At 73.0% G+C, this 56,471-nt stretch carries 55 protein-coding genes and 1 tRNA gene (2 of these 56 cut by a window edge); 18 read left to right on the top strand and 38 right to left on the bottom strand.

Going from position 1 to position 56,471, the window contains the following annotated elements:
• The 4 genes from LQ327_RS14130 to LQ327_RS14115 form a co-directional block, all read right to left on the bottom strand.
• Positions 1 to 1,391 carry the 5' portion of a nucleobase:cation symporter-2 family protein gene (locus LQ327_RS14130; RefSeq protein ID WP_230734534.1) on the bottom strand. 118 nt of this gene lie to the left of the window's left edge, so 1,391 of the gene's 1,509 nt are visible here — the first part of the coding sequence; its start codon is at positions 1,389 to 1,391; the stop codon falls past the left edge of the window.
• A gap of 152 nt (positions 1,392 to 1,543) precedes the next feature.
• Positions 1,544 to 2,299, bottom strand: coding sequence for an alpha/beta hydrolase (locus tag LQ327_RS14125; RefSeq protein WP_230734532.1), 756 nt, complete (start codon positions 2,297 to 2,299; stop codon positions 1,544 to 1,546).
• A gap of 100 nt (positions 2,300 to 2,399) precedes the next feature.
• Positions 2,400 to 3,155 (bottom strand): alpha/beta fold hydrolase, encoded by a 756-nt coding sequence (locus LQ327_RS14120; protein WP_230734530.1) that lies wholly within the window; start codon positions 3,153 to 3,155, stop codon positions 2,400 to 2,402.
• Positions 3,156 to 3,245: 90 nt separating this feature from the next.
• Complete coding sequence (locus LQ327_RS14115) at positions 3,246 to 4,751, bottom strand: CoA-acylating methylmalonate-semialdehyde dehydrogenase (RefSeq protein WP_230734528.1); 1,506 nt, start codon at positions 4,749 to 4,751, stop codon at positions 3,246 to 3,248.
• Positions 4,752 to 4,858: 107 nt separating this feature from the next.
• Between LQ327_RS14115 and LQ327_RS14110 the strand changes: the two genes are divergently transcribed.
• Positions 4,859 to 5,437, top strand: coding sequence for a hypothetical protein (locus LQ327_RS14110; RefSeq protein WP_230734526.1), 579 nt, complete (start codon positions 4,859 to 4,861; stop codon positions 5,435 to 5,437).
• Positions 5,434 to 6,414: an HTTM domain-containing protein gene (locus tag LQ327_RS14105; protein ID WP_230734524.1), complete on the top strand. Its 981-nt coding sequence runs from the start codon at positions 5,434 to 5,436 to the stop codon at positions 6,412 to 6,414. Before LQ327_RS14110 ends, LQ327_RS14105 begins: the two co-directional genes overlap by 4 nt.
• Before the next feature lie 193 nt (positions 6,415 to 6,607).
• Here the strand turns inward: LQ327_RS14105 and LQ327_RS14100 are convergent, their stop codons facing one another.
• Positions 6,608 to 6,928 (bottom strand): hypothetical protein, encoded by a 321-nt coding sequence (locus tag LQ327_RS14100; RefSeq protein WP_230734521.1) that lies wholly within the window; start codon positions 6,926 to 6,928, stop codon positions 6,608 to 6,610.
• Between LQ327_RS14100 and LQ327_RS14095 the strand changes: the two genes are divergently transcribed.
• On the top strand, positions 6,906 to 7,349 hold the full coding sequence (locus LQ327_RS14095; RefSeq protein ID WP_230734519.1) for a hypothetical protein: 444 nt from the start codon (positions 6,906 to 6,908) through the stop codon (positions 7,347 to 7,349). The genes LQ327_RS14100 and LQ327_RS14095 overlap by 23 nt on opposite strands.
• Before the next feature lie 19 nt (positions 7,350 to 7,368).
• Entirely contained in the window at positions 7,369 to 7,992 is a 624-nt protein-coding gene (locus tag LQ327_RS14090; RefSeq protein WP_230734517.1) for a class F sortase, read from the top strand.
• Between the two features lie 61 nt (positions 7,993 to 8,053).
• Here the strand turns inward: LQ327_RS14090 and LQ327_RS14085 are convergent, their stop codons facing one another.
• Positions 8,054 to 9,265: an MFS transporter gene (locus LQ327_RS14085; protein ID WP_230734515.1), complete on the bottom strand. Its 1,212-nt coding sequence runs from the start codon at positions 9,263 to 9,265 to the stop codon at positions 8,054 to 8,056.
• A 145-nt stretch (positions 9,266 to 9,410) separates the two neighbouring features.
• Between LQ327_RS14085 and LQ327_RS14080 the strand changes: the two genes are divergently transcribed.
• On the top strand, positions 9,411 to 9,626 hold the full coding sequence (locus LQ327_RS14080) for a DUF2795 domain-containing protein (RefSeq protein ID WP_230734513.1): 216 nt from the start codon (positions 9,411 to 9,413) through the stop codon (positions 9,624 to 9,626).
• Between the two features lie 42 nt (positions 9,627 to 9,668).
• Positions 9,669 to 10,124 carry a pyridoxamine 5'-phosphate oxidase family protein gene (locus tag LQ327_RS14075; protein ID WP_230734511.1) on the top strand — a complete coding sequence of 152 codons (456 nt, stop codon included), beginning with the start codon at positions 9,669 to 9,671 and terminating at the stop codon, positions 10,122 to 10,124.
• A 13-nt stretch (positions 10,125 to 10,137) separates the two neighbouring features.
• Here the strand turns inward: LQ327_RS14075 and LQ327_RS14070 are convergent, their stop codons facing one another.
• The 4 genes from LQ327_RS14070 to LQ327_RS14055 all read right to left on the bottom strand — a co-directional run bounded on the left by LQ327_RS14070 (position 10,138) and on the right by LQ327_RS14055 (position 18,926).
• Complete coding sequence (locus tag LQ327_RS14070; RefSeq protein ID WP_230734509.1) at positions 10,138 to 11,799, bottom strand: acetolactate synthase large subunit; 1,662 nt, start codon at positions 11,797 to 11,799, stop codon at positions 10,138 to 10,140.
• Positions 11,800 to 11,943: 144 nt separating this feature from the next.
• Entirely contained in the window at positions 11,944 to 15,870 is a 3,927-nt protein-coding gene (locus LQ327_RS14065; RefSeq protein WP_230734508.1) for a GH12 family glycosyl hydrolase domain-containing protein, read from the bottom strand.
• A gap of 192 nt (positions 15,871 to 16,062) precedes the next feature.
• Entirely contained in the window at positions 16,063 to 18,198 is a 2,136-nt protein-coding gene (locus tag LQ327_RS14060) for a prolyl oligopeptidase family serine peptidase (RefSeq protein WP_230734506.1), read from the bottom strand.
• Positions 18,199 to 18,233: 35 nt separating this feature from the next.
• Positions 18,234 to 18,926: an alpha/beta fold hydrolase gene (locus LQ327_RS14055; RefSeq protein WP_230734504.1), complete on the bottom strand. Its 693-nt coding sequence runs from the start codon at positions 18,924 to 18,926 to the stop codon at positions 18,234 to 18,236.
• A 79-nt stretch (positions 18,927 to 19,005) separates the two neighbouring features.
• Here LQ327_RS14055 and LQ327_RS14050 point away from each other — a divergent pair, with 79 nt between their 5' ends.
• From LQ327_RS14050 to LQ327_RS14040, 3 genes are all read left to right on the top strand, one after another.
• Positions 19,006 to 19,887, top strand: coding sequence for a LysR family transcriptional regulator (locus tag LQ327_RS14050; RefSeq protein ID WP_230734502.1), 882 nt, complete (start codon positions 19,006 to 19,008; stop codon positions 19,885 to 19,887).
• Between the two features lie 75 nt (positions 19,888 to 19,962).
• The gene (locus tag LQ327_RS14045; RefSeq protein WP_372460667.1) at positions 19,963 to 20,322 is read left to right on the top strand and encodes a DUF3817 domain-containing protein; all 360 of its coding nucleotides are present in this window, start codon (positions 19,963 to 19,965) and stop codon (positions 20,320 to 20,322) included.
• 11 nt (positions 20,323 to 20,333) lie between these two features.
• A complete protein-coding gene (locus LQ327_RS14040) occupies positions 20,334 to 21,371 on the top strand; it encodes a tryptophan--tRNA ligase (protein ID WP_230734500.1) in 1,038 nt (345 codons plus the stop codon).
• 51 nt (positions 21,372 to 21,422) lie between these two features.
• Here the strand turns inward: LQ327_RS14040 and LQ327_RS14035 are convergent, their stop codons facing one another.
• Both LQ327_RS14035 and LQ327_RS14030 read right to left on the bottom strand, forming a co-directional pair.
• Complete coding sequence (locus LQ327_RS14035; protein WP_230734499.1) at positions 21,423 to 21,719, bottom strand: hypothetical protein; 297 nt, start codon at positions 21,717 to 21,719, stop codon at positions 21,423 to 21,425.
• Between the two features lie 226 nt (positions 21,720 to 21,945).
• Positions 21,946 to 22,383 carry an HIT family protein gene (locus LQ327_RS14030; RefSeq protein WP_230734497.1) on the bottom strand — a complete coding sequence of 146 codons (438 nt, stop codon included), beginning with the start codon at positions 22,381 to 22,383 and terminating at the stop codon, positions 21,946 to 21,948.
• A gap of 35 nt (positions 22,384 to 22,418) precedes the next feature.
• On the opposite strand from LQ327_RS14030, the gene LQ327_RS14025 reads away from it, so the two are divergent.
• The 3 genes from LQ327_RS14025 (at position 22,419) to LQ327_RS14015 (ending at position 26,319) form a co-directional block, all read left to right on the top strand.
• Entirely contained in the window at positions 22,419 to 23,147 is a 729-nt protein-coding gene (locus LQ327_RS14025) for a type 1 glutamine amidotransferase (protein ID WP_230734496.1), read from the top strand.
• A complete protein-coding gene (locus LQ327_RS14020; RefSeq protein ID WP_230734494.1) occupies positions 23,144 to 24,055 on the top strand; it encodes a TIGR03854 family LLM class F420-dependent oxidoreductase in 912 nt (303 codons plus the stop codon). The genes LQ327_RS14025 and LQ327_RS14020 overlap by 4 nt, the downstream gene beginning before the upstream one ends.
• Before the next feature lie 137 nt (positions 24,056 to 24,192).
• On the top strand, positions 24,193 to 26,319 hold the full coding sequence (locus LQ327_RS14015) for a glycosyltransferase family 39 protein (RefSeq protein ID WP_230734492.1): 2,127 nt from the start codon (positions 24,193 to 24,195) through the stop codon (positions 26,317 to 26,319).
• A 1-nt stretch (position 26,320) separates the two neighbouring features.
• On the opposite strand, the gene LQ327_RS14010 is transcribed toward LQ327_RS14015, so the two are convergent.
• On the bottom strand, positions 26,321 to 26,728 hold the full coding sequence (locus LQ327_RS14010) for a pyridoxamine 5'-phosphate oxidase family protein (RefSeq protein WP_230734490.1): 408 nt from the start codon (positions 26,726 to 26,728) through the stop codon (positions 26,321 to 26,323).
• Between the two features lie 46 nt (positions 26,729 to 26,774).
• Positions 26,775 to 28,745 (bottom strand): hypothetical protein, encoded by a 1,971-nt coding sequence (locus LQ327_RS14005; RefSeq protein WP_230735120.1) that lies wholly within the window; start codon positions 28,743 to 28,745, stop codon positions 26,775 to 26,777.
• 209 nt (positions 28,746 to 28,954) lie between these two features.
• On the opposite strand from LQ327_RS14005, the gene LQ327_RS14000 reads away from it, so the two are divergent.
• Entirely contained in the window at positions 28,955 to 30,160 is a 1,206-nt protein-coding gene (locus LQ327_RS14000; RefSeq protein ID WP_230734488.1) for a type III PLP-dependent enzyme, read from the top strand.
• Positions 30,157 to 31,425, top strand: a complete 1,269-nt coding sequence (gene speD / locus LQ327_RS34755) for an adenosylmethionine decarboxylase (RefSeq protein WP_308286310.1) — start codon at positions 30,157 to 30,159, stop codon at positions 31,423 to 31,425. Before LQ327_RS14000 ends, speD begins: the two co-directional genes overlap by 4 nt.
• A 467-nt stretch (positions 31,426 to 31,892) precedes the next feature.
• On the opposite strand, the gene LQ327_RS13985 is transcribed toward speD, so the two are convergent.
• The 8 genes from LQ327_RS13985 to LQ327_RS13950 form a co-directional block, all read right to left on the bottom strand.
• Positions 31,893 to 32,234 (bottom strand): hypothetical protein, encoded by a 342-nt coding sequence (locus tag LQ327_RS13985; RefSeq protein WP_230734486.1) that lies wholly within the window; start codon positions 32,232 to 32,234, stop codon positions 31,893 to 31,895.
• A 46-nt stretch (positions 32,235 to 32,280) separates the two neighbouring features.
• Positions 32,281 to 32,592 (bottom strand): hypothetical protein, encoded by a 312-nt coding sequence (locus LQ327_RS13980; RefSeq protein WP_230734484.1) that lies wholly within the window; start codon positions 32,590 to 32,592, stop codon positions 32,281 to 32,283.
• A complete protein-coding gene (locus tag LQ327_RS13975; RefSeq protein WP_230734482.1) occupies positions 32,552 to 36,859 on the bottom strand; it encodes an RHS repeat-associated core domain-containing protein in 4,308 nt (1,435 codons plus the stop codon). The genes LQ327_RS13980 and LQ327_RS13975 overlap by 41 nt, the downstream gene beginning before the upstream one ends.
• 139 nt (positions 36,860 to 36,998) lie before the next feature.
• Positions 36,999 to 37,571 (bottom strand): DUF3558 domain-containing protein, encoded by a 573-nt coding sequence (locus LQ327_RS13970; RefSeq protein ID WP_230734480.1) that lies wholly within the window; start codon positions 37,569 to 37,571, stop codon positions 36,999 to 37,001.
• Positions 37,555 to 38,028, bottom strand: a complete 474-nt coding sequence (locus LQ327_RS13965; RefSeq protein ID WP_230734478.1) for a hypothetical protein — start codon at positions 38,026 to 38,028, stop codon at positions 37,555 to 37,557. The genes LQ327_RS13970 and LQ327_RS13965 overlap by 17 nt, the downstream gene beginning before the upstream one ends.
• 252 nt (positions 38,029 to 38,280) lie before the next feature.
• Positions 38,281 to 38,706 carry an acyl-CoA thioesterase gene (locus LQ327_RS13960; RefSeq protein WP_230734476.1) on the bottom strand — a complete coding sequence of 142 codons (426 nt, stop codon included), beginning with the start codon at positions 38,704 to 38,706 and terminating at the stop codon, positions 38,281 to 38,283.
• Positions 38,703 to 40,433 (bottom strand): AMP-binding protein, encoded by a 1,731-nt coding sequence (locus LQ327_RS13955; RefSeq protein ID WP_230734474.1) that lies wholly within the window; start codon positions 40,431 to 40,433, stop codon positions 38,703 to 38,705. Before LQ327_RS13955 ends, LQ327_RS13960 begins: the two co-directional genes overlap by 4 nt.
• Before the next feature lie 104 nt (positions 40,434 to 40,537).
• Complete coding sequence (locus LQ327_RS13950; RefSeq protein ID WP_230734471.1) at positions 40,538 to 40,759, bottom strand: DUF3618 domain-containing protein; 222 nt, start codon at positions 40,757 to 40,759, stop codon at positions 40,538 to 40,540.
• 167 nt (positions 40,760 to 40,926) lie between these two features.
• Between LQ327_RS13950 and bcp the strand changes: the two genes are divergently transcribed.
• A complete protein-coding gene (bcp, locus tag LQ327_RS13945) occupies positions 40,927 to 41,400 on the top strand; it encodes a thioredoxin-dependent thiol peroxidase (protein WP_230734470.1) in 474 nt (157 codons plus the stop codon).
• A 1-nt stretch (position 41,401) separates the two neighbouring features.
• Here bcp and LQ327_RS13940 read toward each other — a convergent pair.
• From LQ327_RS13940 to clpS, 12 genes are all read right to left on the bottom strand, one after another.
• Positions 41,402 to 41,477 (bottom strand) — tRNA-Leu (locus LQ327_RS13940).
• A gap of 484 nt (positions 41,478 to 41,961) precedes the next feature.
• The gene (locus LQ327_RS13935) at positions 41,962 to 42,804 is read right to left on the bottom strand and encodes an alpha/beta fold hydrolase (RefSeq protein ID WP_230734468.1); all 843 of its coding nucleotides are present in this window, start codon (positions 42,802 to 42,804) and stop codon (positions 41,962 to 41,964) included.
• A 5-nt stretch (positions 42,805 to 42,809) separates the two neighbouring features.
• A complete protein-coding gene (locus tag LQ327_RS13930; protein WP_230734466.1) occupies positions 42,810 to 43,409 on the bottom strand; it encodes a class I SAM-dependent methyltransferase in 600 nt (199 codons plus the stop codon).
• Positions 43,410 to 43,414: 5 nt separating this feature from the next.
• Entirely contained in the window at positions 43,415 to 44,056 is a 642-nt protein-coding gene (gene rdgB, locus LQ327_RS13925; RefSeq protein ID WP_230734464.1) for an RdgB/HAM1 family non-canonical purine NTP pyrophosphatase, read from the bottom strand.
• On the bottom strand, positions 44,053 to 44,796 hold the full coding sequence (gene rph, locus LQ327_RS13920; RefSeq protein WP_230734461.1) for a ribonuclease PH: 744 nt from the start codon (positions 44,794 to 44,796) through the stop codon (positions 44,053 to 44,055). The genes rdgB and rph overlap by 4 nt, the downstream gene beginning before the upstream one ends.
• A gap of 63 nt (positions 44,797 to 44,859) precedes the next feature.
• Positions 44,860 to 45,618 carry an MBL fold metallo-hydrolase gene (locus tag LQ327_RS13915; protein ID WP_230734460.1) on the bottom strand — a complete coding sequence of 253 codons (759 nt, stop codon included), beginning with the start codon at positions 45,616 to 45,618 and terminating at the stop codon, positions 44,860 to 44,862.
• A gap of 9 nt (positions 45,619 to 45,627) precedes the next feature.
• Positions 45,628 to 46,206, bottom strand: a complete 579-nt coding sequence (locus LQ327_RS13910) for a rhomboid family intramembrane serine protease (protein WP_230735096.1) — start codon at positions 46,204 to 46,206, stop codon at positions 45,628 to 45,630.
• A gap of 131 nt (positions 46,207 to 46,337) precedes the next feature.
• The gene (locus LQ327_RS13905) at positions 46,338 to 47,288 is read right to left on the bottom strand and encodes a PLP-dependent cysteine synthase family protein (protein ID WP_230734458.1); all 951 of its coding nucleotides are present in this window, start codon (positions 47,286 to 47,288) and stop codon (positions 46,338 to 46,340) included.
• A gap of 64 nt (positions 47,289 to 47,352) precedes the next feature.
• Positions 47,353 to 47,628, bottom strand: coding sequence for a MoaD/ThiS family protein (locus LQ327_RS13900; protein ID WP_230734456.1), 276 nt, complete (start codon positions 47,626 to 47,628; stop codon positions 47,353 to 47,355).
• A gap of 88 nt (positions 47,629 to 47,716) precedes the next feature.
• Positions 47,717 to 48,244: a M67 family metallopeptidase gene (locus tag LQ327_RS13895; protein WP_308286309.1), complete on the bottom strand. Its 528-nt coding sequence runs from the start codon at positions 48,242 to 48,244 to the stop codon at positions 47,717 to 47,719.
• Positions 48,245 to 48,814: a DUF2017 domain-containing protein gene (locus LQ327_RS13890; protein ID WP_230734454.1), complete on the bottom strand. Its 570-nt coding sequence runs from the start codon at positions 48,812 to 48,814 to the stop codon at positions 48,245 to 48,247.
• 4 nt (positions 48,815 to 48,818) lie between these two features.
• Positions 48,819 to 49,166, bottom strand: coding sequence for an ATP-dependent Clp protease adapter ClpS (clpS, locus tag LQ327_RS13885; RefSeq protein ID WP_230734452.1), 348 nt, complete (start codon positions 49,164 to 49,166; stop codon positions 48,819 to 48,821).
• Positions 49,167 to 49,253: 87 nt separating this feature from the next.
• On the opposite strand from clpS, the gene LQ327_RS13880 reads away from it, so the two are divergent.
• On the top strand, positions 49,254 to 50,537 hold the full coding sequence (locus LQ327_RS13880; RefSeq protein WP_230734450.1) for a nicotinate phosphoribosyltransferase: 1,284 nt from the start codon (positions 49,254 to 49,256) through the stop codon (positions 50,535 to 50,537).
• Between the two features lie 19 nt (positions 50,538 to 50,556).
• The gene (locus LQ327_RS13875) at positions 50,557 to 51,123 is read left to right on the top strand and encodes an isochorismatase family protein (RefSeq protein WP_230734448.1); all 567 of its coding nucleotides are present in this window, start codon (positions 50,557 to 50,559) and stop codon (positions 51,121 to 51,123) included.
• On the opposite strand, the gene LQ327_RS13870 is transcribed toward LQ327_RS13875, so the two are convergent.
• Positions 51,115 to 51,876, bottom strand: coding sequence for a hypothetical protein (locus LQ327_RS13870; protein WP_230734446.1), 762 nt, complete (start codon positions 51,874 to 51,876; stop codon positions 51,115 to 51,117). The two genes, LQ327_RS13875 and LQ327_RS13870, sit on opposite strands and share 9 nt — an antisense overlap.
• Before the next feature lie 611 nt (positions 51,877 to 52,487).
• Here LQ327_RS13870 and LQ327_RS13865 point away from each other — a divergent pair.
• Entirely contained in the window at positions 52,488 to 54,566 is a 2,079-nt protein-coding gene (locus tag LQ327_RS13865) for an ATP-dependent DNA helicase (RefSeq protein ID WP_230734444.1), read from the top strand.
• Between the two features lie 25 nt (positions 54,567 to 54,591).
• On the opposite strand, the gene LQ327_RS13860 is transcribed toward LQ327_RS13865, so the two are convergent.
• The 3 genes in view from LQ327_RS13860 to serB are tightly spaced (at most 37 nt apart) and all read right to left on the bottom strand, a layout consistent with a single transcriptional unit that may run on beyond the window.
• Entirely contained in the window at positions 54,592 to 55,437 is an 846-nt protein-coding gene (locus tag LQ327_RS13860) for an ATP-grasp domain-containing protein (RefSeq protein WP_230734442.1), read from the bottom strand.
• A gap of 37 nt (positions 55,438 to 55,474) precedes the next feature.
• Positions 55,475 to 56,281: an aminoacyl-tRNA hydrolase gene (locus LQ327_RS13855; protein ID WP_230734441.1), complete on the bottom strand. Its 807-nt coding sequence runs from the start codon at positions 56,279 to 56,281 to the stop codon at positions 55,475 to 55,477.
• Positions 56,281 to 56,471 carry the 3' portion of a phosphoserine phosphatase SerB gene (serB, locus tag LQ327_RS13850; protein ID WP_230734439.1) on the bottom strand. 1,045 nt of this gene lie beyond the right edge of the window, so the window shows 191 of its 1,236 coding nt (coding positions 1,046-1,236); the start codon falls outside the window, past its right edge; it ends in the stop codon at positions 56,281 to 56,283. Before serB ends, LQ327_RS13855 begins: the two co-directional genes overlap by 1 nt.

Genomic DNA, 56,471 nt, shown 5'->3' with positions numbered 1-56,471 from the left:
AGGTTGAGCACGAACACGACGATGACCGTGGACGTGATCGAGGAGCCGAAGATGACCTGGAAGTCGGACGAGAAGTGCTGATAGAAGTCCGGCTGGATCGTCGGGATCAGCCCGATCGAGAACGACACCGCGATGATCAGCAGGTTGTGGTTGTTCGGCCCGCCGAAGCTGACCTTGTGCAGCGTCCGGATGCCGACCGCGGTGACCATCGCGAACATCACCGTCGCCGCGCCGCCGACCACCGGGCCGGGCAGCGCCGCGACGATCGCGCCGACCTTCGGGACCAGGCCCAGGATCACCAGGCCGACGCCGCAGACCGTCACCACCCAGCGGCTCTTGATGTTGGTCATGCTCACCAGGCCGACGTTCTCGGCGTAGGCGGTGTCCGGGAACGAGTTCATGAACCCGGCGAGGAACGCCGAGAGACCGTCGACGGCGAGGCCCCGGGCGAGGTCGTTCGGGCTCAGGTCGCGGCCGGTCAGCTCACCGACGGCGAGCATGTCCGCGGTCGACTCCACGTAGGTCACCAGCATGACGATGCACATCGAGATGATCGCGGCGGCGGCGAACTTGGGCGGGCCGAAGTGGAACGGCTGGGCGATACCGAACCACCCGCTCGAGCCGACCGCCGAGAAGTCCACGAGGCCCATCGGGATCGCGATGATCGTGCCGATGACGATCGCGAGCAGCACCGAGGTCTGCCCGAGGAAGCCGCGCAGGAAGCGGGCGAACGCCACGATCAGCACGACGACGACCGCGGCCAGGACGATGTGCGAGACCTGCCCGGAGTCCGGGTTGATCATCTCGGCGACCTTGCCGTCGGAGTCCAGGAAGGGCCGGCCCGCGGCGTCCAGCTCGGGGATCTTCGCGGTGAAGGTCGAGGTCTTGTCGCCCGCGATGAGCCCGATGTTGGCGCCGATGAGCGAGAGCCCGATCATCGCGATGACCGTGCCGGTGACCAGCGGCGGGAAGAAGCGGATGATCATCGAGAACGGCTTCGCGATGACCAGCCCGAAGATGCCGGCGACGATCATGGCGCCGTAGACGTACGGCAGCCCGTCGCGGCCGCCGTAGGACGTCGCAATGATGATCATCGGGTTGAGCACGGTGAACGTCGCGCCGGCGACGACGGGCAGCCGGACACCCAGGATCCGCCCGATGCCCGCCGACTGGATGATCGACGCGATCCCGCACACGAGCAGGTCGGCGCTGACCAGGATCGCGATGTCGGACTCGTCGAGACCCACCGCCGGGCCGACGATCAGCGGGACCGCGATGGCCCCGGCGTACATGATGAACAGGTGCTGCAGGCCCAGGACCAGCAGGCGTGGCAGCGGCAGGACCTCGTCCACGGGGTGGACGGCGTCCCGCGCGGGCGCGGATGACGTCACGGTGTGCTCCAGCGGCTCGGCGCGTCCCGGATCGAGATCCGGGGTGAGGCGCCGACCACGATGAGCGCGCTCCGTGACAGGTCCCAGAACCGCGCGTCACACCCTCGTGACCGGACCCGACGAACCGGACGAAGCGGGCGAGCCCTCCGTGATCAGGCGGCGACGACCGCCGCGGCACCGGCCGGCAGGGCGAACGCCTCGGCCACGGCGCGCTGCACGCTCGCGGCCGTGAGCTGGGCGACGTGGCCGCTCGGGACCTCGACGTTGCGCGCCCCCGCGATCCGGCAGGCCCGCCACGACACCGCGGCGTCGGCGCGGCTGTAGATGCTCGTGAACGACAGGTCGGGCGACCACGGGGCGGTGACGGCGGCGCGGTACTCCGCGCAGCAGCTCCCGGCGAGACAGCCCAGCCCGTAGAGCCGGGGGACGCCGAGCGAGCCGGCGGCGGCGAACCCCCAGAGCACCGCGGCCATCGGCAGCGAGGGGCCGGCCATGCTGGACGGGGTCCCGATCGTCACCAGGTGCGAGACGGCGTCCGGCGCCAGCGCGGCGACCCCGCGGGCGAGCTGTCCGCCGCGGCTGTGGCCGAGCAGGCGGACCGGCTCCCCGGTCCGGTCGGCCAGCGTGCGGACCCGTCGGACCAGCGACTCGGCGGTGCGCTGCGAGCAGCCCATCCCCGCACCCAGGGTGTAAGGGACGACGTCGTAGCCGAGGCGGGTCAGCCACTGCGCCATCGGGTCGAGGCAGGGCCGCGTCTCACCGAACCCGCCGACGAGGACCGCCGGGCCGCTCCCGGGGTGCTCGATCGCCTCGCCGCGGCCCACCGAGCGATGCCGCAGCCCGGTGACGCCGATCGTCGCCCGGCCCACGTGCTCCAGGCCCAGCCCCATCAGGGAGTTCCACCACATCGTGACCCCTCTCCGGCCGGAGACGGCGGCGCGGCCACCCTGCCGCGGGTGCCGATCAAGCTACCTGTCGGTCAACCGTGTCGACCAGGGCGGCCGGCGTTCAGGCCGCGACGTCGAGGCGCTCGTGCGGGGCCCGGGCGAGCGCCGCCCCGACCGCGCGCTGGGTGGCGGCCGAGGTCAGCTGGGCGACGTGCCCGTGGGACACCTCGACGTTCTGGGCGTAGGGGTCGTGGCTGGACCGCCAGGGCACCGCACCGTCGGAGCGGCTGTAGATGCTGGTGAACGGCAGGTCCTCGGGCCACGGGGCGCGCAGCGCGTCCCGGAACCCCGCGCAGCAGTGCCCGACAAGGCAGTTCAGCCCGAAGAGTCCCGGGACGCCCACCGTCCCGGCCGCACCGAGCGCCCACGCCGTGAAGGTCATGAGCGGCGAGAGACCCCAGAGGTCGAACGGCGTCCCGATGGTCACCAGGTGGGACACCGCCTCCGGCGCCTCGACCCCGACCGCCCGCCCGAACTGGCCGCCGCGACTGTGCCCGACGAGCCGGACCGGTTGCCCGGCCTGGTCGGCGAGCTCGCGGACCCGGCGCGTGAGCGAGGTGACGGTGCGCTGGGAGCAGCCCATCCCCGCGGCGATCGTGTACGGCGTGACGTCGTACCCGAGGCGGGTGAGCCAGAGGGTCATCGGCTCCAGACAGGGCCGGGTCTCCCCGAGCCCGCCGAGCAGGACGACCGGGCCCTCGCCGGGGTGGTCGACGGCCTCCTGCGTCCCGACGGAGCGGTGTCGCAGACCGGACAGCCCGATGGTCGCGCGGCCGGCCTGCTCGAGGCCCAGCCCCACCACGGAGTTCCACCACATCGCGACCTCCCGGCGGAGTCCGCTGGAGCAGCCGTGCTCCACGCCACTGCCAGTTACCCGCCTGTCACACTGCGGTAAACCGAACCCGGATCAACCACTGGTCGGAAAACCGAGGTCCACCCCGCCGCCGTGCTCGGGCGACGCCGGGTCGGGCCACCGGGAGGTGACGACCTTGCCGCGGGTGAAGAAGTGCACGCCCTCGGTGCCGTGGGCGTGGGTGTCGCCGAACAGCGAGCTCTTCCACCCGCCGAAGGAGTAGTAGGCCATCGGCACCGGGATCGGCACGTTGATCCCGATCATCCCGACCTCCACCTCCTGCTGGAAGCGCCGAGCCGCGCCGCCGTCGTTGGTGAACAGCGCGGTGCCGTTGCCGTACGGGTTGGCGTTGATCATCGCGACGGCCTCGTCGTAGGTCTCGACGCGCAGCACCGACAGCACCGGTCCGAAGATCTCGTCGGTGTAGATCGACATGTCGGTGGTGACGTGGTCGAACAGCGTCGGGCCGACGAAGAAGCCCTCACCCTCGGCGTCGGGAACGATCCCCCGGCCGTCGACGACGAGGCTCGCGCCCGCCGCCTCGCCGGCGTCCACGTAGCCGCCGACCCGGTCGCGCGCGGCGGCCGTCACCAGCGGCCCCATGTCCGCGCCCCGCCGGCCGTCGCCGGTGCGCAGCCCCGTCGTCCGCTGGGCGATCCGCTCCACGAGGGCGTCACCCGCCCGGCCGACGGCGACGACGGCGGAGATCGCCATGCAGCGCTCCCCCGCCGAGCCGAAGCCGGCGTTGACGGCCTGGTCGGCGGCGAGGTCGAGGTCGGCGTCGGGCAGGACGACCATGTGGTTCTTGGCCCCGCCGAGGGCCTGGACGCGCTTGCCCGCCGCCGTGCCGGTCTCGTAGACGTAGCGGGCGATCGGGGTCGACCCGACGAAGCTCAGGCTCTTCACGTCGGGGTGGGTCAGCAGCCCGTCGACCGCGACCTTGTCGCCGTGCAGCACGTTGAAGACGCCGTCGGGCAGGCCCGCCTCGGCCCACAGCTCGGCCATCCACTGCGCGGCGCTCGGCACCTTCTCGCTCGGCTTGAGCACGACGGTGTTGCCGGCGGCGATGGCGATCGGGAAGAACCACATCGGCACCATGGCCGGGAAGTTGAACGGCGAGATGATCCCGACGACGCCGAGCGGCTGACGGATCGAGTGGACGTCGACGCCGCTCGAGGCGTTCGCGCTCGCCGACCCCTTGAGCAGGTGCGGCATGCCGCAGGCGAACTCGACGACCTCCTGACCGCGGGCGACCTCGCCCGCCGCGTCGGCGAGGACCTTGCCGTGCTCGGCGGTGATGATCGCGGCGAGCTCACCCGCCCGGGCGTTCAGCAGCTCGCGGAACCGGAAGACGATCTGGGTGCGGCGGCTCAACGAGGTGTCGCGCCAGCCCGGGAAGGCGTCCCGCGCGGCGGCGACCGTGCGCTCGACGTCGTCGGGCGAGGCGAACGCGACCTGCTTCGTGACGGCGCCCGTCGCCGGGTCGGTCACGTCGCCGGTCCGGTCCCCGCTGCTCGCCAGCGGCTTCCCGCCCGCCCAGTGCTGCAGGATCTCGGCCACGGTGCCCTCCAGGGGGTCGACGTCCTCGGCTCTGCCATCCGTACCACCCCAGGGATGACGCTGCTAAGTTCCGCGCGTCCTGGGCGATCGAGCGGGGCGGAGAACGCATGAGCAGTCCCTCCGAGGGGGGCGCCGTCGCCGACGACGCACCGGCGGAGAGCGACGACGACCTCGCGGACCGGCTGGAGCGCTCACCGCGCGGCCGGGCCCTGATCAGCGTCGTGATCGTGGTCCTGCTCGGCACCGTGCTCGTCGTGAACATGCCGGACTCGATCACCAAGCGGGCGCTCCAGCACGTCACGGCCCCGATCGCGAACGTGGTCGGCCTCGACCAGGGCTGGGCGGTCTACGCCCCCTCGCCGCGGCAGGAGAGCACATACCTCGAGGCGCGGGTCCTCGAGCGGGACGGCACCACCTCGGTCCACCCGACCCCCATCCAGCACGGCCTCGCCGAGTACTGGGACTACCGGTGGCAGCGCTACGCCGACACGCTGCTCAACGGGCCCGACAACCGTGAGCGCTGGGCGCCCTACGCCCGCTGGATCGCCGATCAGGACCGGGCCGCCGGGCACGACCCGGCCGTCGTCACCCTCGTCAACATCTCCTCGGTGAGCCGACCGCCCGGCGGGCCCGCGCGCAGCCCGTGGGCCGAGCACGCGTTCTTCTCGATCGGGGTCGGACAGTGAGTGCGGCCAGCGGGATCCGGCGCGTCGGCGGCCGGGTCCGCGACGCGTGGGACGGCTTCTTCTTCACGCCGGAGTCGACGGCGCCGCTCGCCGTCTTCCGGATCGTGTACGGCGTCGTCGCGGCCCTCTGGACCCTGACCCAGCTCCCGCACCTGTTCGTGTTCTACGGGCCCGACGGCGTGCTCCCGACCCCGCCGGCCGTCAGCGCCGGTCAGTGGGGGCTGCTGACGACGCTGAACTCGGTGCCCGCGGTCGCGGTCGTCTGGATGGTGACGCTGCTCGCGGCGCTCGCGCTGGCCGCGGGAGCCTCCCCCCGGGTGGCCGCCGTCGTCCTGCTCGTCGGGTTCATCGCCCTCGAGCGCCGCGACCCGTATGTGCTGAACTCCGGCGACATCCTGCTGCGGGTGATGGCCGTGTACCTGGTGTTCGCGCCCTCCGGCGCGAGCCTCTCCTGGGACCGGTGGCGCCGGCAGCCGGAGCGTTTCTGGGAGTTCCCGCGGCGGGCGCCCTGGGCGATGCGGATGCTCCAGGTGCAGCTGTCGGTGATCTACCTGGCCGCGGTCTGGGCGAAGCTCCAGGGAGACGTCTGGCGCAACGGGACGGCGCTGTCGTTCGCGCTCCGGATGCTCGACCAGCTGCGGATGCCCAGCCCGGAGTTCGTGGCGGGCTCCGGGCTGCTCGTCGAGTGGCTCACCTTCGGCACGCTGCTCACCGAACTGTCGATCGGGCTCTTCGTCTGGAACCGCCGGGCCCGGCCCTGGGTCCTCGGCGCCGGGTTCCTCATGCACCTCGGCATCGAGGTCTTCATCATGGTCGGCTTCTTCAGCATCGCGATCTGGTGCCTCTACCTGGTGTTCCTGCCCCCGGACGGGACGGAGCGGTCGATTCTGACCCTCCGCGACCGGTGGAGGAGTCGTCAGGGACGGACGGACGCGCTGTTCTTGGCATCTGCCCGCGAAGCTGTCACCAAAACGTGACCAACCAGCGCAACGTCTCCCTCGTTCAGGTGTAACGCACGACATCTTGTCTCCGACAGGTCCGGTGTCGTGATCGTCCGAACAGGGACAGGTGTCAGATGAGACCAGGGCGGCGCAGGACCGTCACACGCACGATCGCCGTAGCCGCGGCCCTCCTCCTGACGAGCCTCATGTGGTCCGGCGTCGCCAGCGCTCAGGTCCGTGCGTCGGTGGCCACCGACGAGGGCAGTGGCGGAAGCTCCCAGCCCAGCGACCCGGTCGGCGGACTCCTCGGCGGCGTGACCGGCGGCTCGTCCGGGACCTCGCAGAGCCCGTCCGGCTCAGGAACCTCCGATCCGGGCAGTAGCTCGGATTCCGATGGCTCGTCCTCCCCGACCGGCGGCACCGGCTCGTCCGGTTCGATGCCGGGGTCGTCGGCGATCCTGCCGACGGAGGCGCTCGACCCGGGGACGGGCTCGTCGTCCGCGAACCCGTTGAGCCCGAACGCCCTGGTGTCGGTCCCCAGCAGCGTCACGTTCCCGACGTTCCCGTCGACCATCCCGACGATCCCCGGACTGGGAGACCTCAGCAGTCTCTCCGGCACCTCGGCGACCGACGCCTGCAACCAGGTGGTCGGCGCCCTGAGCCAGCTCGACGCCACGGGCCTCTCGTCCGCGCTGAGCAGCCCCGCGGCCACCTTCTGCGGCTCTCTCGGGTTCACGCTGCCGTCCCTGCCCGGCACGACGACCACCTCAGGCCCGAGCACCGAGATCATCTACGCGCCACCGCAGTACTACGGGCCGGGCAAGAGCTACTCCGGCAATCACTACTGGGACAGCGGCTACGGTCACCGTTACTGCACCTGCTCATCCGGCGACTCGCCGGTCTCGGTGTCCCAGGTGACCACCATGCCCAAGGGCGGCGTGGACACCGGCGACGGCTCGTACGGTCCGTGAGGGGAAGGCGGGAGGCGCGATGAGCACCAGACTCGAGACTCCCCCCAGGGGAGAGATCCGCACCGGCTCGGCGGCCAACAAGATCTCGATCGCGATCGTCGTCCTCCTGGGCCTGATCGCCCTCGTCGTCGGGCTCTCGACGGGGACGGGCAAGAGCGCGGGCGGGCCGATCCTGCTCGCCTCGTCGGCACCGACGCGGGTGACGGTGCCCTCGATCAACGCGTCATCGTCACTGATCCCGCTCGGGCTCCAGGCGGATGGTGAGCTCGCTGTCCCGCCGCTCTCGACGCCGATGCAGGCGAGTTGGTACGACAAGAGCCCGACCCCCGGCGCACTCGGTCCGGCCGTCGTCCTCGGGCACATCAACGGGGACGGGAAGCCGGGCATATTCATCGACCTCGAGCGGGTGAAGGCCGGCGACCAGGTCCTCGTTGACCGGGCGGACGGCCAGACCGCGGTCTTCACGGTCTCGCACGTCGATACCGTGCCGAAGGCGAACTTCCCGTCGAACGACGTGTACGGGGACACCCCGGACGCCGAGCTTCGCCTGATCACGTGCGGCGGCGTGCTCGACAAGGCCGACCACAACTACCTCTCGAACGTCATCGTCTACGCGAACCTCACCGAGGTCCGGAAGACCTGACCCGGCCTTCGTGGCGACCTGACGCGGCCGCCGTCCCTGGTGGGGGCGGCGGCCGTCGTCGTCAGGTCCGCGGTCGGGTCGCGGCCCATCCGGACGCCGTCAGGACCACGAGGGCGGCGAGCACGAGGGCCAGGGCGGGATCCCACGCGGCCGCGCCGGTCCCGTGCAGCGCGCCGACGACCGTCGGCCCCAGGGCGCCGATCGCGTAGCCGCCGGTCTGCATGAACGCGCCGAGGCGGCGGTTCTCGGTGGTGGTGCGGGACGCGGCGAGCACCGCGGAGAAGAACACGAAGAACCCGCCGCCCTGGGCGGCACCGCCGAGGGAGCACCACAGCGGCCAGGCCGCCGGGGCGAGGAGCAGTCCACCGGGCAGCGCCAGCCAGCCGAGCGCGACCGGCACGAACGCCAGGCGCAGGCTGCCCGTCCGGTTCCGGACCAACGGCGTCGCCAGGGCCCCGGCGACCGCGAAGATCTGGAACAGCGAGGACGCCACGCCCGCGCTCCCCGCGCCGAGTCCGCGCAGGTCGGCGAGGATCTCCGGGAGCCACGCGGTGAGCCCGTAGTAGCTGAACGACTGGCCGGCGAACGCCACGACCAACAACCAGCCGACCGGGCGCCGCCACGGGGCCGGTCCCCCGATCTCGTCCCCGGCGGCCGGCACGACGGCGTCGGCGCCGGGCCGACGGCGGCGGGTCGCCACCGTCCAGAGCACGACCGAGGCGACCGCGACGACCAGCCACGCCAGCAGCGCGACCCGCCACCCGACGCCGTCGGCCAGGGGCACCGTGATCGACAGCGTGATCATCGAGCCGACGTTCATCGTCGCCGTGTAGGCGCCCAGCAGCGCGCCGGAGCGGTGCGGGAAGTCCCGGCCGATCACCACGGGCACGACGACGTTGCCGACCGTGATGCCCGCCCCGATCAGTGCGGTCCCGGCGAGGGCTCCCGCGATCCCGTCCGCCGAGCGCAGCAGCGTCCCGACGCCGAGCACGGCCAGCCCGACGAGCATCGCCCGCTCCGGCCCGAGTCGACCGATCATCCAGGAGGCGGGCGGCGCGGCCACCGCGAAGGCGAGCACGGGCAGGCTCGTCAGCAGGCCGGCCACGGCGGCCGACACCCCGAGGTCGGCCCGGATCGCGTCGACGACGGGCGCGACGGCGACGATCGGCCCGCGCAGGTTGAGCGCGACCAGCAGGACCGCGACGGCGAGCAGCGGCCCGCCGGCGGACGGGGCGGCCGCGCGTGGTTCCCGGCGGGCCGATGAGGTGGTCACGTCTCCCCACTCTCATCGACCACCGGCCGCGACGCCCGCCCGACAGGGGCAGGTGTGGGCGTCGCCTCGCGACGGGCAGCCACACGCCACGGCCCGGCGGCTGCCGGACAGCCCGCGGACGGGCCTCGAGTCGAGGAGGACGACGATGACCGACCGCGACGACGCACGGGTGCGCAAGGCCCTGCAGGGCAAGGACTTCCCGGCCGATCGCAACCAGCTCGTGGAGTACGCGACCGACCGGGGCGAGATCGACGACGCCACCCTCACCGCGCTGGCCCATCTCCCGGAGGGCCGCTACGAGAACCTCGACGCCGTGATCGCGGCGGTTCCGCAGCGGCCGGGCACGACGAGCAACCGCTGACGGATCCGGGTCGCTGTCGGGGGTGGGTGCTACACCTCGGGGATGACGAGCTGGTCAGAGGTGGAGCAGGCGGCCCCCGAGCCCGCCGCGGCGGTGCGGGAGCTCCTCGGACGCGGCAAGCACAAGACGATGGCGACGCTGCGCCGTGACGGGTCGCCGCGCCTGAGCGGCATCGAGACGGAGTTCCACGACGGCGAGCTCACGCTCGGCATGATGCCCGGGTCGCGCAAGCTCGCCGACGTGCAGCGCGACCCGCGGGTCGCGCTGCACTCCCCATCGGTCGACCCTCCGGAGGACGACCCGACGGGGTGGCCGGGCGAGGCGAAGGTGGCCGGGCGCCTCCACGAGATCGGCCGGCCCGGTGAGGGTCCGGACGGGTCGTACTTCGCGCTCGACGTCACCGAGATCGTGCTGACCAGGATCGCTCCCTCCGGGGACCGTCTGATCATCACGTCGTGGCGGCCCGGCGGTCAGGTCCGCGAGGTGGAGCGGACCTGACCGGGCCGGCGCGTCAGTGCGCGATGAGCTGCCCGAGGCGCCGGGTCAGCTTGACGTTCTCCCGGTAGTCGACCGGCACGACGATGACCGAGGGCCGGTCGCGCTGGTCGAACGCCTCCTTCAGGGCGGGACGCAGCTCGTCCGCGCTGGTGAGGCGGCGGGCGTGGCACCCGAGACCCTCGGAGATCTTGACGAGGTCCGGTGAGGGGAAGTCGGTGCCGAAGTGGCGGCCGAACTCCACCTCCTGCTTCCAGGAGATCAGGCCGTAGCCGTTGTCCTCCCAGACGAGGTTGACCGGCGCCACGCCGAGCCGCACCGCCGTCGCGAGCTCCGGGCCGTTCATGAGGAACCCGCCGTCGCCGGAGATCGCGCAGACCCGCAGGTCGGGGTGCACGAGCGAGGCGGACACCCCGCCCGGGACCGCGATCCCCATCGAGCAGAAGCCGTTGGAGATGATGCAGCTGTTGGGGTCGTAGGTCGGGTAGTGGCGCGCCACCCACATCTTGTGGGCCCCGACGTCCGAGATCAGGATGTCCTCGTCGCCCATCTCGTCGCGCAGGTCGGCGAGGATGCGCTGCGGCTTCATCGGGAAGTCGCCGGTCTCGGCCTCGGCGGCCGACCCGCCCTCGCTGATCTCCTCCGACAGGTGGGCCCGCGCGCGGGCGTGCGCCTCGATGTCGGGGAAGTGGTGCTCGGCGGTCAGGCCCTGGTTGATGTGCCACAGCGCCGCCGCGATGTCCCCGACGATCTCGACGTTCGGCCGGTACGCCCCGTCGACCTCGGCGGGGTCGAAGTCGATGTGGAGCAGCCGCTTGGACCGGCCGATGTTCCACCGCGACGGCGGCCACTCGACCATGTCGTAGCCGACCGCGATGACCAGGTCCGCGGCCTCGAAGACCTCGGTGACGTAGTCGCGGGAGCCGAGCCCGACGGCGTAGAGGCTGCGCTCGTGCCGGTCGGACAGCGCTCCCTTGCCCATGAACGTCATGCCGGCGTAGATGCCGGTCTCGTCGACGAAGCGCTGCAGCTGGCGGCTCACCCGGGTGCGCACGCAGCCCTGTCCGACGAGCAGCACCGGGCGCTCGGAGCGGGCGATCAGTTCGAGCGCGGCCTGCACCGACTTGTCGTCGGGCACCGGGCGCCGGACCTTCTCCGGCGGCACGATCGGCGCGCTCTCGACCTCGTGCTTGGCGATGTCCTCGGGCAGTTCGACGTGCGTGGCGCCCGGCTTCTCCGCCGCCGCCAGCTTGAACGCCTTGCGGATGACCTCGGGGATCGTCGTCTCGTCGCGCAGCGAGGTCGTCCACTTGGTGATCGGCGTGAACATCTCCACGACGTTCATCGCCTGGTGCGACTCCTTGTGCAGGCGCGTGGTGGCCCCCTGCCCGGTGATCGCGACGACCGGGGAGTTGTCCATGTTGGCGTTCGCGACCCCGGTGACCAGGTTCGACGCGCCCGGCCCGAGCGTCGACAGGCACACGCCCGGCCGACCGGAGAGCCGGCCGTAGACGTCGGCCATGAAGGCCGCCCCGGCCTCGTGGTGCGTCGGCACGAAACGGATCTCCGAGTCGCGTAGCGACATGAGGAGATCGGCGTTCTCCTCACCCGGGACGCCGAACACGTACTCGACGCCCTCGGCCTCCAGGCACCGCACGAACAGATCGCTGGCCCTCACGGTCACGCTCCCCACAGATCGCTGACGACCGGTGCTGTACCCACGGACGGGCTGCCTTCACCCGTCCGTCGGGCCTCCGTACCGGTCCGATGTCGATCCTCCGTGCCGAGGTCACCGCGTCCAGCCGTGCGGCCGAGAGATCGCTCACCGCGTGGCGGGGGCGGCCTCGGCGGTGGCGGGGGTCGGCGCGGCGGTGGCGGGGCCTGCGGTGGCGGCGGCCGGCGCACCGCCGTAGGACACGTCGAAGCGGTCCAGGGCCATGCCGGGGCCGCCCGTCCACGGCTCGAACCCGGCCTGGATGTTGGTGAGGAAGTCGGTGGCCTGCACCGAGCCCTGCGCGACGGCGTCCTTGACGAAGTCGGTCAGCGGCAGGTCGGTCGCCTGGTCGACGTAGCCCTGGCGAACGTAGGAGATCACGTTCACCCCGCCGTTCGTGCCCTTCCAGACGTCCCAGGTGGCGCCGCCGATCGTGGCCGTCCCGGACTGCTGTCCGATCGGCTTGATCCCGCCGGTCTCCTTCAGCCAGATCATCAGCTCCATGGCGTCGTTGTGGCCGGTCTTCTTCGGGGTGCGGTCGGCCCACAGGTCGTAGGCGAGGTTGGACTTCGTGCCCGCCGGGATGGAGCCCGCGATGGTCGAGCTGATCGGGCCGAGGTCGCTGATGCGGGTCGGGAGGGTCGTGCCCTGGGTGCACGTGCCCATCCAGCAGCCGGACATGATCGACGGGTAGGCCGCCGGGGCGTCGTTCTTGGCGTGGTTCCCGGAGTCGACGGTGAAGCCCTGTGTCGTCGGGGTGACGCACTGGCCGTCCGAGGCGCCCCACTCGTTGTTCTGCACCATGAACCGGCCGCCGTCGATGTCGGTGGATCCGAACTTGTCGCAGATCTTCTGTCCGCCGGTGCTCTGCCCGCTGGACGCCGTGCCGGTGCTCTGTGCGGCCTGTCCGCGGGTGCTCCCTCCGCCGGACGTCGTGCCGCTGCCGCTGGTGGCACTGCTCGAGCTGGTCGTGCCGGTCGAATCGGTGCCGCCGCCGGACGCGGTCGTGGGGGAGGTTCCGGCCCCGGCTCTGGCTGTCGCGGGTCCGGCGTCCGCGGGTGCTATCGCCGTCGCGATGCCTGCCCCGCTCGACGCGGACGCCGGAGACGCGACGGAGCCCGAACGGGACGTGTCCGCGCCCGAGCTTGCGCCGGTACCCGTGCGGGTGCCGGTGCCGGACGAGTCGTAGGACGTCGAGCCGGAGCCGGACGAGTCGTTCGAGGCCGAGCCGGCTCCGGCTGCCGAGCGACCCGTGTCAGTGCCCGAGGCGGCGGCGCCCGTGGCCGTCCCCGATGCCGCGGTCCCCGTGCCGTTCGAGGGCGTGGTCGTCGTCGGGGCGGCGGACGCGCCATCAGCCGTCGACGTCGCACCCGACGCCCCATCGGCCGTAGCGGCCGTCGCGCCGGATCCGCTGGAGGCGCCGGCCAGACCGGAGACCTGTTCCAGGGTCTTCCCGACCTTGAGGTCGTTCAGGAAGAGCGTGCTGTTCTGCTTGATCGACTCGTCGCGGTAGATGCCGGTCTTGAGGTAGGCGCTGCCCTTCACGTTCGACTGGGGTGTCGTGTAGCCGGTCAGCGTCTGCTTGCCGTTGCACCAGGCGTCGATGGCCCCGCCGAACTGGATGCCGAGCTGGAACGAGAACGCGCCGTCGGTGACCGGGCAGAAGTCCTTCTCGTCGCCACCGTCGTTCGCGAGGCGCAGCTGCCCCTTCCCGACCTCGACCGCCAACGGCGGGCTCCCCGTCCCCGGCTGCTTGAACTGCATGATCAGCTGCCAGGTGTCGGTGTCGGTCGGGAAGCCCTTGTCGAAGAAGCCGGAGTACCCGACGAACGCCTTCTGGCCGTCCTGGAACTCGGGAACGTCCGGCTCGGCCTCGGTGCGCTTCCCGCCGCCGGGCATCTCGAACTTCACCGCCTCACGGCCCTGCACGTTCGGCGAGGGCGCGGCACTCGGGTCGGTGGCGTTCTGGTTGTTCCACGGCGTCGACTTGAATCCGTCGAGTCCGCTCGCGAGCGACCACGCGGCGCCGGTCACGGCACCGGTCACCCCGCCCCCGCCGCTCCTCGTGCCGCTCCCGCCGCCGCTGCGTGAGGACGGCGAACTCGCCGTGGTGGAGCCCGCGCTCCCGGTGGCCCTGCCGGATCCCGAAGGGGTCTCGCTGGGTGGCGCGGACCCTGTGGTCGCCGACGCCGAGCCGGATTCGGACCCGTAGGACCCCGAATCCCCGCCCGCACCCGAACCGGACCCCGAACCCGACCCGGTGCTCGCCCGGGACGACGTGGCCGGCGTGGCCGCGCCCGAACGGGTCGCCGCGCCGGCGCCCGTCGACGAGGCCGATCCCGAGGAGCCGTCATCCCCCGACGCGCCCGAGCTCGGTGCCCGGGTGGCCGTCGGTGCTGCACCGGCGGAACCGGTGCCGCTACCGGTCTCCGCGGAACCCTGACCACCGGTCACGGTTCCCGAGGACCCGGAACCGCTCGAGTCCGCACCCGTCGAGCCCGTTCCCGTGCTCGTTCCTGCCGAGCCCGAGCCCGTGCCCGTTCCCGTCGAGCCCGCGCTCGTCCCCGTCGATCCGGAGCGACGGGTCGCCACCCCTCCGCCGTCCACGGAACCGCCGGCCGAGGACGCCCCGGGAGCAGCCGTCACCGTCGCGCTCGCGGTCGAGCCGGACGCCCCACCGGACGAGTCGCCATAGCCCGTTCCCGATCCGCCCGACTCACCGGACCCGGTCACCGCCCCCGAACCACCCGACGTCGTCGCCGATACGCCGCCCGGCGTCGTCGTGACGACCCCGCCGGACTGCGCCGTGGTCCCCGCGGGGGCCTTCGCGGGCCCCGCGTCGGTGGGGATCGCGGCGACGACCTTGCCGAGCGACGCCGACGCCCACTGCGGCGCCATGGTGCCCGCGGCGACCGGGAGCTGCTGGTAGGAGCCGTGCACGGGCGATGCGATGGCCTGCTCGAGGGCGGGGGCTGCGGCGGTGGTGGGGCTGTCACAGACCGGGTCGTTCGGAGCGCAGATCTCGATGGTGCGGGCGTCGAGGGAGCCGAACCCGACGGCCCGCGGCGGCAGCGCACCCTGCCCCGTCGTGCCCTCCGGGACGGCCCTGGTCTGCGGGCTGCGCGCCGGGTCGCCGAACAGGCCGACGGCCTGGATCAGGGTCGCGGGGATGCGGGGCTCCAGTCCGGTACCCACGCGCGACGCGAGATCCCCGGCGACCTGGGCGCCCTGCGAGTAGCCGAAGAGCATGAGCGCGCCGGTCGGGCAGCCGTCGACGTGCTCGCCGACCGACTTCGCGAGCGAGGAGACCGCCTCGGACTCGGCGGAGGCGTAGGAGCCTCCGATCGGCGGGGGCGGCACCGTCACCACCGAGATCTTCTCGCCGAACTGCGCGGACAGCGGATCGGTGACGCCACGCAGCACGTCCGAGGCACCACCCTCGCCGGCGACCGCATAGACGGTCACCGGCCGGCACGCGCCGGGCAGGTCCTGCGACGACGCGAGCGTGGCCACCCCCGTCCCGACGGCACCGATCAGCACCGCGGCGGCGACCAACGTCGTCACGACGAGCGAGGCCATCGGGCGGCCCGCTCTCGTCGCCGCCGGTGCCGGCCGTGCCCACGGCGAGAGCCCGCCGACGGGCGGTGTCGTCGGGGGACGCGGCGGCCGAAGAGCGGGTGGCGGGACGAACGCCACCTCGGTGCGAGGAGCCTCCACCCACTCGGTGACGAACGGTGAGGGCGGCGGCTGCGGAGCCTCTGGCCGGGGCGGCGCGGACACGAGGGTGACGAACCCCTGGGGGCCGACCGACACCGTCGTCACCGATGGGCCGTCGACCACCTCGACCAGCAGATCCCGGCCCGACCGCGCCGCATGACGACGTGCCGCCGCCAGGCCGACGTCCGTGGCGGAGGCGTGCGGGGGCACCGTCAACGCCCGCCCGTCGGCGAGGACGCCCGGACCCCCCGGACCGTGCGTCAGCTCCAGCCGCACGTCCGGCGCCGTGCCCGCGTCGTCAGGCCGCTCCGCGCCCACCCGAGTCCTCCACCGACCTCGCCCACCCCGAACCGCCGACCAGAGTCGACGGTCGGCGCGGCGCGTGGGTGCGGTTTGGAGAAACCCGCGGCACGGATTTCGACGGGGCGCGAGGGGGAGTCGAGGATGTGGAGCTACTGACGTTGAGTGTCAGCGACGCCGCATCGCTGACAACCCGGGTGACACGAGCACTCACCCCACCCCGAGCGACTCCTTCAGGAACGCCACCTGCAGGCGCAGCAGGTTCTCGGCCACCACTTCCTGCGGCGTCATGTGCGTGACCCCCGAGAGCGGGAGCACCTGGTGGGGCCGGCCCGCCGCGAGCAGCGCGGAGGACAGCCGCAGCGTGTGCGCGGCGACCACGTTGTCGTCGGCGAGCCCGTGGATCAGCATCAGCGGGCGCATCGGGGCCTCCGCCGTCGCGGGGACGGTCGCGTCGTCGACGATCGAGGACCGCGCGTACGCGTCCGGCCACGACGACGGCGTCCCGAGGTAGCGCTCGGTGTAGTGGGTGTCGTAGAGCGCCCAGTCGGTCACCGGGGCGCCGGCGACCGCCGCGTGCACCGCGTCCGGGCGGCGCAGCACCGCCAGCGCCGCGAGGTAGCCGCCGAAGGACCAGCCCCGGATGCCCACCCGGGACAGGTCGAGGTCCTCCACCTCGGTCGCCGCCGCGGCCAACGCGTCGAGCTGGTCGTCCAGGACCGGAGCCGCGAGGTCCCCGTGCACCGCCCGCTCGAACGCCGGCCCGCGTCCGGGGGTCCCGCGCCCGTCGGCCACGACGACCGCGAACCCCTGGTCGGCGAACCACTGGCTGGTCAGGAACGCCCCCCGCGCGTCGACGACCCGCTGTGCGTGCGGGCCGCCGTAGGGATCGAGCAGGACCGGCAGCGGCTCCGAGCCGGGGATGTGGTGGCGCGGCAGCAGCACCGCCGTCGCGAGCCCGCGCTCCCCCGCCTCGAACAGGTGCACCCGGGGCTCGAGGCGGGGCGACTCGGCGAACGACCGCAGCGTCGTCGATCTCCCCGGCCCGGTCACCGTCGTCACCGTGCCGTCGTGGTCGAGAGAGGCCTGCGCGACGACGAGCACCCCGCCCGCGAGCCGGCCCGACGCCACCCCGCGCGCCGCGCTCACCGCGCTCACTCCGGCCTCGCGCGACCAGACGAACAGCGTCGTCGAGGTCGGCACCCCGGCCCGCGACGCGGTGAACAGCACGGTGTCCCCGTCGACGTCCGCCACGCCCCGGACCTGCAGGTCGGTGCCGGTGACGGCCTCGCCGTCGACCACCAGGCGTCGCGCGTCGTCCGCGTCCGCGCACCAGACGAGCGCGCCGTCGGACAGGCGCGCGGGCACGCCCGGGACGAGGTCGACCCACGCGTCGTCGACGTCGGAGCGCACCTCGGTCGACGTTCCCGACGCCGGGTCCACCGACCGCAGCGTCACGCGCTTCTGGTCCCGCGGCGCGGTCGTCGCGAGCAGTCCGTGGCGGTCCCAGGTCACGGACGGGAGGTACTCGTCGTCGCCGAGGCCGACGTCGACCCGCGCACCGTCGAGGCCGAGCACGTGCAGCGTCACCGTCGCGTTCGCCGTTCCGGCGGCGGGGTAGCCGACGACGGCGGGGTCCCGGTCCGGGTTCGCCGGGTCGGCGATGTGCCAGCGGGCGACGGGCGCGTCGTCGACGTGTGCGACAGCGAGCGAGGAGCCGTCGGGCGCCCACCAGAACCCCCGGTAGCGGTTCATCTCCTCGGCGGCGACGAAGTCCGCGAGGCCCCAGGTGACGTGGTCGCCGTCGGGCGTGGCGAGCGTCGTCGTCTCCCCCGACTCGAGTGTGCACACGTGCACGGCGGCCGCCCGCACGAAGGCCACCCGCGCGCCGGTCGGGTCCGGGCGCGGGTCGACGACGGGTCCCTCGACGGGCAGCGGTGCCGGCGTCGAGCCGGGAGTGAGCCCGACGGTGAACGCGCGCCCGGAGAGCACGAACGCCGCGGTCGCGACGTCGCGGTCGGTGGCGTAGTCGACGACGCCGCCGGACTGCTCGCGCACCCGCTCGCGACGCGCGCGCTCCTCGGGCGGGAGGTCCTCCTCGCCCGGGACGTCGAGAGCCAGCGGGTCGACGAGCAGGTGCTCCTCGCCGGTCGGGACGTCGAGCACCCACAGGCAGGTCACCGGGTCGTCGCCGCCGCGGCTGCGCAGGAAGACGACCCGCGCGCCGTCGGGGGAGATCGCCACCCCGCGCGGCGCGCCGAGGGTGAAGCGCCGGGTCGCGGCCTGGCGACGGGGGAACGAGTCGTGGCCCCGGCTCTCCGGATGTACAGCGTTCTCGACGGTCACGGGCCGCCATCCTGCCCGCCGCGGCCCGCGTCAGCTCAGCCCGTCACGTCCGCGAGGACCCGGTCGACGAGGCCGACCAGCACGTCGGGTCCGTCGGCGAGGACGTTGTGGGTGGTGGGCAGGTCGTGGACGGTCCAGGTGGGATCGGCGCTGAGCTTCTCGGCGATCCGCGGGAAGGGTGACGTCGGCGTCCAGGCCGGGTTCGCGGCGAGGGCGTAGTGCTTGACCGGGACGTCGTGGTGCGCCCCGGTGAGCGTGATCCGCTGGACGAGGCTCGCGAGCGGGTGGCCGGTGGCGCGCGGGTCGAACTGCGGCATCGGGTCGACGAGGACGCCGCTCCGGGCGGCGCCGCGGATGTACCAGTCGCGCATCGCGTGGTTGACCGACGACCAGCACGAGTCGCCGTCCTCCGGCGTGAACCCGTCGACGGTGCACAGCCCGACGACGCGGCCGGGCAGCGCGTCGGCGACACCGGCGGTCACCATCCCGCCGTAGCTGTGCCCGACGAGGACGAGGTCACCGTCCTGGTCCCGAAGTCGGTCGGTGAGGTCGGCGACGTGGCTCGCGAGGTTGGTGGACCCGTCGAGCTCGTCGGCCCGCTCGCAGAGTCCGGGCAGCGTGACGGCGAGCGCGCGGTGCCCGGCGGCGGTCAGGGCGTCGACGGCGGACGCGTACCACCAGGCCCCGTGGCACGCGCCGGGGACGAGGACGACGGTCGGGGTGCTCATGGTCTGATCGTGACGCTGGCTCGGCCAGAAGTCGAAGACCTGCTCGTGCTGCCGGTCAGAACCGGCGATGATGGTCGGCGTGCAGCTGCATCAGCTCGAGTACCTGGTCGCCGTGGCCGACGAAGGCGGGTTCACGCGCGCCGCCGAGCGGCTGCGGGTCGCCCAGCCCGGCGTGAGCGCGCAGATCCGCAAGCTGGAGCGCGAGCTCGGGCATGCCCTGCTCGACCGCTCCGGCCACCGGGTCCGCACCACGCCGGTCGGGGTCGAGGTGGTGTCCGCCGCCCGCGCCGCGCTCGAGGCGGTGGCCGGGGTGCGGCGCGTGGTCGACGACCTCGACGGGCTGCTGCGGGGAACCGCGCGCGCGGGAATGGTCAGCTCGGGCCCGTTCCTGGACGTGCCGGGGGTGGTCGCCGACTTCTCCACCGCGCACCCGCACGTGGTGTGCTCGCTGGTGGAGGAGGGGTCCGGCGCGCTGCTCGAGGGGCTGCGGAGCGGCCGGCTGGACGTGGCGCTGGTGGGCGCGGCCGGGACGTTGCCCGAGGACCTCGAGGTGCGGACGGTGTCGGAGCAGCCGCTCGTGCTGGCGGTGCCGGCCGATCATCCACTGGCCGGACTGTCGTCGGCCGGTCCCTCCGACCTGGCCGGGCGCGACCTCGTCCTGCCGGCCGAGGGCAACGCGCTCCGGGAGGCGGTCGACCTCGCGTGCGCCGGCCTCTCCCCGGCCCCGCACGTCACCTGCAGCGCGAGCGACCCGGCGGTGCTGGCGCGGCTCGCCTCGCGTGGTCTCGGGGTGGCGGTGCTGCCCGGGTCGGTGTCGGCGCTGCGGTCCGAGGGGCTCGCGACGGTGCCGTTCGAGGCCGAGGGGGTCCGGTCGCGGCTGGTCCTGGCGTGGCCGCGCGGAGACGTCGGCCCGGCGGCGGTGGCGCTGCGCGAGGCGTTGCTCGCCGCGGTGCCCGCCTGAGCGCCCCGCACCCGTCGTCGTGACCTCGCTGACGTCCCACCCGGCATTCTCAGCACCCTCCGGCACAGTGTCGCCGTGACCTCCGAGCCGACGACCTCGACCCGCCACGCGATCGACCCGGTCCTGCTGGCCCGGGCGTTCCGGACCGTCGCGATCGCCGAGGCGTGCTCCTGGACGGGGCTGCTGATCGGGATGGTGTTCAAGTACCTCGTGGTGTTCGACGACATCGGCGTGAAGATCTTTGGGCCGATCCACGGGGTCCTCTTCATCCTCTACGTGGTCGTCACGCTGCTGACCGCGCGGACCTTCCGCTGGCGCGCGGGCACCACGATCGTCGGCCTGCTCGCCAGCATTCCGCCGCTGACCACGCTGTGGTTCGAGCACTCGGCGCACCGCCGTGGCCTGATCGACGGGGAACGCCTCCGGCACGGATAGGCTCGGGGATCGTGGTGAGCACGGAGAACGCCCCGGTCACGCGCACGAAGACCTCCCTGACCGGCATCAAGCCGACCGGTGAGCCCCACCTGGGCAACCTCATCGGCGCCATCGAGCCGGCGATCGCGATGGCGGGCGAGAACGAGTCGCTCTACTTCATCGCCGACTACCACGCGCTGACCACCGCGCGGGACCCCGAGCAGCTCCACCACTGGACGCGCGCCGTCGCCGCGACGTGGCTCGCCGCCGGCCTCGACCCGGCCCGGACGATCTTCTACAAGCAGTCCGACGTCCCGGAGACGTTCGAGCTGACCTGGATCCTGTCCTGCATCACGGGCAAGGGCCTGATGAACCGCGCCCACGCCTACAAGGCCGCCCGGGACGCCAACGTCACCGCGGGCGAGGAGCCGGACGCCGGCATCAACATGGGGACCTACAACTACCCGATCCTCATGGCCGTCGACATCCTGATCATGGAGGCGGACCTCGTCCCGGTCGGGCGCGACCAGGCCCAGCACGTGGAGATCGCCGCGGACATCGCGGGCAGCTTCAACCACGTCTACGGCTCGGGCTACCGGTTCCGGGTGCCGGAGGCGGTGATCCCGGCGGAGACGACGGGGCACACGCTGCCCGGGCTCGACGGGCGCAAGATGTCGAAGTCCTACGACAACTACATCCCGCTGTTCCTGCCCGCCCCGAAGCTCCGCAAGCTGGTGCGGCGGATCCCGACCGACTCCACGCCGGTCGAGGCGCCCAAGGACCCGGACTCGTCGGCGGTGTTCCAGATCCTCGCGCAGTTCGCGGCGGACGAGGTCGTCGCGGACACCCGCGCGCGCCTGGAGGCGGGCGGCGTGGGCTGGGGCGACCTGAAGAACCAGCTCGCCGACGTGCTCGAGGAGCGGCTGGCCCCGATGCGCGAGCGCTACGAGGAGCTCATGGAGCCGGGCAGCGACCTCGACGACGTCCTCGCCCACGGCGGGGAGATCGCCCGCGAGCGGGCGCGTCGGGTGCTCGGCTCGGTGCGGTCGGCGATCGGCATCGACCGGTAGGTGCGCTGCGCGCCCGTGAGCACACATTGACGCTCTGGCGTCAGTTACTGCTCACGAGCCGAAGACACCGGTGGGCACCTCGGTGGTGCCCGACCCGACGTCGCGCGGGCTGCGTGGCCGCGGCAGGTCGTCGACGACGTACGTCGGGTCGTCCGGCACCGACGGCAGCTCGGAGAGCCACATCGCGAGCGCGCTGTCGGTGAACAGCTCGCGGCCCCGTCCCTGGTCACTGAGTTCGTCGTCCACCAGCGAGCCCCGGCGCAGCAGCGCACCGAGGCCCAGGGCCGCGACCACCGAGACGACGCACCACGCTCCGACGGCAACGGCGACCCATCCCAGGACCGTCATACCCACCTCCGTCGTCGGTGACGTGCTGTAGCGGACGGTGATCGACCGATGACCCTGGCCGCCCGTCCGCGCACCGTGACTATCGCAGTACGAGCGGTGAGGATGGGGCGGATCCACCTGATCGGACGTACAACCTGAGACCGCTGAGCGCGTCTCACCGTCCGCTCACCCCCAGAAAGGTCCGTGATCACGTCCGTTCGCGCCCGATCGTCCTGGACCGAACAGCTCAGGAGGTTGGTGCCGCCTCGTCACTCCGCAGCGTTTCCCCGATGCGTTGCGCGACCGCGGCGGCCTCGTCCGTGTCGCGATACGGGTGACGGGGGCCGAGGAAGAACCGCAGCCCGTCCTTCGGGCGGCGCGGGATGACGTGCAGGTGCAGGTGTGGCACCGACTGGCTCACCACGTTGTTGACCAGCACCAACGATCCGGGGGCGTCCATCGTGGTCTCGACGGCCCGCTCGAGCCGCTGGGCCAGCGTGAAGAAGGACGGGACCTGATCGGCCGGGAGTTCGGCCATCGTCGTGACGTGCTGTCGCGGGACGAGCAGGACGTGGCCGTGGAAGACGGGCTTCGCGTCGAGGAAGGCCACGGTGTCGTCGTCGCTGTGCACGACGTGCGCGTCTCCGTCGCCGGAGATGATGGCGCAGAACGCACAGGGCTTCATGGACGAAGTCCACCATCGCGTGCGTTGATCGGGACATGGACTCCCCGACGATGCTCGTGATCGGCCACGGCGTGGACCCCGAGACGGTGCTCGTGCAGGCCGGGACCCTCGTGTCCTGGGCCGCCGAGCGTGGGGTGCGGATCGTGCCGGGCGTGGCCGGGACCGCGCTGCCCGACCCGGCGAGCGTCGACGCGGTCGCGGTGCTCGGCTCGGCCGAAGGCGCGTGGGACGACGCCGTGCCCTGGCTCGCCGACGAGATCGCCTACCTGACCCGGACGATCGAGGCGGGCACACCGATCCTCGGGATCTGCTTCGGCGGCCAGCTCCTGGCCCGCGTCCTCGGCGGCACGGCCCATCCCGCCGACGGGCGGCACGAGAACGGCTGGCGCACCATCACCTCGTACGAGCCGGACGTCATCGTCGAAGGGCCCTGGATGGAGTTCCATTTCGACGCGTTCACCGCGCCGCCGACCTCCGAGGTCCTCGCCCGCTCGCCACGCTGCGACCAGGCCTTCCGCCAGGACCGCCACCTGGGCGTGCAGTTCCACCCCGAGATCACCCCGGCCGAGTTCGAGACCTGGGCCACGCGCTGGACCGGGACCGCCATCGAGGCGCGCTTCGCGGAGCTGGGCATCTCGACCGAGGGGCTGCGCGCGGAGACCGCCGAGCGCGCCGACGCCTCCAGGGTCGCGTCGTGGCGGCTCTTCGACGACTTCGGCCGGCGCGCCGGGCTCCTGCGCCACCCGGCCGAGGCGACCGCGTGAGCCCCGCGCTCAAGGTCCGGATCGGCATCGGGGCGGGTCCTTCCCGCCTGGGGGTCGCCGAGGACACGACGACGCTGGTCGACGGCTGCGAGCGCCGCGGGATCGACTCGCTGTGGTTCCCCGACCGCATCGCCACCGACGCCGTCGAGCCCCTCACCGCCCTCGGCTGGGCCGCCGGACGCACCGAGCACCTCAAGCTGGGCACCGGCGTCGTCGTGCTGCCCGGACGCAATCCCGCCGTCGTCGCGCACCAGTTGGCCTCGTTGGCGGTGCTCGCGCCGAAGCGCATCCTGCCGGTGTTCGGGCTGCAGCCCGCGACGCCGGCCGAGCGCACCGCGTACCCCGTCCCCGGACCGCGCGCCGCGGTGCTCGAGGAGGCGCTGCAGGTGGTGCGGCGGCTACTGACCGAGGAGTCGGTCACCCACCACGGCCGCTTCTTCACTCTCGACGACGCGGCGGTCGCCCCACGTCCCGCGCAGCCGCTGGACCTGTGGCTCGGGGGGCTGGTGCCCGCGGCGCTGCGTCGGGTCGGGCGGCTGGCCGACGGCTGGCTCGCGTCGTTCGTCACGCCCGCCGAGGCCGCCGATGCGCGCCGGGTCATCGCCGAGGCCGCCGACGCCGCGGGGCGGGAGGTCGAGGAGGACCACTACGGGACGAACCTGCTGGTCCTGCCGCCGGGGGCCGCGCCGGACGAGGTGGAGCGTGCGCTGGCAGCGACGGCGAAGCGCCGTCCGGAGATCGAGCCCGGCACGCTGATCGCGCGGGACTTCTCCGAGGCCGGCCGGCTCGTCGGGGAGTTCGTGGACGGCGGGATCACCAAGTTCGTCGTGCGGCCCGCCACCGCGCCGGAGAGCTGGGACGACTTCCTCGACGCGTTCACGACGGAGCTGGTCCCGCTGGAGAACTAGGTGCGCTTCGCGCTCGTGAGCACACATTGACGCCCTGACCTCAATTTCTGCTCACGAGCGCGCAGCGCACCTACCGCACAGCGGCCACACAGGCCCGGCCCACCCCGTGATCACAGGCGGCGCCGATCCTCGTCGTCATGAGTCTGCTGACCGGCCGGCGACCGACGCCTCCGACGCCACCGCCCCCGGCCTTGTCGACCCCCTCCCCCGCGGCCGACGCGCGCCGCACGGCCCGGTGGTACGCGCCCACGCTGGCCGGTCTTCTCGTCGCGACCGCGGTGCTCTACCTGGTCGGGCTCTCTGCCTCGGGCTGGGGCAACGCGTTCTACGCGGCCGCCGCGCAGGCGGGCGGGCAGTCCTGGAAGGCGTGGTTCTTCGGCGCGTCCGACGCGCCCGCGTCGATCATGGTCGACAAGCCGCCCGCCTCGCTGTGGGTGATGGGGCTGTCGGTGCGGCTGTTCGGGCTGTCGTCGTGGTCGGTGCTGGTGCCGCAGGCGCTCATGGGCGTCAGCGCCGTCGGCCTGCTCACCGGGGCGGTCCGGCGCTGGTCCGGCCCGGTCGCCGGGATCCTCTCCGGCGTGGCACTGGCGGTGACGCCGGTCGCGACGCTGATGTTCCGCTTCGACAACCCGGACGCCCTGCTGTGCCTGCTGCTCGTGGCCGGCGCGTACGCGATGGTGCGCTCGATCGACGCGGGCACGACCCGGGCGTCCACCTGGTGGCTCGTGCTCGCCGCGGCGTGCGTCGGCACCGGGTTCCTCACCAAGTCGCTGCAGGCCTTCCTGGTGCTGCCCGCGTTCCTGGCGCTGCACCTGACGGCGGGTCCGGGGACCTGGCGTCGACGGTTCCTCGCGCTGCTGCCCGCGACGGCGTCGCTGCTCGTCTCCGCCGGCTGGTGGGTCGCGGTGGTCGAGCTGTGGCCAGCGTCGTCGCGTCCGTTCGTCGGCGGATCGCAGTCGAACAGCGTCCTGGAGCTGGCGTTCGGCTACAACGGCGTCGGCCGGCTCACCGGTGACGAGACGGGTCAGCTCGGCGGCGGAACGTCCGGTGGGGGTGGCGGCGGCTTCGGCGGCGCCCCGGGTGGTGTCGGCGGCGGGCCCGGCGCGGGGTTCGCCGGCGGGGCTCCGCCCGGGGGCGGCGGTGGCGGCATGGGGGGCGCGACCTCCACCGACTCCTGGTCGGCCCTGTTCACCGGCTCGATGGCGTCGCAGGTCTCCTGGTTGCTGCCGGCCGCGCTGATCCTCGGCGTGGCGCTGCTGATCCTGGTCGGTCGCGGGGTGCGCACCGACCGGCGACGGGCCGGCGTGCTGCTCTGGGGCGGATCGCTGCTGGTCACGGCAGGGGTGTTCAGCCTCGCGGCGGGGATCATCCACCCGTACTACTCGGTCGCGCTCGCCCCGTGGATCGCCGCGCTCGCCGCGGTCGGGGTCGTGGAGCTCTGGCGGGCCCGGTGGGTCGGGTGGCCGCGGTGGGTGCTCGCGGGGACGGTGGCGGTCTCGGCGCTGTGGTCGTGGTGGATGCTGCGGGAGACCCCGGAGTTCCTGCCCTGGCTGCGGGCGGTGGTGCTGGTGACGGGTCTCGTCGCCGCCGTCGGCCTGGTGCTCACCGGGCTGCTGCGGGCCGGCGCCCGCCGGGTGGTCACGGCGGGGGTGCTGACGGCCGCGCTCGTCGCGGGGCTGGGCGGGCCGGTGGCCTACGCGGTCCAGACCGCGGGCACGGCCCACACCGAGATCATCCCGACGGCGGGTCCGTCGTCCGGGTTCGGCGGACCTGGAGGCGGCCACGGGGGACGCGGGCACGGCTCCCGCGGTGGCGGGTTCGGCGGGCCGGCCGGCAGCGGTCCGGGCGGTACCGGCCAGGGCGGACCCGGGCGCGGCGGCCCCGGTGGCGCGATGGCACTGCTGAACGCCTCGGCCCCCTCGGCCGAGCTGGCGGCCTTCCTTACGGCGGGCGCGGCGGGCCACACCTGGGTCGCGGCGACCGCGGGGTCGATGCCGGCCGCGGGCTACCAGCTCGCGAGCGGCGCACCCGTGATGCCGCTCGGCGGGTTCAACGGGACCGACCCGTCCCCGACGCTCGCGCAGTTCCAGGCGCTCATCGCCTCCGGCCAGGTGCACTACTTCCTGGGCCAGGGCCTCTCCGAGGTCCCCGACACCGGCGGCAGCGCCGACACCGTGCAGATCACCGCCTGGGTGAAGCAGCACTTCACGGCCCGGACGATCGGCGGCACGACGGTCTACGACCTGACCGCGCCGACGGCCTGAGTCAGCGGCTGCCGAGGACCCGCGTCAGTGCGATCTCGATGACCACCCGCTCCGGGTTCTCCCGAGGCGTGCGGTACCGGGCCGCGTAGCGGGCCTCGGCGTCGGCGACCGACTCCCGGTCCTCGCGGACGACGGCGATCCCCTCCAGCGTCGACCACCGCCCGCGGTCGACCTGGCTGACCGCGACCCGGGCGCCACCCTCGGCCCGGCGCACGTTCCGGGCCTTCTGGCTGCCGCGCCGGGTGATCACGCGGGCGGTCGCGGTGTCGAGGTCGAGCGTGACCCCGACGGCGACCACGTGCGGGCTCCCGTCGCGGCGCAGGGTGGTCAGGGAGCAGAGGTGGTACTCGCGCCAGAACTCGGCGAACTCCTCGCCGCGGGCGTGCAGGTCCTCTCCGGTGACGGCCACGCCGGTGATCGTCCCAGCCCGGCCGTCACGGCCGTGACTCGCCTGCTCACCAGGTCCAGAGCCGCGACCACCAGCCCTCGGTGCCCGATGTCGAGGCGAACGACTGGCTCGACGTGTCCGAGTACTCGACCTTCTTCCCGTCGGAGGACTGCGCGACGTAGGTCGTCTTCGAGTCGCCGTCGGAGCTGGTCACGCTCTTGCGGGTGACGCTGTTGCCGTCGCCGTCGGAGGTCGTCGTCTCCTTGGTCGTGGACCCGTCGGAGCCCTTCGACGTGCTCGTCTTCACCGACGAGCTCGACGACTTCGAGCTGGACGACTTCGGGCTGGACTTGCTGCTGCTCGAGCTGGACTTGTCACTCGAGCTCGGCTTGCTGCTCGACGACCTGTCGCTCGAGGACGACTTGCTCGACGGGCTGGACGTGGCCTTCGTGCTCGCCGAGCCGGACGCCTTCGACGCCGTCGTCGTGGCCCCGGCCGTGCTCTTCCCGGCCGAGGCACTCGGTTCGGACGAGGGATCCGCCGACCCGCTGCCGTCCGACGACTCCTTCGTCGTCGTGACCTCCACCGTGGACGAGTCGGCCGAGCGGGTCGTCGTCTGCGTGGTGCGTTCCTTCGACGACGGGTCGGTGCGGGTGGAGCGGGTCGTCACCGCTCCCGACGACGGGTCCACCGAGCGAGCTCGCGTGGTCACGACGCCGGTGGACGGATCGGTCGCCGCGCCCGTCCCGTCGGGGGCGGTCGTGACCTGCGGTGCGGCCCTCCCGGTCGGCGCCGCGGCGGTGGTGGCGCCGGCGGTGCCCGTCGGGTCGACCCCCGTCGTCGTGGTGATCGCGTCGGACGAGCCGGGCGGCGCGTCGGTGGACGCCGGCCCGAGCGTGGGGATCGGCCACCCCTCCGGCACCGAACCGGAGCCGCCGCCCGCCGTCGTCGTCGGGGCGAGGGGCGACCCGCTGCCGCCGGTGCCCGGTGCCAGGGTCGATCCGGTGCCGGTGGCGGTCGCCTCGCCGGGCAGGTCGGCGGTGGCGCTCGCGGAGGACGACGGCGGGTCGGAGCTGCTGGGGCCGAGCATCGGGATCGGCCAGCCCTCCGGGGCCACCGCAGGCACGGCGACGGCGGGGGTGGCGGACGCCGGGCCCCGGCCCGCGGCACCCGTGTCGCCGTCCTTCGCCCCGCCGCGCCCGGTGTCCGTGTTCTTCGGCGCGTCGACCCCGGGGACCTCGACCTTCGGCACCTCCACCTTCGGGGCGTCGACCTTCGGAGCATCGGCCTTCGGAGCATCGGCCTTCGGAGCATCGGCCTTCTTCGGCGACTCCGCCTTCGGGCGGTCCGCCTTCGCGGGCGCCTCGACCTTCGGCGCCTTCACCTCGGGGGCGTCCGCCTTCCCGTCCCCGCCCCGGTCGGCGCGGTTCTGACCAGGCACGACGCCCCCGAGCACGGCGCCGGGCAGGTCCTGCACCCGCGGCGGGGCGGCGGTCGTCGCCTGCCCGGCCGTCGGGCCGGGCGCCACACCGCCCGGCGGCACGATCGGCGCGAGGGGCGCGGCTGGCTCCCCCGCAGGCGCCGCCGACGACGGTGCCTGCGCGCCGGGCACGATCGGCGCCAGCGGTGGCTCCCAGCCGGACGGGGTGCTCGACGCGGGCGCCGGAGCGCTGCCCAGCGGACGGGCGCCAGGGAGCGGGATCGGCGTGAGGGGTGGTGCGAGGGCGTCGTCGGACGCTCCCGGGTCGGACGGCGCGCCGGCCGCGGAATCACTCGCGCCGCCCGACGGCGCCGAAGAGGTCCCGAGGTCGGCCCCGGGCGCCGACGAACCGGCCGCCCCGGTCGGCGGGCCGTAGCCTGACCCGTAGTCCGGTGCCGAGCCGCCCGGCCGTGCCTTGTCGGTGTCGGTGACGAGGGCGCGCGAAGACCCCGCTCCACCCGCGGCCTGCTCGCCCGGCCCGGCGGGCGCGACGACGGTGCGGCCGACGCCCAGCGCCGCGGCCAGCAGCGCCACCGCGAACAGACCCGTGACCGCCACGCTGCGAGGTGACCAGCGTGGCCACCGCTGTCTGCGGCGAGGAGTCCCCCACCCGTTCAGGGAGCCCGAAGGCATACCTGTCCCACTCTCTCCCCGACCCGCCACCCCCGGGACCCACCGGCCCGGAGATCCGGAAGAGTACGCGTCCGATACGTCTCAAGTCAGCCGTTCTGTGTTTCGAACGGGCACCACGGGGCACAGTGGAGGCCGTGGGTGCACAGCGGGCCGTGCAGGCGCACGAACGCGTCGTCGACCCCGCTCTCGACTCCTCCGATCAGGTGATGATCAGTCCACGATTGGAGCTGGATCTCGGCGTCGTCGAGGCCGCCCACCGCACGTTCCGCGACGCTCTCCCGGAGAGCGAGACCGCTTACGCCGTCAAGGCGAATCCTCACCCCGCCGTCCTCGCGCTCCTGGCCGAGCAGGGCGCGAGCGTCGACCTGGCCAGCCGCGGCGAGCTCGACGCCTGCCTGCTCGCCGGCGTCCCGCCCGAGCGGATGAGCTGGGGCAATCCGCTGAAGAAGCCGTCGGACGTGCGGGCGGCGGTGGCCGCGGGCGTGCACCGCTTCACCACCGACGCCGCGTCCGACGTCGATCTGCTCGCCCGGCTCGCTCCCGGCGCCGACGTGACCGTGCGCCTCGGCGCCGACGACACCGGCTCGGCCACCCCGTTCTCCGGCAAGTTCGGGGTCGCTCCCGACGAGGCCGCCGACCTGCTGCGTCGTGCCCGCGACGCCGGGCTGCGCCCGCACGGGCTCGGCTTCCACCCCGGGTCGCAACAGACCGACCCGGCGTCGTGGCGACGGGGCATCGCGGCCGCCGCCCGGGCCGTCGAGTCGTTCGGGGCGCCGGTCGCCGAGCTGAACGTCGGGGGCGGGTTCCCGACGCCGCACGCCGCGGGCCCGGTGCCCGACCTCTCCGGCTGCGCCGACGCGATCCGCGCGGCGCTCGCCGAGCACGCGGACGTTCCCGGGGTCGGGAGCTGGCGGCCGCACCTCGTCGCGGAACCCGGGCGGGCCCTCGTCGCCGAGGCTGGTGTCCTGGTCGCGGAGGTCGTCCTCGTCACCGAGCGCGCGGGACGCCGCTGGGTCTACCTCGACGTCGGGCGCTACCAGGGCCTCGCCGAGACCGAAGGCGAGATGATCGTGTATCGACTGCGCACACCCGGGTACCCCACCGCGGCGCCGAGTGGCCACGTGGTGCTCGCCGGACCCACCTGCGACGGCGACGACGTGCTCTACCGCCACGCCGACGTCCGTCTCCCCCTCGACCTGGCCGCCGGCGACACCGTCGAGTTCCTCGGCGCCGGGGCCTACACCTCGAGCTATGCGTCGGTCGGCTTCAACGGGCTCCCCCCGTTGCCGACCGTGATCCGTGACCGCGCCACCGACGACACCCCCGAGGAAACCGATTGACCACTCCCGCCCCCGCGTTCCCCTCCACCCCGGTGGACTCCCCGTCCGCGTCGTTCTCGGGCCGTCACGTGCTCGCCGAACTGCGCGGCGTCTCGCCCGTGCTCCTCGGTGACGAGGCCGCCGTCGCCCGCGCCCTGCGGACCGCGCTCGACGACGGCGGGGCGACCACCCTCGACGTCGTGACCCACCGGTTCGAACCGCAGGGCACGACGGTGCTCGCGATGCTCGCCGAGTCACACGCCTCGGTGCACGCCTATCCGGAGGCGAGCGCGGCGTTCGTCGACGTCTTCACCTGCGGCGAGCACGCCGATCCGGAGCGGATCGTCGAGGTGCTGGGCCGGGAGGTCGGGGCCGTCGAGGTGCGGGCGCAGATCGTGGCGCGGGGGGCGGGGCTCGCCCCCGACGCCGCCGGCCAGCGGGAGGTCGACGAGCCGCTCGCCGACGGGATGCGGCGCCGGTGGCGGATCGACGAGGTGATCTGGCGGGGTCGGACCGCGTGGCAGGACATGATCGTCGCGCGCACCGCGCAGGGGATCTCGCTGTTCTGCGACGGGGAGCGGCAGTCGACCGAGGCCACCCAGTTCACCTACCACGAGGCCCTCGCGGTGCCCCCGCTGCTGCTGGCGGACCGGTTGGAGCGGGTGCTGGTGGTCGGCTCGAGCGAGGGCGTCGTCTCGCAGCTCGCGGTGGCCGCCGGGGCTTCACGGGTGGATCACGTCGACATCGACTCGGAGTGCGTCCGCCGGTGCGCGGAGCTGCTGCCCTACGGCTACTCGTCGGTGGAGCTCGAGGCCGCCGAGGCCGGCTCGGGGCCGGTGCAGATCCACTACGCCGACGGCTGGGAGTTCCTGGCCGAGGCCGCCGAGCGGGGCGACCAGTACGACGTCGTCATCGTCGACCTGCCCGACGAGCCGGTCGAGGTCGACGACCCGGCGCAGCACGCGCGCCTGTACGGCACCCCGTTCCTGCAGCGGTGCGCGTCCGTCCTGGCTCCGGGCGGGGTGGTCTGTACGCAGGCCGGCTGCCCGACGATGTGGCGGAACGACACGCTCGGGCGCATGGTCGGCCGGTTCGACGAGGTCTTCCCGACGGTGCTCCCGTACTGCTCGGACGAGCACGAGTGGGCGTACCTCACGGGGCGGCTGGACTCGGTGTCCGACCCCGTGGAGTTGGCGACGTCGCGGTTGTCGCGGTTCCCGTCGTTGGCGTCGGTGGACGGTCGGGCGCTGTTGCGGGGCTCGATCCTGCCGTTCTCGTTGCGCTGATCGCCGGGTGCCTGTGGCCGGTGTTCCGGGGTGTTCGCCGGCCACGGGTGCTCGGTCACGGGCCTCCGGGGTCTGCCGGGGCCGGGGCCGGGGCCGGGGCCGGGGCCGGGGCCGGGGCCGGGGCCGGGGATGAAGATCTGATCCTCGTGAGCGCGTCGCACCCGAATCTTGCGCGTGTCGCGCACGAACTCGTGATCTTGGTCCGCGCGGGTCGGCTGACGCCATCTACTGGGCCGATTCTTGGAGCTCGGGCGGCCGCGTGCCCCGCTCCTGACGTGCGCGATCGCCTTGTCGCGGGGATTCACCACACGGCAGCGCCCTTGTCGTTGTGATTCACAACGACAAGGCGCCCGGGCGCTGAAGAATCACCGCGACAAGGGGGCAGCTCATCAGATTCGACGAGCGAGTGACCTGCTCAGACCCGGATCAACGGTTGGCCCGGGGATCGCCCGGCGTGCCGACGTAGATCATGTCGGCGTGCTCAAGGCCCACGGGTCGATCTGGGTATCCGAGAAGACCTCGATGGCCGAACCGCTCGACGGCACGAGCGCTGGGTCGCCGAGCATGAGTCGACCCATCGGGACGACATCAGCGAGTGTGGTGCCCAAGATCGCCTTCAATGCCTCTTGGGCGGGCTCCAGGTCTGCTGATGCTGCGATGAGGTCTCCGTCGGACACGATGCGCCAGGGAATGGTCGTACTGAACCCCCAGTTGCCCGCGATGATGGACATGCTGAACCCGTCGAACGACGCGTCGGTGATCGCTCCGGAGGCAGAATTGCGCACCCAGGTGCCGATTTTGTGGATCATCCCACACCTCCCTCGAACGAGCACATATGCGCACCGACTCGTCGACTCAGTCGTCCTCGCGCGCTATGTAATCGCGAAGCAGCCCGCTCATTTCGTCGATCGACATCTCCAGCGTTCCATCAGGAGAGGTGTCGAGATCATCCACGAGGAACGCGACACCGTGCGCGAAGTCGAATTTCAGAAAGTATACGTTGAGTTCACGCTCCCAAAAACTGAGCCTCTTGGGATCACCTACGACATCGAGCACCTCCCGGGCGATGTTCGGCGTCAACTCACCTTCTCGAAGCAGGCCTGCAACGAGATGGTTCCCCGCCAGCTCAGTAGGGGAACGCTGTCCTGATCTGTCCATCTCTGGCATGCACCCGGATTCTAGTCGTCGGCTTTCCATCGGCATCGAGCCCTATCTGGCGCCCGATATCATGCTCGAACGTTTCACCCCCGCGGCCGTCGGTGACTCTCGACCCGTTCGACAGCGCGTCGTCGACATGACTCTTGATAGAATGCGCGGATGTCCCTGCGTCGAACCTGCCCGCCGGGGTAGAACTCGACGAATATGGCCCGTGGCGATAGTTGATGTGCTCGATCGCGGTCATTCTACCGCCCTTGTTATAGACCTGTGAGCCTCCCCACTGAGGCTTTCCCGGCGGGAGAGCCTTCTGACCACCGGAGCCCGGTAGCGGCGCGGCGCAGGGGTTGAGGCCGAGCGGGTCCGCCCAGGTGAGCGGGTTGTGGACGTACGCGGCCGGGTTCGGAGCGGGCGCGAGCCCCAGTGGGTCCAGCGAGGTGTACCGGGCGGTGTCGGGGTCGTAGTAGCGGTGGAGGTTCTGGGCGAGCCCGGTCTCGGTATCGAGGTACTGGCCGGGGAAGAGCAGCGGCGTCGAGACCCCGGTCCACGACGTCCGCCCCCACAGCGACCGCCGCGCCTGGCCCGCCACCGAACCGTCCGGCGCGAGCAGCTCGGTCGGCGCGCCGACGAGGTCGGTGACGATCGCGTAGAACCGCTCGTCGACCTCGGCCTGCCCCGCCGCCCGCCACCGTGAGCGCTGCGAGACCGGCCGCAGCCCGCTCGCGTCGTGGTCCCACGCCGTCGAGGAGACGCCGGCGTCCGCGTACCGGACCTCCTCGACCAGCGTCGCCCCGTCCCAGGTGAAATCCACCTGCTCGGCCGAACCGCCGCGAGGATCGAGCCGCTGTTTGGACACCCGCCGCCCGAACGCGTCGTAGACGTACCGCCAAAGCGAGCCGTCCGGCGTCGTCACCCCGACGAGCTGGTCGAGCGCGTCCCACCGGAACTGCCAGGACTCCGGTGGTCGCGACAGCCGCCCCCGCGTCCGCCGGACGACCCGGCCGGCCGCGTCGTGCCCGTACGTCGCCCGTCCCGCCCGCCGCAGCGTCGTCCCGGAGAACTCACGCGCGCCGGCCAACTCCGGGTCCGCGCCGGGCCACGAGGCCGCCACGGTGTTCCCGCCGGCGTCGTAGGCGTAGCGCTCCGACCACCCGCCACCCCGGACCGCGGTCACCCGGCCCTGGGCGTCCACGTCGAACGCCCGCGCCCCGATCCCGACGACACTGCCGTCCGGCCGGTACCGGAACCGCCGGTCGAACGCGCCCTCGAGACGCTGCTCGACCAGCCGCCCCGCGTCCCAGTCCTGCTCGACGACGGCCCGGCCGGCTCGACGACGGGTCTCACGGCCGGCGACGTCGTGGTCGAAGTCCATCGCGACACCGGCGACCAGCGAGGTCACCGTCGAGTCCGCCGCGTACGCCCACTCGCTGCGCTGTCCTGTCGGCGTGATCCGCCCGATGCGGCGTCCCAGCGCGTCGTACGAGGAGATCAGCTCGCGCCCGTTCGTCGCCTCCCCGAGCACCCGGCCGGACGCGTCGCGGGTGATCACGACGTCGACGTCGGGTGTCGTCGCGCGGACCAGACGACCGGCCGCGTCGTGGTCGTACGTGGTCAGCACCCCGTCCGCCCGTCGCTCGGACACCTGCCCGAGCGGCCCGTACGCGAACTCGACGGTCTCGCCGAGCGCGTTCGTCCGGCGCCGGAGGGCCCCGGTGGCATCGAGGGCGTAGGTGGTGCGACGGTCGTCGAAGTCGGTCTCCGCGACGAGTCGGCCCGCCGCGTCGTACTCGTAGGACCAGCGCAGGCCCTGCGGGTTCGTGACGCCGACCAACCGCATCTCGGAGTCCCAGGCCTGCTCGTGCCGGGAGCCGTCCGGGTCGACGCGCGCGGCGACGAGGTCGAAGTGGGTGTGCTCGAACCGGGTGACCTGCCCGACGGCGTCGGTCGACGACGCCAGGTTGCCCTCCGGATCGTAGAGGCGGCGCTCGACGCCGCCATCGGGCGCGGTCACCGTCGCGAGGCGGCCCTCGAGCGTCCACGTGTAGCGCGTGACGAGTCCGGTCGGATCCGTCTCGGCGACGACCCGGCCGAGGGCGTCGCGCTCCCATCGCGTGACTGCGCCGACCCGATCGACGACGGCGACCGGCAGTCCGGCCGCGTCGTTCTCCAGCCGCCGCACCCCGCCGAGCGCGTCCGTGACGGCCACGAGGAACCCGTGCTCGCCGTGGGCGTACCGGGTGATCGCGCCGAGCGGGTCGGTCGTCGCGACCCGCCGACCGGCGTCGTCGAACTCGTGCGTCCACTCGGCACCGTCCGCGTCCCGCACGAGGACGGGTCGCCCGGCGTCGTCGTGCACGACGGTGACCACCGAGCCGTCGGGCCGTTCGACCCGGTCGAGGAGGCCGCGGGGGTCGTGGCCGAACCGCGTGGTCCGGCCGAGCTCGTCGACGACGGCGGTGACGCGGCCGGCATCGTCGTACTCGGTCCGACGTTCGCCGCCGAGCGGATCGGTCACCTGCACGACCCGGCCGGCGTCGTCGTGGACGTACCGCGTGATCGCGCCGAGCGAGTCGGTGCGCGTGACGATGTCGTGGTCGTAGTCGAACGAGCAGCTCAGCACGCCCCCGGAACCGACCTGGCGAACGACCCGGTCCTCGTCGTCGTACTCGTGGCGGAACCAGGTGCCGCGGCGGTCGGCCCAGCCGGTCATGCGGCCGCGGTCGTCGTACCCGAATCGGGTCGGCAGCCCGGAGGAGGTGACAACGGCCGTGAGGTTCCCGGCCTCGTACCCGAACCGGACGAGCGCACGGTCGCTGCCGTCGGGGCCCGCGCCGACGAGGTCGTACCCGACGATCCGGTCTCGCGCGGTGAGCACCGTGACGCGGTAGCCGCCGTGGTGGCGGATCTCGAGCGGGGTGCCGTCGGCGAGCCGGTCGACGTCATAGCGCCGCCCCTGGTGGTCGACGACGGCGGTCAGCCACCGCTGGGCGCCGTGACCGGAGAAGTGCCGGCGTCGTTCGCCGTCGAGATCGTCGACGACGACGGAGGCGCCGTCCCGGGTGAGGGTCCACCGGTCGTCCTCGACCGCGGGCCCGCCGTCGGGCGGGAATCGCAGCGCGACGGCGTCGGCGCGGGCGAGGACGACGTGGGTGTCGGTGACGACGACGTGCTCGTCGAGCGTCGAGGCCCAGCTCGGGCCGAAGAAACGCCCCGAGCGGTACGACGACCGGTGCAGCCGTTCGACGACGAGTGGCAGCACGCCGGGCAGTTCGACGTCGACGGCGGGGAGCAGCAGGTGCCCGGTGCCGACGTCGACGGGCTCGCCGATCGAGAGAGCCCGGCTGGGCGGGGTCGTCGCGGAGGGCGCCATGTCGATGTGCAGGCCGGACGCGGGTACCTCGGAGGTCTTCACGGCCGCGGCGGCTTCGGGGGCGAGGTGGGTGCCGGCCTTGGCGAGGTCGGTGGCCGCCTCGCCCGCCTTGAGCCCCACCTTCAGCCCGGTGGCCGCCGAGCCGGCGAAGGGCACCATCGCGGCGGCCGAGAGCCCGGCGTTGAGGTAGTCGCCCTCGGAGGCGTACCAGGCGGCGTTGGCCCCGTCGAAGACCTCGCCGACGCCCGGGACCAGCCCGGCGACGTCCAGCGCGGTGTGCGCGATATCGGTCCAGGAGAACCCGCTCTCCTCCTCGGGCGGCGGGGTGGCGGGTGCGGCGGTGAACGCGGGCGGGGGTTGGCCGGGCTGTCCCGGAGTCCCGGGCGCTCCGGCGGGTACCGCTCCGGCGGCTCCGGGCACGGGTGCGGTCATTCCGGCGAGTTGCCCCTGGGCGCCCTGGACCGAGGTTGCGGCCGCGGCGTTGGCGGCCTGCTCGCGTTGGACGGCCTCCTGCATCAGGCGCTGCCCCTCGGCGACCCTCCCCTGCGCGGCCGAGACCGCGGCGTCGGCCGCGTCGAAGGCCGCGTCCTTCTGCGCGGAGGCCGGTGTCGTCCGCTCGGTGGTCTGGAGGTTCTGCATGGCCGTCGTGGACCGCGCGACGTCCGCCTGCCCGGCCGCGACCATCTGCTCGCCCCGGAGGTACTGCTCCTGGGCGGCGCGCAGTTCGGAGGCATACGTCGTGAGCGCCTGTCCGACCGCGCGCGACACGTCCGCGCCCACCGCCGCCTTCGCGCCCACCTCGCCGACCTGCGCCGATGCCGCCTGCGCCGCGCCACCCGTCCAGCCCGCCGCCCAGGAGTTGCCCGCGGCGCGGATGCCCTCGCCCGCGCTCGTGAACCCCTCGGCCATGGCCGTGAGCTGATCCGCCCCCGACTCGACCACACCCGGATCCCCCGGCATCGGCACCGCCCACCACCCCCTCCGCCCGGGGACGTTAGGGAGGCCGGCCGCGCCGTGGGTGCGGTTTGGGAGAACTCGTGAGAGGAGATCAGCGCTGAGGTGGGAGCTTGCGGATCACGAGGGCGGTGGCCTGTTCGGCGAACTCGCACGCGTCGTTGCCGGGGCGGGGGTCGCCCTTCCCGATCCATGTCGTCTCGATGGCTTGCTTCGGACCGAGGCCCGTCGTGACGGTGCACGTATTGAACTCACCGCGACCGATTTTCTGCAGCGCGGCGGGCATGCCTTCGACCGTGATCGGGACGAGAACCCCGCGCCAGGTCCTGTAGGTGTCAGCGAGCAGATCCCGGCCGGGATCCACGTATATGGCCAGGTTTTCGAGCTCGCCGGACGACCAGTCGCACTCCTGGACACCGTTGTTGGTCCGTTGGCGGCCCTGAGGCCTCATCCCAAGCCGAGTGAGCTCCGATGACGTCAAAGCGGCGCAGGGTCTTCCCACGTACATGGATCCGTCCCGCGGAGCCACGACGGATGGGGCTTCGAGTCGAGGCGACGTGCTTAATGGAGCAGGGTTCGGTTGCGGTGCCGGACTCACGCCTCCGCATGCCGCGATCAGAATCAACACGAGCACGGCCAGCAGTAGCGAGCTAGGCCCTCTTGGCATCGAAGCCCCGGCGAGTCTGGTCCTCCGAGGCCTCGTAAGTGCGTAGTTCGATCTTGATCGCGTCGATCAACAGGTCGAGCCGACGGACCCCAGCGTTCAGTGCACCGAGCAAGGAGCCGTCACCACCATCTGCGACGGTGCCGAGCATCGTCGCAGCGTCTCGGGAGACATCGTCCGCGGAACCGGGATCGACCTTCCCGAGTCGCTGGGCTTCCAGCATGATATCCGCGAGCTCGTCCCGAGCGGCCGTGAGGTCGCGGAGGGTCTGCGGGGCGCGCTCCAGATCGACCGTGAACGACCCGCCGGTCGGCATCTCCACGACCTGCCGCGGCACCACCTGCCCGTTCGTCAACCGCGCCGGGTCCGACGCCTGCGGCCCCGGTGAGCCGGGCAGACCCACACCCCAGGAGTCGGCGAGCTGCCCGGCCGGCCCCCACCCGGGGTCGTTCGGCGGCACCGGAGCACTCATGAACGGCAACGTAGACGAGAACCCCGCCCAGACGGGGCCGAACCGGAGAATCCGCCCGACCCACCCCTCGCAACCATGATCACCAGGCCTCCACGGCCCCGAGCGGCCCCACCGGCAGCCACTCAGGCCTGATGATCATGCAAGCCCCATCGATGGCCATGAACACCGGCAGCCGGCCGACAGCGCAGACACGGAGGCGCCGACCGAGTCACCGTGACTCGGTCGGTCCACCACGAACCTTCACACCCGCGCCGCCGTCGCCAACGCATCCGCCAACCGCCCCGGCACCGCCGTCTTCGTGAAGGAGGACGCGTCCACGCACACGTGCACCAGCGTCACGATCACCGCGTCCGCCCAGGCCTCGTGCTCGGACGACCGCCGCTGGATCGCGAACCGCGTCCGCAACGACGTCGTCCCGACCTTCTCGTTCTCGACGACGATCGACACCGCGTCGCCCCACTCCACCGACGCCCCGTAGTCGAGCTCGGCGTGCACGATCTGGATGTCGACGCCGTCGGAGATCATGTCCGGGTACGGGTAGCCGACCCAGGACTGGAACGCAGTGAACGCCTCGTCGCACCAGGTCAGGTAGTGCCCGAAGAACACCACGCCCTGCTGGTCGATCTCGGCGTACCGCGGCACCACCGGGAACGCGAAGGAACTCACGAGGACCGCAGCCCCAGGGAGTCGTCGGAGAACTCGCCCTCGGGGACGCCGCCGTCGGCCCGCAGCTCGGTCTCCCGCGTCCGCAGCTCGACCCGCCGGATCTTCCCGGAGATCGTCTTCGGGAGCTCGGCGAACTCCAGGCGTCGCACGCGCTTGTAGGCCGGGAGCTGCTCCCGGGCGTACTCGAGGATCGCCCGCGCGGCCTTCTCGTCGGGGTCCCATCCGCGGGCGAGCACGACGTAGGCCTTCGGCACGGCCAGGCGCAGCGGGTCGGGCGAGGGCACGACGGCGGCCTCGGCCACCGCCTCGTGCTCGAGCAGCACGCTCTCGAGCTCGAACGGCGAGATGCGGTAGTCCGACGCCTTGAACACGTCGTCGGAACGCCCGACATAGGTGATGTAGCCGTCCGCGTCCCGTGACCCGACGTCGCCGGTGTGGTAGTAGCCGCCGCGCATGACCTCGGCGTTGCGCTCGTCGTCGTCGGCGTACCCGACCATGAGCCCCACCGGCCGGTGAGAGAGGTCCACGCAGATCTCGCCCTCGTCGCCCACCACACCCGAGACGGGATCCACCAGCGCGATCTCGAACCCCGGCAGGGGCCGGCCCATCGACCCGTCCTTGACGAGCGCGCCCGGCGTGTTCGCGATCTGCAGCGACGACTCGGTCTGCCCGAACCCGTCGCGGATCGTCAGGCCCCAGGCATCGCGGACCTGCTCGATGACCTCGGGGTTCAGCGGCTCGCCGGCGCCGACGAGCTCACGCATCGGCACCTGCCAGCGGCCCAGGTCGGCCTGGATGAGCATCCGCCACACCGTCGGCGGCGCGCAGAACGTGGTGACGCCGTGGTCGACGAGGGTCTTCAGCATCGCGTCGGCGTCGAAGCGGGAGTAGTTGTAGATGAAGATCGTCGCCTCGGCGCACCACGGCGCGAAGACGTTCGACCACGCGTGCTTCGCCCAGCCGGGCGAGGCGACGTTGCAGTGCACGTCGCCTGGCTGCAACCCGATCCAGTACATCGTCGACAGGTGCCCGACGGGGTAGGACACGTGAGTGTGCTGCACCAGCTTGGGCTTCGCGGTGGTGCCCGAGGTGAAGTAGAGGAGCAGGGTCTCGGAGGCCTTCGTCGGGCCGTCGACCTCGAAGTCCTCCGAGGCCGAGTCCGCGTCGGCGAGGTCGAGCCAGCCGTCCGGCGTCGCGGGCCCGACGGCGATGCGGGTGTAGTCACCGGGCACGTCGTCGAACTTGTCGACGTCGGCGTCCCGGACGACGACGTGCTTGGCGGCACCGCGGTCGATGCGGTCGCGCAGGTCGGCCGCGCCGAGCATCGGGGTCGAGGGGATGAGCACGGCGCCGAGCTTCATCGTCGCGAGGATCGTGTCCCACAGCTCGACCTGGTTGGCGAGCATGAGGATGATCCGGTCGCCCCGGCGGACCCCGTGCGAGCGCAACCAGTTCGCGACCCGGTTCGAGCGCCGGGTCATCTCCGCGAACGAGAACTTCCCCTCGCTGCCGTCCTGCTCGACGATCCACAGCGCCGGCCGGTCGGCGGACGCCGGGTCGGCGCCGATCGCGTCGAAGTGCTCGAGCGCCCAGTTGAACTCGTCCAGCTCGGGCCAGGCGAAGTCCCGACGCGCGGCGTCGTAGTCGGTCTGGCGTTCGACGAGGAGGTCGCGGGCCGCGCGGAAGCGCTGGGCCGCGGGAGTGAGTTGCGACGACGACGTCGACACGGTGGGAGACCTCCGAGCTGTCCTGTTACGACGAAGGGCGGGCGTCCCGAGGTTCCTATCACCTCGGGGCGCCCGCCCACAGCCGTCGGATCAGCCGGTCGTGCCTACTTGAGCAGCTTGCGCAGCAGGAGGAGTCCGATCAGGGTGCCCGCAGCGATCACCCCGTACTTGATCTTCGGGTCGGCCCACTTCTCGGCCGCGATCTCCTTGCCCTGCTCACTGAGCCGCTGCGGGTTCGCGCGATCCGAGAGCTCGTCCAGCGCACCCGCGAGAGCCTCGCGCGCCTGTTCGATCTCCCGCTCGATGGTGTCCGGGTCCCGTGCCACGGAGCCTCCCTCGTCCTGTCCGGTCCGACTGCTGCCGGTCTGTTCGTCGACGCAGCCCGTTGCGTGCTGCCGCCCATCGTGGCCGCATCGTCACGCGGCGGCCGTGCGTCCCGGCGACGACTCGCCGCGCGGTCCGCGATCACATGCGAGCGGTATCCTGCCCGCCCGTGGCCACTGATAACCGTCTGACCCCGGGTGACGCTGCCCCGGAGTTCTCGCTGCCCTCGGACACCGGCGAGACGGTGTCGCTCGCGGACTACCGCGGCGGCCGCGTCATCGTCTACTTCTACCCCGCCGCGAACACCCCCGGATGCACCAAGGAGGCCTGCGACTTCACCGAGAACCTGGCCACCTTCAACGACGCCGGGATCTCCGTCGTGGGCATCTCGCCGGACAAGCCGGAGAAGCTCGCCAAGTTCCGCGCCGACCAGGGGTTGACGTTCCCGCTGCTCTCGGACCCGGAGAAGAGCGTCCTCGAGGCCTACGGCGCCTGGGGCGAGAAGACGATGTACGGGCGCACGTCGGTCGGCGTCATCCGCTCGACGTTCCTGGTGGACGCCGAGGGGAAGGTCGAGGACGCGCAGTACGGCGTGAAGGCGACCGGCCACGTGGGCCGGTTGCTGCGCGATCTGAAGCTCTGAGTGCCGGCGGTGGGACTCGAACCCACACTGTCCGGAGCCTAATTCCGGGGCCTCCTGCCAAATTGGGCTACGCCGGCTCTGCCACTTGGACTACGGCCTCCGTCCCCGCGAGCACCACGTGTCCGTCTGCGAGTGGCAGTTGCCGCACAGGATACGGAGGTTCTCCAGCCGGTTGTCGGTGTGGTCACCGTTGATGTGGTCGAGCTGGAGCGGTAGCGCCTTGCCCTGCCATTCGGAGAGCCCGCACCCTCCGCAACGGTCCTCTTGAGGCCGGCCCCCACGAGCCGTACGCGCAACTCGTCCGTCCAGGCTCTGACGCTCCGGCCGAGCTGGGGTCGCCGGACGATGTGCGACGAGTCGATGCACAGCCGTTCGAGGTAGGTCTCCATGACCCGGTACTTCCCGGGGCGGAGCCCGAGGTGGTAGTAGATCTCGGCGAAGGTCGTGCTGGCGGCGACGGCCTCGCGGAGCTGATCGTCGGTCCATGAGCGTTGACGTGGCATGCGTCCACAGTAGTCGACCACGTGTTCGATACACGGGTTGACGCGCCACGCGTCAACACTATTTCTCCTGCAGGAATTCCCGCACCGCATCCGCCATCTCCGCCGCGGCCTCCAACGGCGTGAAGTGACCGACGTCCTCGAGCACGCGCACCGTCCCGTTCGGGAACAGCTCCCCCGAGTTCTCGGCGAACCGCCGCGGGTACAGCGGATCCTGGGCGCCCCACAGCATCGTCGTCGGGACCTCGACCGGCGGCGGCAGCTCCGACGCCGAACGCAACGACAACGCCGTCGCCAACGTCGCCGACCCCGAGCGGTACCAGTTCAGCGCCGCCGTGAACGCCCCCGGCCGCGAGTACCAGGCGACCAGCTCCTCGGTCAGCGCCGCATCCGGCCGGTTGCCCCAGTGCGACCAGAAGTGCTGCAGGTAGGTCCGCACCGCCGCCGGATTGCCGTCGCACAGCTCCGCGCACAGCGCCAGCTGGTGGAAGTCCTGGTACCAGAACTCGGCCCGGTGGTCGTCGTCGAGCGCGCAGGGCCCGAACGTCGAGGGCGGCAGGGCGTTCCCGACGACGATGCCGCGCAGCCGGTCCGGGATCGTCCGGCCCAGCGTCACCGCCAGGGTGGCGCCCACGTCGTACCCGACGACGACGGGTCGCTCGAGTCCCAGCGAGTCGATCAGCTCGACGAGCATGCGCACCTGGGCGTCGCGCCCGAAGTCCGAGTGCGGCCGAGCTTCATCGCCCGGTGAGAACGAGTCCGCGTACCCGAGCAGGTGCGGGACGACGACGTCGGCGGCATCAACGAGCAGCGGCGTCAGCAGCCGGTAGTCCGACGGGCCGCCCGGCCAGCCGTGCAGGCACAGCACCGGCGTCCCCGAACCGTTCCGATCGACCGCGACCACAGGCCTCACCCCTCTGCAGAAGAGCGGACCTCCAGCACCCGGAAGCCCGCGTTCGACGACAGTCTCGACACCGAGTACCCCTGATCGCCCAGCCATCGCGCCAACGAGTCCGACCCGAGGTTCTTCGCGACGACGAGGTACGACGGCCCGGCCACGCGTGGCAGCCACTCGACGAGCAGGTCGTGCAGTGCCGCCTTTCCCGACCGGATCGGCGGGTTCGACCACATCCCGGCGAACACGACGTCGTCGGGCACCTCGTCCGGACGGCACGCGCGCACGTTGCCCAGGCCCGCCGCCTCGGCGTTCGCCCGCACGAGATCGAGGGCCCGCGAGTTGACGTCGACCGCCCACACGGTCGACCGACGACGGATCGTCGCGAGCCACAGCGAGATCGGCCCCCAGCCGCAGCCGAGGTCGAGCAGGTCGCCGCCGCCCGACGGCTCCGGCACGTGGTCGAGCAGCACCCGCGTGCCCTTGTCGAGGCGCCCGCGCGCGAAGACCCCGGAGTCGGTGGTGACCGCCAGCGAGAGCCCGCGCACCTCGAGCCGTGCCGGGGCCGGCGACGACGGCGTGGTCGGCTGCTCCGCGAAGTACTGGTCGGCCACGACGGTCAGTCCGCGAGCAGCGAGCGCAACCGGGGCGCGAGCGTCCGGAACGCGCGGGCGCGGTGCGAGACGGCGTCCTTCTCCGCAGCCGACATCTCCGCCGAGGTCCGCGTCTCCCCCTCGGGCACGAACGCCGGGTCGTAGCCGAAGCCGTTGAGGCCCCGCGGCGAGCGGATCAGCCGTCCGGGCCACTTCTCGGTCACGACGATCTCGCGGCCGTCGGGATGCGCGGCGGCCGCGGCGCAGACGAACGCGGCGCCGCGCCGCTCCTCGGGGACGTCCGCCATCTGGTCCAGGACGAGCGCGAGGTTCCGGGCGTCCTTCTCCCGCCGGTCGCCCGGGCCCCCGGACCACCGCGCGGAGAGCACCCCCGGCATGCCGTTGAGGGCGTCGACGGCGAGCCCGGAGTCGTCGGCGACGGCGAGCATGCCGGTCGCGGCGGCCGCGTCGTGGGCCTTGGCCAGCGAGTTCTCCGCGAAGGTCGCGCCGGTCTCCGGTGCCTCGTCGAAGGGCGGCACCTCGTCGAGCCCGACGATGCGCACGCCCTCCACCCCGAGGGCGGCGACGACACGACGCAGCTCGGCGAGCTTGGCGTCGTTGCGGGTGGCGAGCAGGACGTCGCGGGTCGCCACGTCGGCGCCCGTCACGGGAGCTCCCCCGGGTAGGGCTCGGCGAGCGCGGCGGCCTGGATCTCGGTCAGGCGCGCGATGCCGGCGAGCGAGGAGTCGAGCATGGCGTCGAGCGTCGCGCGGGTGTAGGTCGCGCCCTCACCGGTGCCCTGGACCTCGACGAGCGTGCCCGCATCCGTCGCGACGACGTTCATGTCCACCTCGGCGCGGCTGTCCTCGGAGTAGGGCAGGTCGAGCCGCACGCGCCCGTCGACGACGCCCACCGAGACGGCCGCGATGGAGCACGACAGCGGCTGCGGGTCGGCGAGGCGCTTGTGGGCCTTGAGCCAGGTGACCGCGTCGGCGAGGGCCACGTAGGCGCCGGTGATGGCCGCGGTGCGGGTGCCGCCGTCCGCCTGCAGGACGTCGCAGTCGAGCTGGATGGTGTTCTCGCCCAGCGCCTTGAGGTCGATCGCCGCGCGCAGCGACCGCCCCACCAGCCGGCTGATCTCGTGGGTGCGGCCCCCGACACGGCCCTTGACCGACTCGCGGTCGCTGCGGGTGTGCGTGGCCGACGGCAGCATCGCGTACTCGGCGGTCAGCCACCCGAGGCCGGAGTCACGCCGCCAGCGTGGGACGCCCTCCGTCACGCTCGCGGCGCAGAGCACCCTGGTGCTGCCGAAGGAGACGAGGACCGAACCCGCGGGGTGCTGCTGGAACCCGCGGCGGATCTCGATGGGGCGGAGCTCGTCGTCGGACCTGCCGTCGCTGCGTGCCACGGGCGACCACCCTAGAGAACCCGCTCCCGGCACGAGGCGGCGCGGACCCCCGTCCGGGGCAGGTCAGATGGTGTAGTGCGCGTCCGGCCGGACGAGCTCGGCGGGTCCGCCGTACTGCGAGCGCGCCTCGGCGAGCAGCTCCTCGCCGTCGTACCAGGCGGGCACGTGGGTGATCAGCAGCCGCTTCACCCCGGCCTCGCGGGCGACCTGACCGGCCTGCACACCGGACAGGTGCACTCCTGGCGGGCGGTCCGGGGAGTCGGTCCAGGTGGCCTCGCACAGCAGCACGTCGGCCCGGGCGGCGAGCTCGACGAGGCTGCGGCACGGCCCGGTGTCCCCGGAGTAGACGAGCGACCGGCCCTGGTGCTCGAGGCGCACGCCGTAGGCCTCGCACGGGTGGTCGACCGGGGCGCTGGAGAGCGCGACGTCGCCCACGCCCGAGGGACCGTCGGCGAACACGTGGTAGTCGAAGACGTCGGTGAGATCGGTCGCCACGCGCTCGTCCGACGACGGGGCGTAGGCCACCGCGAGCCGGACCTCCGACTCGCTGGGGCCGTGCAGCGGGAGCACCTTGCCCGGTCCGTCGGGGTGGTAGCGACGGTGCACGACGAGCCCGGAGACGTCGGCGCAGTGGTCCGGGTGGAGGTGCGAGAGGACGACGGCATCGAGCTCGAACGGGTCCATGTGGCGCTGCAGCGTCCCGAACGTGCCGTTGCCCAGGTCCATCACGAGCGTCGTCCCCCGCGTGCGCACGAGATAACCCGACGCCGGCGAGGTGGGCCCGGCACCGCTGCCGGAGCACCCCAGGACGATCAATTCCACGCGCGCACCCTACGGTCCGACAGGAGAGGGCGACACCGGGCCGGTGGGAGGGCTGCCACGGGCGGTCCGGCGGTCGGCCGACGCCACCAGGCGCGCGGCGAGGATGCCCGAGAGGGCACCGAAGAGGTGGGCCTGCCAGGAGACGCCGGGGGTGCCCGGGAGGATCCCCCACAGCACCGAGCCGTAGAGCAGGAGCAGCACGACGGCGAGCGCGATCTGTCTCCCGGACCGGGCGAAGAAGCCGCGGAACAGCAGGAACGCCAGCCAGCCGAAGATGACCCCGGACGCGCCGATCGTCACGCCGAAGCCGCCGGTCAGCCACGTCAGGAACCCGCCGAGCAGCCAGATGAGCGCGGTCACGGCGATGAACTGGCCGAGCCCGCCCGCGAGCACGAAGAAGCCGAGGATCAGGAACGGCAGCGAGTTCGCGATCAGGTGGGCCCAGCTCGCGTGCAGCAGCGGCGCCCAGAGGATGCCCGCGAGCCCGTCGACCTCGCGCGGGCGGATGCCGTCCTGGTCGAGCGCGTTCGCGAAGACGAACTGGTCCGCCGCCTCGATCGCCCACAGCACGGCGAGGAAGATCAGCATCCCGACGGCCGCCCGCACGGGGTGGGCCGGGATAACCCGCGGCTTGGCCCGTTCTGCCGGGGCCGCGGATCCGGGGGTGGTCACACGACCGAGGGTACCGCCGCCGACGACGGGAGAGCGTGAGGAATCGGTCAGGCCCAGAGCTCGCCCTCGAGCCCCTCCGCCGCTTCCTCGAGGGTCCCGGAGTAGGCCCCGGTGGACAGGTACTTCCACCCGCCGTCGCACACGACCATCACGATGTCGGCGTCGTCGTCGCCGCCCGCGGCCTTCTCGGCCTGGGCCAGCGCGGCGTGCAGGATCCCGCCGGTCGAGATGCCGGCGAAGATGCCCTCCTGCTCGACGAGCTGGCGGGTCCGACGCAGCGCGTCGTACGCGCCGACCGAGTAGCGCCCGGTGAGCACCTCGGGGTCGTACAGCTCGGGGACGAAGCCCTCGGAGATGTTGCGCAGGCCGTAGACCAGCTCGCCGTAGCGGGGCTCGGCGGCGATGATCTGGCAGTCCGGCTTGTGCTCACGCAGGTAGCGGCCGGTGCCGACCAACGTCCCAGTCGTCCCCAGCCCGGCGACGAAGTGGGTCACCGTCGGGACGTCGCGCAGGATCTCCGGGCCGGTGCCCTCGTAGTGCGCGAGCGCGTTGGCCGGGTTGCCGTACTGGTAGAGCATGACCCAGTCCGGGTGCTCGGCCGCGATCTCCTTGGCGGTGGCCACCGCCTGGTTCGAGCCGCCCGCCGCCGGCGAGAAAATGATCTTCGCACCGTACATCTCGAGGAGCTGGCGCCGCTCCGCCGAGGTGTTCTCCGGCATGACGCATACCAGGTCGTAGCCCTTGAGCTTCGCCGCCATCGCCAGCGAGATGCCGGTGTTGCCCGAGGTCGGCTCCAGGAGGGTGGCGCCGGGCTTCAGGAGCCCGTCCTCCTCGGCCTTCGTGATCATCCGGAGCGCGGGGCGGTCCTTGATCGAGCCGGTCGGGTTGCGGTCCTCGAGCTTCGCCCACAGCCGCACGTGGGGGGCGGGCGAGAAGGAGGGCAGCCCCACGATCGGGGTGTCGCCCAGGGCGTCGATCAGCGAGTCGTACCGCGCCATCGGAAGTGTGCTCCAGAACGGGTGGACCCGGCGCGGACCGAGACGGTCCGGCGCCGGGAGGGGCTCAGCGCCCGCCGGCGACCGCGGGCAGGATCGTCACCGTGCCGCCGTCGGGGACCTGGGCGTCGAGGCCGCCGGCGAAGCGGACGTCCTCGTCGTTGACGTAGACGTTGACGAAGCGGTGCAGCGCGCCGTCGGTGACCAGGCGGTCCTTGATGCCGGGGTGGTTGGCCTCGAGGTCGGTGATGACCTCCTGCAGCGTCGACCCGTCGGCCTTGACCTGCTTCTCACCACCGGTGTGGGTGCGCAGGATCGTCGGGATCGAGACGGTGGCGGACACGGCGTTTCCTCCTGGGGACAGCTCGGTGATGCTCTCGACGAACAGCGTCGCATGCGCCCCGGTTGTTCCGGGACCGTCGACGTGAGGCTCAGTCGCGGTCGGGGACGTCGCCCGCGCCGGTGTGGGAGAACATGTAGTTCTCCACGACCTGGATCTCGTCCTCGACGACCTCTCCCGCGTCGTCCAGCAGGAACGACCGCAGGTCGGGCTCGGCGTCGGGACCGGTCAGGGCGACGATCGCGAAGTGCACACCGGGCTGCAGGCCCATGTACTCGATGTCCTTGACCGACGGATACGCCTCGGGCAGCCCGGTGTCGGTCAGCGGGCGGCGCGGCACCCGGGTGTGCGAGTGGAAGACGACGACCGGTTCCTCGTCGCGCTCCATGGCCTCGCGGTGGACCCGGAGCTGTTCCTTCGAGTCGAACCGGTAGTCGCTGCCCTGGGCGTCGGAGTCGTCGGCGTTGGTCATCGGCACGTAGCGCTCGGGCCGGTCGCTCTCCTCCGGGCCCAGCAGCTGTCCGCACGCCTCACGCGGGTGATCACGGCGCGCGTGCGCCACCATCTGCTCCACGAGGTCGGCACGGATCACGAGCACGCCGAACAGCTTACTGGTCACTCAGGGGAGCAGCACCGTGACGAGAGAGTCCTGCAGCCACGTCAACCAGTGGTAGACGGGCAGGTGGTCGGCGCAGGGGTCGTCCGACGGGAGCTGCTCGGGCATGTCCTCGCTGACCTCGAGGGCGGTGCCCAGCGCCAGGCGCACGTCGTTCAGGGCGGTGAGCCAGGCCTCGGCCTGCGGCCCGGTGAGCTCGACGCGCCCGCCCCCGGCCGGCAGCGAGGACAGCATCATCGCGATCGCGTCGCGCTTGGCCTCGATGAGCTCGGGCTCGCGCACCGAGCGCAGCGCCGCGGCGAGCGCCGCCCCGTCGGGCTCGCCACCCTCGGCGTCGGCCCGGTGGAAGTCCGGGAGCAGCCGCGCCAGCACCGGGTCGTCCGGCGCGGTGGACGGGCCGGTGCGGATGCCGGTGAGCGCGGACAGCTCGTCGCTCGGGGACGCGTCCGACCGGCCGGAGAGCATGTCGTCGACCTGCCCGACGAGCCCGCGCAGGACCGACGCCTCCGGCGGGTCGAGCACGGCGACATACCGGGCACGCTCACCGCGGCCGTGCCGCTTCCAGGCGCGCACGGGCCTACGACGACCGCTGCATCGTCGCCCACAGGCCCGCCGCATGGAGCTTCGCGACGTCGCCCTCGACCTTCTCCCGGCTGCCCGACGACACCGTGGCCCGACCCTTGTGGTGCACGTCCATCATCAGCGCGGTGGCCTTGTCCTTGTTGTAGCCGAACAGCTTCTGGAACACCCAGGTCACGTAGGACATGAGGTTCACCGGGTCGTTCCAGACGACCGTCTGCCACGGGGTGTCGACGTCGACCAGCTCGTCGGGCAGCTCCTCGACGGTCGTCGCGGGCTCGACCGGCGCCGAGAGACGCGCGACCGGACCGCCTCTGCGACCGACCTGTCCGACGTGCACGCGCATGTCCCCATCGTCTCAGCTCGGCACGGATGGATGCACCCGCCCTCGTCGTGATCGCAGCCGAACGGGACCGGGCCCTAGGCTGGACGGATGACGAGCGGTACCGCGCTGATGACCGATCAGTACGAGCTGACGATGCTCGACGCGGCCCTGGCCGACGGCACCGCGCACCGCCGGTGCACCTTCGAGGTCTTCGCCCGCAGCCTCCCGCACGGCCGCCGCTACGGCGTCGTCGCCGGCATCTCCCGGATGATCGACGCCCTTGGACGCTTCTCGTTCGGTGACGAGGAGATCGGCGCGCTGCGGGCCACCGGCGCGATCCCCGATCGGACCCTGGAGCACCTGGCGACCACCCGCTTCGCCGGAGACGTCGCTGGCTACCCGGAGGGCGAGCTCTACTTCCCGGGCTCGCCGATCGTCACCGTCACCGGGACGTTCGCCGAGTGCGTGCTGCTCGAGACCCTCGTGCTCTCCATCCTCAACCACGACTGCGCGATCGCCTCGGCGGCGGCGCGCATGACGACGGCGGCCGCCGGGCGACGCCTCATCGAGATGGGGTCGCGGCGCACCCACGAGGAGGCCGCGGTGGCCGCGGCGCGGGCCGCCTACCTGGCGGGGTTCGACGCGACGTCCAACCTCGAGGCCGCCGCCCGCTACGGCGTCCCGACGACGGGCACCTCGGCCCACGCGTTCACGCTGCTGCACGACTCCGAGGAGGAGGCGTTCCGCGCCCAGGTGGCCGCGCTCGGCGTCGGGACGACCCTGCTCGTCGACACCTACGACATCACCGAGGGCATCGAGACGGCCGTGCGCGTCGCCGGGCCGGAGCTCGGCGCGGTGCGCATCGACTCCGGCGACCTCGGGGTCATGGCCCAGCGCGCGCGGGCGCAGCTGGACTCGCTGGGCGCGACCTCCACCCGCGTGGTGCTCTCCGGAGACCTCGACGAGCACGCCATCGCCGGGCTGCGCGCCGAGCCGGTGGACGCGTACGGGGTGGGCACCTCGGTGGTCACCGGCTCCGGCGCCCCGACCGCGGGGATGGTCTACAAGCTCGTCGAGGTCGAGGGCCGGCCGGTGGCGAAGCGCTCGTCGTCGAAGGAGTCCCGCGGCGGGGCGAAGTCGGCGGTGCGCCGCCACAAGCCGACCGGGACGGCGGTCGAGGAGGTCGTGCACCGGGTGGGCGCGCCGGTCGAGGTCGGCGAGCACGACCGCGTGGTGCCCGTCGACCTGGTCAAGAGCGGCGAGCCGGTGGCCGGGCTGCCCTCGCTCGCCGAGGCCCGGGAGCACCTCCGCCGGAACCTCGTCGCGATCCCCTGGGAGGGGCTCAAGCTCTCGCGCGGGGAGCCCGCGATCCCGACGACCTTCGTCGGGTGATCGCCGTAGGCTCGGTGCCATGGCCCGCGCGCTGATCGTGGTGGACGTCCAGATCGACTTCTGCGAGGGCGGGTCGATGGGCGTGGCGGGCGGCGCGGCGACCGCGGCCGCCATCACCGGGTACCTGACCGCGGAGCACGGCCGGTACGCCCACATCGTCGCCTCGCGGGACTACCACGAGGACCCGGGCGGGCACTTCGCCGCCGATCCCGACTTCGTCGACACCTGGCCGGTGCACTGCCGCGTCGGCGAGGCCGGCGCCGCGTTCCACCCGGAGCTCGACGTCTCGCGGATGGAGGAGGTGTTCTCCAAGGGCCGCTTCACCGCGGCGTACTCGGCGTTCGAGGGGGCCTCGGCGTCGGGGGAGACGCTCGCGGACTGGCTGCGCGAGCGCGACGTCGACCTCGTCGAGGTCTGCGGCATCGCCACCGACCACTGCGTGCGCGCGACCGCGCTCGACGCTGCCCGCGAGGGCTTCACGACGACGGTGCTGCTCGACCTGACGACGGGCGTCGCGGCGGAGACCACGGAGCTGGCGCTGGCGGAGATGAGCTCGGCGGGGGTCGCGTTCGCGCAGTCAGTCTGAGGACCGGATCTCCAGCGCGCCGATCACGAACGCCGCGAGGCCCAGCGGGATCGACACGAAGGCCATCTGGATCGCCTCGGTCCGGGCCTCGCCGACCGCGCCCACGACGTTGAACCAGACGTCGCAGCACAGCAGGGCGCCGGCGACGGACGCTGCCACCGGGACTCTCGTGGGCCGGTGTCGCAGCGCGAGGGCCGTCGTGATGAGCGCGACGGCCTCGGCGACGTCGAGGGTGATCCAGATCAGCTTCAGGTGGTGGGCCTCCTGCGCCGGGAAACCGGCGGCGGCCGAGCGCTGCCAGGCGAGGAGTGTCGCCACCGCGGCGAGGACGAACAGGACGGCCGACGTGCGTGATCGTGCCGGCTCGTTGCGGGCGACGATCGCGCAGAGCACCGCGACCGGGCCGAGGACGACCACCGTCGCGACGGCGGCGGCCCGTGGGTAGGTCGCGGTCCCGGTGACGACGTGGAAGAAGCCGGCGCACACGGCGAGCGCGGCGGTGGCGCCCGCGGTCATCGTGAGGAACGGCGAGCCGGTCAGCGTCAGGACGGCGCTGACCAGCAGCCCGCCGGTGATCGTCGCGAGCGCTCCCCCGGCCGCCAGGGGCAGGTTCCCGACGGCGGCGGTGGGCGGCTGCACGACGGCGAGGATCACGATCCACGGCAGGAGCGCGACGCCGGCGACGCCGAACACGAGCGACCACCAGAGGTGCCGCCGCGCGGGCGGCGCGCTCCGGGTCGTCGTCGGGTCCACGGGGTCAGCCTGCTCCCGGCGGCGGCTCGGAGACATCCGTCATCCGGCCTCGACCCCAGCGGTGCCCTGGGAGACGTGCCCCGGACTCAAGATCTCGACGTGTGCGGCGGAACGCGTCAGATCTGAGGCGTTCCGGCGCACGGAAGTGGATCACGAGCCGGGAGCGCGGGTTCCGGCACCGTCAGCTGCCCGGCGGCTCGAGGCTGTAGCGGTCGACGTGGTGGTTCCAGGACCGCCAGGACCTCCTCGCGGGCGATCCCCGAATACGCCTCCGGTTGACGGAGCGAGACCGCGCCCCGCCATCGCGGGCACCCCGAGTCTGCCGCGATCACGTGAATCTCGTCGAGCAGACCGATCAGCCGGTGTGGGAGGACGAGTTCCTCCACCCAGTGCTCGGCCCGGTAGGCCCATCCGCCGTTCGGCGTGCGCGCGTCGCCCAGCTCCGGATCGGTGGGCGGGGAATCTCGGCCGGCGGCGGGCCCTCGAGCGTCGGACACCGCCACCTCCTCCACGGGCGCTGGTGATTCACCCCGACAGAGCAATGCGGGGGATCCCGGGAACCGGCGCCGCGCCTCCGTAGTCTGATCCTCGGGAAGGGGAGGTGGTCGGGGGTGGCGCAGCTGGCCGACGCGGCGGTGTCCGAGTCGCCCTCGGTGGCGGACCTCCTCGCGACCGCCGTCGAAGCTCTCGGCGGCAGCGAGCGCGAGGGTCAGCAGGACATGGCCACTGCCGTCGAGCGGGCGCTGCGCACCGGTGAGCACCTCGCCGTGCAGGCCGGGACCGGCACCGGGAAGTCGCTCGCCTATCTCGTCCCGGCGATCCGTCACGCGCTGGAGGCCGACCAGGCGGTCGTCGTCTCCACCGCCACCATCGCGCTGCAGGCCCAGCTGGTCGACCGCGACCTGCCGCGCCTCACCAAGGCCCTCCAGCCCGTGATGGGCCGCGAGCCGACCTTCGCGATCCTCAAGGGCCGCGGCAACTACCTGTGCCGCCACAAGATCGAGTCCGGCGCGCAGGCGGAGGACCCGGGCGACGACCAGCTCTTCGACCCGTTCCAGGTCTCGGCGCTCGGCCGGCAGGTCACGCGGCTGCACGAGTGGGCCGAGCAGACGAAGACCGGCGACCGCGACGAGCTCGTGCCCGGTGTCCCCGACCGCGCCTGGCGCCAGGTCAGCGTCACCGCCCGGGAGTGCCTCGGGGCGTCGCGCTGCCCGGTCGCGGAGGACTGCTTCTCCGAGCTGGCGCGGCACAAGGCCGGACGCTCCGACGTCGTCGTCACCAACCACGCCCTGCTGGCCATCGACGCGATCGAGGGTCGCGCGGTCCTGCCGGAGCACGACGTCGTGGTGGTGGACGAGGCGCACAACCTCGTCGACCGCGTCACCTCGGTCGCCACCGGCGAGCTCACCTCCTCCGGCGCCGCCGCGGCCGCCCGGCGCTGCGCCAAGCTCGTCGACCAGGCACTCTCCGACCAGCTGCTCGACGCCGCCGAGGGCCTCGACACGGTGCTCACCGACGCGCCGGTCGGGCGGTGGGAGTCGATGCCGGAGACGGTCGGCCGGATGCTCTCGTCGATCCGCAACGCCGCGTGGGCGTGCAAGCAGGCGCTCGGGCCGGAGCGCGAGAAGGGCACCAAGGAGAACGACGCGGACGCGGCCGCCCGGCGGTTCGCGACCGCGCTGGTGGAGGAGGTCCACGACGTCGCCGGCCGGCTGCTCGCGGCGTTCGACCGGGAGGACCCGGCGACGCGGCCCGACGTCGTCTGGCAGTCCGAGCGCGAGCTGAACTCGACGGCGGTCCGGACACTGCATGTCGCTCCGCTGTCGGTCGCGGGGCTGCTGGCGGCGCGGCTGTTCGGCCAGTCGACGGTGGTGCTGACCAGCGCGACGCTCGTGCTCGGCGGGTCCTTCGACGCGCTCGCACGGCAGTGGGGGCTGCCGGCCTCGGGCAGCGAGACCACGCCGAAGGAGCTGCCTCCCGACGACGGCGGCGGGCACGGCAACGACCCGGCGACGAACCTCGTCTGGCACGGCCTCGACGTCGGGTCCCCGTTCGCCCATGCGAAGGCCGGCATCCTCTACGTGGCCCGGCACCTGCCCCCGCCCGGCCGCGACGGGCTCTCCCCCGCGATGCTCGACGAGATCGACGGGCTCGTCCGCGCCGCGGGAGGCCGGGCACTCGGGCTGTTCTCCTCGATGCGCGCCGCCAAGCAGGCCGCCGAGGACCTGCGCGGCCGCTGGGACGGCACGGTGCTCTGCCAGGGCGACGACGCCACGAACACCCTGGTGCAGAAGTTCGCCGCCGAGACCGGCAGCGTGCTGTTCGGGACGATCTCGCTGTGGCAGGGCGTCGACGTGCCCGGCGAGTCGCTGCAGCTCGTGATGATCGACCGCATCCCGTTCCCGCGCCCGGACGACCCGCTGGTCGCGGCCCGCCAGCGCGCCGTCGACGCCCGCGGCGGGAACGGGTTCCTCACGGTGTCCGCCACGCACGCCGCGCTGCTGCTCGCCCAGGGCGCCGGCCGGCTGCTGCGCGGCACCGGTGACAAGGGCGTCGTCGCGATCCTGGACTCCCGAGTGGCGACGAAGCAGTACGGCGGGTTCCTGCGCGGGTCGCTGCCGCCGTTCTGGTCGACGCAGGACCCGAAGATCGTGCGCGGCGCGCTGGAGCGGCTGCGCGACGCCGACTGATCCCCGGGAGCCCGAGCCCGGGGACCTACACCGTCGCCAGCAGCGCGTCCGCCAGCAGCCCCGGCGCGTCCGGTGAGCGCCGCAGGAAGAGCTCCGGCTCGATGAGCTCCAGCTCCATCACGACGGGCTCGCCGTCGATGCGCACGAGGTCCACCCGCGCGGCGTGCACCGGCGCCGGCGAGAGGGCCAGCGCCGCATCGGCCACGTCGAGCTCCCGCGGCGTCGGCTCGTGGTCCTCCAGCCGCCCGCCGTGCTTCTCGTGCACCAGGAACCCGCCCGGCCCCGGGAACTTCCGCACCGCGTGCGACCAGCGCTCCCCGAGCCGGATCAGCGACACCTCGCCGTCGGAGTCGATGCTCTCGACGGCCGGCTGGACCAGGGCGTCGGCCGCGGCGACCAGCTCGGACAGCGTCGCGTCGAGCTCCGGGCCGAGCCCGCGGTGGGTGCCCCGGCCGCCGGCGGACACGGCGGGCTTGACGACGACGCGGCCCGGGCCGAGGGGCTCGGGCGCGCTCCCGGCGGGGACGAGTCGCGTCGGGACCACCGGGACCCCGGCCGCGGCCAGCTCCACCAGGTAGCGCTTGTGGGAGTTCCACTCCAGCACCGGCAGCGGGTTCTGCAGGACGGTCGAGCCGGCCACCCCCGCGGCCCAGGCCAGGAACTCGTCGCGCCGGCCGCTGTAGTCCCATGTGGTGCGCACCGCGACCAGGTCGGCGGCACTCCAGCCGGCCACCGCGTCGTCCGCGTCCCAGGGCTCGATCCGCGCGCGGGCACCGCGCTCCTCCAGCGCCTCGAGCAGGGGCCGGTTCTCCGCGTCGGAGCGCTCCGAGCGGACGCGGGTGCTGGCGACGATCACCGTGGTGCCGCTCATGCGCCGACCCTCTCGCGCCCGGTCGTCCGCCGCCGGATCAGGGCCGCTGCGCTGCGATGCAGGTCACGGTCCCCGGCGCCACCTCGGTGAACCCGGCGTCGCGGACGGCGGTGATGCCGTGCTCCTCCCAGCCCGAGCGCCCCGACCCGTCGGCGGCGAGGGCGGCGATCCAGTGCTCCCAGTCCGCGGCGGTGGCGGTACGGACGGCAGCGGTGGTCACGGCGTCGACGGTCGGGTCGTCCGCGCCGGTCCAGGCCAGCACCGTCGCGAGGATCATGCTCGCGTGCCCGACCTGGGCGGCGGCCTTGCCGGTCGACTGCTCGACGGTCGGGTTCAGCCAGATCACGGGGCGATCAGCCACGGGCGCTCCGGGCTCGTCGTCGGGCAGGTCCGTCCCGCCGATCTGCAGCCGGCGGACCTCGTGGGCGACGTCGTCGACCGGCCCGGGGACCAGCGCGCGCACCTCACCCCCGCCCGCCTCGGGATCGCCGACGCCCGCGGTCAGACCGTCGATCTCCCCGACCGCACGCCAGTGGGCCGTCCGCGCCCGCCGGGCGAGCTTCCGGATGCGTCCCGCGCCCGCCCACGAAGCCACGGCGTCGTACCAGGGGCCGTCCGGGCCGGAGCGCTCGTCGAGACAGAGCCCGACGGCGGCCGCGGCGGCCGCCTCGAGCAGGGCCGTCGGGCGCGGCGGGGTCGCGCGCTCGATCCGCAGCACGAGCGGCATCGCCCGCACCGGGCCACCGTCGTCGTCCTGTTCCGGGGGCGCGTCGTCCGCGACCCAGGGGCACACGCGGGCGGCCAGCGGCGCCAGGGCCGCCAGCCGTTCCCTCGGCGAGCCCATCAGATGGGCACGCGGCGCAGCAGCCCCTCGGCGGCGTCCGCGACCTCGATCTCGTCCCGGGTGACGCCGAGGACGAACAGGACCGCGTCGAGGAACGGGTAGGACAGCGCGGTGTCGGCGGCCGCGGCGACCACGGGCTTGGCGTTGAAGGCGATCCCGAGCCCGGCGGCGGCGAGCATGTCGAGGTCGT

This window comes from Actinomycetospora endophytica (genome assembly GCF_021026375.1).
Taxonomy (GTDB): Bacteria; Actinomycetota; Actinomycetes; order Mycobacteriales; family Pseudonocardiaceae; genus Actinomycetospora; species Actinomycetospora endophytica.
The sequence above is the reverse complement of the archived record's forward strand: the minus strand, read 5'-3'. Positions and strand labels throughout refer to the sequence as shown.

What these genes read in the sequence shown, in the direction of transcription:
- LQ327_RS14015 (WP_230734492.1), top strand. Translation starts at nt 24,193, where the DNA reads ATGAGTCTGCTGACCGGCCGGCGACCGACGCCTCCGACGCCACCGCCC.
- LQ327_RS14035 (WP_230734499.1), bottom strand. Translation starts at nt 21,719, where the DNA reads ATGACGGTCCTGGGATGGGTCGCCGTTGCCGTCGGAGCGTGGTGCGTC.
- LQ327_RS14025 (WP_230734496.1), top strand. Translation starts at nt 22,419, where the DNA reads ATGGACTCCCCGACGATGCTCGTGATCGGCCACGGCGTGGACCCCGAG.
- LQ327_RS14125 (WP_230734532.1), bottom strand. Translation starts at nt 2,299, where the DNA reads ATGTGGTGGAACTCCCTGATGGGGCTGGGCCTGGAGCACGTGGGCCGG.
- LQ327_RS13855 (WP_230734441.1), bottom strand. Translation starts at nt 56,281, where the DNA reads ATGGGCTCGCCGAGGGAACGGCTGGCGGCCCTGGCGCCGCTGGCCGCC.
- LQ327_RS13985 (WP_230734486.1), bottom strand. Translation starts at nt 32,234, where the DNA reads ATGATCCACAAAATCGGCACCTGGGTGCGCAATTCTGCCTCCGGAGCG.
- LQ327_RS13910 (WP_230735096.1), bottom strand. Translation starts at nt 46,206, where the DNA reads ATGCTGATCTTCCTCGCCGTGCTGTGGGCGATCGAGGCGGCGGACCAG.
- LQ327_RS14120 (WP_230734530.1), bottom strand. Translation starts at nt 3,155, where the DNA reads ATGTGGTGGAACTCCGTGGTGGGGCTGGGCCTCGAGCAGGCCGGCCGC.
- LQ327_RS13875 (WP_230734448.1), top strand. Translation starts at nt 50,557, where the DNA reads ATGGCCCGCGCGCTGATCGTGGTGGACGTCCAGATCGACTTCTGCGAG.
- LQ327_RS14080 (WP_230734513.1), top strand. Translation starts at nt 9,411, where the DNA reads ATGACCGACCGCGACGACGCACGGGTGCGCAAGGCCCTGCAGGGCAAG.
- clpS (WP_230734452.1), bottom strand. Translation starts at nt 49,166, where the DNA reads ATGCGCGTGCACGTCGGACAGGTCGGTCGCAGAGGCGGTCCGGTCGCG.
- LQ327_RS13860 (WP_230734442.1), bottom strand. Translation starts at nt 55,437, where the DNA reads ATGAGCGGCACCACGGTGATCGTCGCCAGCACCCGCGTCCGCTCGGAG.
- LQ327_RS14055 (WP_230734504.1), bottom strand. Translation starts at nt 18,926, where the DNA reads ATGAGCACCCCGACCGTCGTCCTCGTCCCCGGCGCGTGCCACGGGGCC.
- LQ327_RS14090 (WP_230734517.1), top strand. Translation starts at nt 7,369, where the DNA reads ATGAGCACCAGACTCGAGACTCCCCCCAGGGGAGAGATCCGCACCGGC.
- LQ327_RS13970 (WP_230734480.1), bottom strand. Translation starts at nt 37,571, where the DNA reads ATGCCAAGAGGGCCTAGCTCGCTACTGCTGGCCGTGCTCGTGTTGATT.
- LQ327_RS14075 (WP_230734511.1), top strand. Translation starts at nt 9,669, where the DNA reads ATGACGAGCTGGTCAGAGGTGGAGCAGGCGGCCCCCGAGCCCGCCGCG.
- LQ327_RS13880 (WP_230734450.1), top strand. Translation starts at nt 49,254, where the DNA reads ATGACGAGCGGTACCGCGCTGATGACCGATCAGTACGAGCTGACGATG.
- LQ327_RS14110 (WP_230734526.1), top strand. Translation starts at nt 4,859, where the DNA reads ATGAGCAGTCCCTCCGAGGGGGGCGCCGTCGCCGACGACGCACCGGCG.
- LQ327_RS13905 (WP_230734458.1), bottom strand. Translation starts at nt 47,288, where the DNA reads ATGGCGCGGTACGACTCGCTGATCGACGCCCTGGGCGACACCCCGATC.
- LQ327_RS14030 (WP_230734497.1), bottom strand. Translation starts at nt 22,383, where the DNA reads ATGAAGCCCTGTGCGTTCTGCGCCATCATCTCCGGCGACGGAGACGCG.
- LQ327_RS13975 (WP_230734482.1), bottom strand. Translation starts at nt 36,859, where the DNA reads ATGGCCGAGGGGTTCACGAGCGCGGGCGAGGGCATCCGCGCCGCGGGC.
- LQ327_RS13980 (WP_230734484.1), bottom strand. Translation starts at nt 32,592, where the DNA reads ATGCCAGAGATGGACAGATCAGGACAGCGTTCCCCTACTGAGCTGGCG.